Origin of the sequence: Zafaria cholistanensis, from assembly GCF_008580665.1 — a bacterium.
GTDB classification, from domain to species: domain Bacteria; phylum Actinomycetota; class Actinomycetes; order Actinomycetales; family Micrococcaceae; genus Zafaria; species Zafaria cholistanensis.
In genome coordinates, this window is sequence record NZ_BKDJ01000005.1 from 1 (window position 1) to 56,547 (window position 56,547).

A 56,547-nucleotide genomic window follows, 5' to 3' on the forward strand; every position below is an offset into this window, starting at 1 on the left:
GCCGAGCGCACCGCACGGTGCTCGGCCAACTCCGAACCATACCTCAGCGGCATGTCCCACCCGCCAAAATCGGTAAACGAGGCACCCAACGCCGCATGCGCCCCATACAACGCGGTCCGGCGCGGAACAACAGTCTCCATCGTGGCATCTGCGGCGGGACCACCGGGGGAGACGGGGGCGGCGGACGGGGTGGCAGTGTGTGCAGCAGTGTGTGTGGCGGTCACGGGGAACTCCAAGGGCTAGTGCCGCACCCTCGGCAGGCGCGGCATCCGAAGAAATTCCTCCCCGCCCTGTTTGTGGAACCTGAGAGTTTCCGCGCAGTGACTTTCCGCGCTTGCACCGTCGGTGGGCTTGTGGCCGCTTTCCAGGGTTGCCCACGGGTGGCGGTACGGGGGCCTGAGAGATTCCCGGGGAGGGAGTTGCTCCTACGGCGCCCGCCGGAAACGGCGGGACTCTCCCGCCACCCATCGTTGGCCGGCCACCGCTCAATAAAGACCGGTGGCCACTTAAAACGCTACACGCCGCTTCCCGGCCAAGGCAAGGGGCCCGCGGCCGGAGCCTGGCACTCCTGAACCGTGGCACTCTCGAACCGTGGCACTCCGGAACCCTGCCTCCCGGGAACGCTGCCCCGCCCGAACCTTTCCTCCCGGTCCCGAAGCGCCGGGGACAGCTAGTCGCGGCCGTCCGGGACGACCCATCCGATGAGCACTGACACGATGCTGATCACGATCGACCCGAAAACGGCGTCCCAGAAGAACGTGTCCACGTGGAAGCCCACCGGGGTGAATGAGGTGATCCAGGACGTCAGCATCAGCATCGCGGCGTTGATGACGATCGCGAACAAGCCCAGGGTCAGGCAGGTGAGGGGCAGCGTGAGCAGGGAAATGACGGGCCGCACGATGGCGTTGACCAGGCCGAAGAGCAGGCCCACGAACAGGTAGCTGAGCGCCGTGGACAGGAACGAGGGGTCCGCCCCGGCCACCTCGGAGCCGATTCGGATGCCGGGGAGCAGCCAGGCGGCCACGGCCAGGGCCACGGCATTGACGGCGACGCGAATCAGGAAACCCACCATGGGCCCATCCTGCCAGACGCGGACCCCCACGTCAGGAGGAGGGGGCACGCCAGGAGGAGGGGCCAGGCGGACGGGCGTTAGACGGTGCTGGCCGCGGAGGCCAGCAGTGCCTCGATCCTGTCGCGGCACCCGCCGCATCCGGTGCCGGCGCGGCAGGAGGCGCCGACCTGCTCCACCGTGGTGCAGCCCTCGCCGACGGCGTGCCCGACCTGGCCGTGGGTGGCCCCGCTGCAGCGGCACAGGACGTCATCCGGACCGGCCGGGGCCGGCGGCAGGGACAGCGCCGCGTCGTCGAGCCGGAAGAGCGTGGAACGGTCGGCCGGCAGCTCGGCGCCGCGTTCATAGAGCAGGACCAGCTCGGCCGCGGTGCGCGGCATGCCGACCGCGACGAAGCCGGTGAGCACTCCGTCGACCGTGACCATCTTGCAGTACCGTCCCTGCTGCGGGTCGGCCCAGACCGCCACCCGCTGCGGGCTTCCGCCCCAAGGCGCGGAGTCCCAAGGGCCGGGTGAGACGTCGCCGCCGGCGGCGACGTCGACTCCGCGGGCCTTGAGCAGGATGATGCCCGGGCGCTCCTCCGCCAGGGGGTCCACTGCCGGAGCGGCGGGCCCGGGCCCGTCGAGGAAGCCCGGGGCCGGGTGCTCCACCAGGTACTTCGCGAGCCACGCCGCCTGGGTCCAGCCGGGGCCGATCAGTCCGCTCGGCGGGCGCCCGGCCACCGCCGCGCAGTCGCCGACCGCGAAGACGCGGTCCTCGGTGTCCGCCCGCAGGAACCGGTCCACGACGATTCCGCGGTCCACGGTCAGGCCGCAGCCTTCGGCCAGCTCGGCGCGCGCCCGGACCCCGACGGAGAGCACCAGCAGGTCTCCGGGCACCACGGTTCCGTCCCCCAGCTCCAGCCCCGTGAAGCGGCCCTCCTCCAGCCGGACGGCCACCGCCCTGGCCTGGGGCACCACGTCCACGCCCGCGGCGGCAAGTGCCGCGGAAAGCAGCCGGCCGCCGTCGTGGTCCAGGGCCCGGGCCAGCGGGATGTCGCCGTGGTGCACCAGCGCGGCGCGGGCGCCCTGCTCGCGGATGGCCAAGGCAGCCTCGACGCCGAGGATGCCGCCACCGAGCACCACCACCCGGCCGCCGGAACGGACCACCGGCAGCAGCGCCGCGGCGTCGTCGAGGTCGCGCAGCGCCACCACGCCTTCGGGCAGGCGCGGCTCCCCGTGCGGGGCGAAGTCCAGCCCGCGCAGCACCGGCACCACGGCGCGGGCCCCGGTGGCGAAGACGATCCGGTCGTAGGGGAGGACGCCGCCGTCGGAAAGCAGGACGGTGCGGCGGGCACGGTCCACCCGGCGGGCCGCGGTCCCCAAACGAACCTCCACGCCCTCGGCAGCCAGGTCTTCCGCGTCGGACAGGGCGACCGCCTCCGGGGCGGTCCGGCCGGTGCCCACGTCGGCGACGAGGACACGGTTGTATGCGGCGTGGACTTCGGCACCGACGACGGTCACCAGGACCCGTCCGGCCCGTACCGCGGGCAGGAGGTCCTCGACCAGCCGGGCGGCGACGGGGCCGAAGCCGAGCACCACGATCCGCTCCGGCGCGCTCATCGTGCGGCCTCCGCCAACGGGCGGGCAGCGGCCTCCGCGCCGCGCCGGCGCACGGCCCCGGGCGGGAGATCGGCAGGCAGCGCATCGGCGGGCAGGCCGGCGGGCAGGGCGGACAGGGACACGGAGGCGTTCTTGAAGCCGGGCATGGAACTCACTGGGTCGGTTGCGGGGGAGGTCAGGAGGTTGGCGCTGGCGTCGCCGGGGAAGTGGAAGGGAAGGAAAACGCAGTCGGTGCGCATTCCGGAGTCCAGCGTCGCGCGGGCGACCACGCGCCCGCGCCCGTTGGAGAGCAGGACCATGTCTCCGTCGGCCACGCCGTGGGCCACCGCGGTCGCGGGGTGCAGCTCGGCGCGCAGTTCCGGCTGCGCCGCATTCAGTTCCGGAACGCGGCGCGTTTGGGCGCCGGACTGGTAGTGCTCCAGCAGCCGCCCGGTCAGCAGGGTCAGGGTGCCCGGGAGGTTCAGCTGCTCGGCCGGGGCACCGAAACGCACGGCAACCATCCGGGCCTTGCCATCCGGGTGGGCGAACCGGTCCATAAACAGGCGTGGGGTACCCCGCAGCGTGGGGCCCGGCGCCGGAGCGCTTCCCGCCAAGCCGTCCTTTTCGGCACTGTCCTTTTCGGCACTGTCCTCTTCGGCGCTGTCCCTTGCGGCACCGCCCGCGCGTGTTCCGCCGGCGGGGGAGGCGTCCGCCGGGCAGGGCCAGTAGACCGCCTCCCCGGCGTCGAGCGCCGCATAGTCGATTCCGGAGTAGTCGGCGAGCCCGCCCCGCGAGGCTTCGCGCAACTCCTCGAAGACCTCGCGCGCATCGGTGGGGAACCGGCCGGGGGAGTCCAGGCGGCGCGCCAGCTCAGCCATGATCCACAGCTCCGAACGGGCCCCGGACGGGGGCGTGACGGCCCGGCGCCGGCGCAGGATGCGCCCTTCCAGGTTGGTCATGGTGCCTTCCTCCTCGGCCCACTGGAGGACGGGCAGGACCACGTCCGCCTCCGCCGCGGTTTCAGAGAGGAAGAAGTCGGCGACGACGAGGAAGTCGAGCCGGCGCAATCCCTCCATGACCCGTCCGGCGTCGGGTGCGGAGACCGCCACGTTCGACCCGTGGACGAACAGCATCCGCGGCCCGCCGGGCAGTCCCAAGCTGTGCAGCAGTTCGGCGGCGGGCACGCCGGGGCCCGGTATGAGCGATTCGTCCACGCCCCAAGCGGCCGCCACATGGGCCCGGTGCGCCGGGTCGGTGATCTTCCGGTACCCGGGCAGCTGGTCCGACTTCTGTCCGTGCTCGCGCCCGCCCTGCCCGTTGCCCTGCCCGGTGAGCGTGCCGAAGCCGCCCGCCCGGGTGCCGGGCAACCCCAGCAGCAGGGCCAGGTTGATCGCGGCGGTGGTGGTGTCGGTGCCGTTCACGTGCTGCTCGACGCCGCGGCCGGTCAGCACGTAGACCGGCGCGCCGCCGGCGCGGGCGGCGCGGGCGGCCTCCGCCAGCCGGCGGGCCGCCGTGCGCAGCAGGTCGGCGGGAACGCCGGTGGTGGCCTGCGCGCGTTCGGGCCACCAGGGCGCAACCGAACGGGCGACGGCGTCGCGGCCCACGGTGCGGCTTGCCAGGTAGTCCTCGTCGGCCAGGCCCTCGGCAAGCACGATGTGCGCCAGGCTGAGCAGCAGCGGCAGATCGGTGCCGGGGGTCGGCTGCAGGTGGAGCCCGGCGCCGTCGTCGGACAGCCGGGCGGTGGCGGAGCGGCGGGGGTCGACGACCATCAGCCCGCCCGCGTCGCGGGCGCCCTGCAGGTGCCGCACGAACGGCGGCATGGTTTCGGCGACGTTGGAACCGAGCAGCAGGATGGCGCCGGCGCCGCCCAGGTCGGCCAGCGGGAACGGCAGGCCGCGGTCCAGCCCGAACGAGCGGTTGCCGGCCGCCGCGGCCGAGGACATGCAAAAGCGTCCGTTGTAGTCGATCAGCCGCGTCCCCAGCGCCAACCGCGCAAACTTTCCCAGCTGGTAGGCCTTCTCATTGGTCAAGCCGCCGGCGCCGAAGACGGCCACGGCGTCCGGGCCGTAAGCGGCCCGCAGCGTGCGCACCTTCGCAGCGACCAGGTCCAGGACCTCGTCCCAGGCCGCCGGCCGCAGTACCCCGTCGGGACCGCGCAGCAGCGGCTCGACGATGCGGTCCGCCGCGCCCAGCAGCTGCGCGGAGGACCACCCCTTGCGGCACAGGGCGCCGCCGTTGGCCGGGAACTGCCGGGGCTGGACGTCAGCACCCCGGTCAGCGGATCCGGCCGTTCCGTCCGCGGGCCCGCCCGGGGAGACGGACATGGCGCACTGAAGGGCGCAGTAGGGGCAGTGGGTGGGGGTGTTTGCGGGGGTGGAGCCGGCCTGGGGCATGGGCTAGACCCCCTGCCGGGCGAAGACGGTGCCGGGGCGCAGGTAGCAGAACCAGGCCAGCCCGAGCAGGACCAGGTAGGTCGCGACGAACCCCACGAAGGCGGCGGCGTAACCGCCGGTGGCGGTCGCGGACAGGCCCAGCATCTGCGGGATGAGGAAGCCGCCGTAGGCGCCGATGGCCGAAACGAGGCCCAGTGCCGCGGAGGCCTTGCGCTCCGGGCCCACCGGATCGGCCTTTTCGACCGAACGCAGGGAGAAGACCGTGGGGATCATCTTGTAGGTGGAGCCGTTGCCGATGCCGCTGGCGGCGAACAGCAGCATGAACAGGAACAGGAAGAGCCAGAAGTTGCCCAGCGGCAGCGTGGCGATGACGGCGACCGTGATCGTGGCCATGGCGGCGAACGCCGTCACGGTGATCCTGGCCCCCCCGGTCCGGTCCGCCAGGCGACCGCCCAGCGGGCGGGAGAGGGAGCCCACGAGCGGGCCGAGGAAGGACAGCGACAGGGCGGCCCCGGCCACGGCGAAGGTGGAGAACTCGGGGAAGGTGTCCTTGATCAGCTTGGGGAAAACGGCGGAGAAGCCGATGAACGAGCCAAAGGTGCCGATGTAGAGCAGGGAGATGATCCACAGGTGTGGTTCGCGCAGCGCGGCCAGCGAGCCGGCGATGTCGCCCTTGGCGTGGCTGAGGTTGTGCATGTGCTTCCGGGCGCCCCACGCGGCCAGCAGGATCAGCGGGATCCAGATCAGGCCGGCCATGGACAGGTTCAGCGTGCCGGCGGCGAAGACGGTGATCGCGATCGGGACCACGAGCTGCGCAACGGCGGCCCCCAGATTGCCGCCGGCGGCGTTCAGCCCCAGGGCCCAGCCCTTTTCCCGGGCCGGGTAGAAGTAGGTGATGTTGGCCATCGAGCTGGCGAAGTTGCCGCCGCCGAAGCCGGCCATCCCGGCCAGTGCCAGCAGCGCCCAGAAGGGGGTGGTGGGGTTGGAAACGGCCAGGGCCAGGCCGCCGGCCGGCAGCAGGAGCAGCAGGGCGGAGACGACCGTCCAGTTCCGGCCGCCGAAGCGGGCCACCATGAAGGTGTAGGGGATGCGCAGCGTTGCGCCCACCAGGCTGGGCATGGAGATCAGCCAGAAGATCTCGCCGGTGCTCAGCTGGAAACCGGCAGCCGGGAGGTTGACCGCGACGATCGACCACAGCTGCCAGACGACGAACCCGAGGAATTCGCAGAAGATCGACCACTTGAGGTTGACCGCCGCCGTCGCGCGGCCCACGCCGTCCCAAAAGGTGCTGTCCTCGGCGTTCCAGTTGTCCACCCAGCGGCCGCGGCGCATTTGGAGCGACGGGTGCGGGGGGGCAGAAACGGAGGCGCCGGGCTGCGGGGCGCCTGCTTGCATCTGATCGGTGGTCATGCGATCTCCCGGGTCTTGGGGTCGGTTCCCCTCCACAGTCCCAAATGCATGTTGCGGCAATACGCAGTGAATGTTGCGATTAGCGAAACCGTGCTTCACGCCGGCCCGGAAATGCTGTGAGGCCACGGGCCCGGAGCCTGGAGTCCGGGACGCGGCCGGAGGCGCGTCGGCGCTAGGCTAAACGCTATGAGCATCGAGAACAGCGTCCCTTCCGCAGAGGTGCAGCCCCGTCCCGTGGTGGGGCGCCTGCCGAAGTATGCGGCCGGGAAGCCCCCCGCGCCCGTGGAGGGATTGGCCGCCTACAAGCTCGCCTCGAACGAGAACCCCATGCGGCCGGTTCCGGCCGTTCTTGAGGCCATCGCGGCCCAGACGGCCTACAACCGCTACCCCGACCCGGTCAGCACCAAGCTGCGCACCGCCCTGGCCGGGTTCCTGGATGTGCCCGCGGAGGACGTCGTCACCGGGGCCGGCAGCCTCGGTGCCCTGACCCAGATTCTGGCCGGCTTCGCCGGGCAGAACGACGACGGCGTGCCCGACGAGGTGGTCTACGCCTGGCGCTCCTTCGAGGCCTACCCGATCTGCGTGGGCACCTCCGGCGCGGCGTCCGTGCAGGTTCCGCTGACCGCCGGCGGACGGCACGACCTGGACGCGATGGCCGCGGCGGTCAACGAACGCACCTCCGTGGTGCTGCTGTGCACCCCGAACAACCCCACCGGCCCCGTGCTGACCACGGCCGAGGTCGAGGACTTCCTGGCCAAAGTCCCCCGCGACGTGCTGGTGGTCATCGATGAGGCCTACCGGGAGTTCGTGCGCAACCCCGAGGCCGTGGACGGGATCGAGATGTACCGCAGGCACCCGAACGTCGCCGTGCTGCGCACTTTCTCCAAGGCCCACGGCCTGGCCAACCTCCGCGTCGGCTACTCGGTCGCCCGGCAGCACATCACCCGGCACCTGCGGGTCGTTGCCACGCCGTTCGCCGTCTCCTCAGTTGCCGAGGACGCTGCCGTTGCGTCGCTGGCCCACTACGGCGAAGTTGTGGAAAAGGTACAAAGCCTGGTGGACGAGCGCACCCGCGTGGTGGCCGGCCTGCGGGAGCTTGGATGGACGGTTCCGGAGGCGGAAGGCAACTTCGTGTGGCTGGCCCTGGGGAAGGACGCGCAGGATTTTTCCCGCTTTGCCGGGGAGCACGCGCTGTCCGTGCGCGCCTTCGCCAACGAGGGGGTCCGGGTCAGTATCGGCGAGGTCGAGGCCAATACGCGCTTCCTCGAAATTTGTAGCAAGTATCCTAAGAGGCCGGGGCTTTCCTAGTCGTAACCAAACCAAAAAGTGGTGCAACGGGGCCTATAGGCTAAAGGTGCATCCCACATATGCCTCCAGAGGAATGCATTCCGCGCGGGGCATATTTCCAAGTGAAGGGCTTTGACGCATGACCTCCACCCGGCAGGACTCCGCCGCTCCGGACAGCGCTGCGCCCCAGGGCGCCCTTTTCCCGAACGCCGACGCCCCGGGCCCGGCGAACCGGGACGCGGCAAACCCCGACACGGCGGACGGGGAGATGGTGCAGTTGCTCGACCAGGACGGTGCCCTGCGCGCGGATCCGGACTTCTCCGGCTACATCTCGGACGTCGATGCGCAGATGCTGCGTGGTTTTTACCGAGACATGGCGCTGACCCGGCGCTTCGACCAGGAGGCGACCGCGCTTCAGCGCCAGGGCCAGCTGGCGCTGTGGGTTCCGCTGCGGGGCCAGGAGGCCGCGCAGATCGGCTCGGGCCGGGCTACCCGTTCCCACGACTACATCTTCCCCACCTACCGGGAGCACGGCGTTGCGCTGACCCGGGACGTGGACTTCCCGCAGATGCTGCGCATCTTCCGTGGCATCTCCAATGGCGGGTGGGATCCGCGGGAGAACAACTTCCACATGTACACGATGGTGCTCGCGGCGCAGGTGCCCCACGCCACCGGCTACGCCATGGGGATCCAGCGGGACCAGGCCGGCTGGGACCGGGCGCGCCTGGAGCGGGAGGGCACCGCCGTCGTGGCCTACTTCGGCGACGGCGCCTCCTCGGAGGGCGACGTCCACGAGTCCATGGTGTTCGCCTCCAGCTACAAGTCCCCCGTGGTGTTCTTCTGCCAGAACAACCAATGGGCCATCTCCGTGCCGACCCGCGTGCAGTCCCGGATCCCCCTGGCCGAGCGGGCCAGGGGCTACGGGTTCCCCGGCATCCGCGTGGACGGCAACGACGTCCTCGCGGTCCTGGCCGTCACCCGCTGGGCCCTCGAGCGCGCCCGGCGCGGCGAGGGGCCGGTGCTGATCGAGGCGTTCACTTACCGCATGAGCGCGCACACCACGGCGGACGATCCCACCAAGTACCGGCTCTCCGCGGAAGAGGAGTCCTGGGCGCCCAAGGACCCGCTGGTCCGTCTGGAGAAACACCTGCGCTCGGCGGGGCACGCCGACGACGCGTTCTTCGAGCAGGTCGCCCGCGCCGGGGACCAGATGGCCGCACGCGTCCGCGAGGAGGCACTGGCCTTCCCGGACCCCACGCTTGAGGACTCGTTCAACAACGTCTACGCCGAAGCGCACCCCCTCATCGCCGAGGAACTGCGCTGGCACAAGGAATACGAGGCCGGGTTTGCGCAGAGCCCGGCAGAGGCCGGCCAGGAGGGCGCCCGATGACCACGATGACCATCGCCAAGGCGATCACGGCCGGCTTGCGCCGGGTCCTGGAGCAGAATCCCAAATCCCTGCTGATCGGCGAGGACATCGGCAAGCTGGGGGGCGTCTACCGCGTCACCGAGGGGCTGCAGGCCGGCTTCGGCGAGGACCGAGTGGTCGATTCCCCGCTGGCCGAGTCCGGCATCATCGGCACCAGCATCGGGCTGGCCCTGCGCGGCTACACCCCGATCGCGGAGATCCAGTTCGACGGCTTCGTCTTCCCGGCCTTCAACCAGATCACCACGCAGCTGGCCAAGATGCGCTCCCGCAGCGAGGGCCGCTTCGGCGCGCCCGTGGTGATCCGCATTCCCTACGGCGGCGGCATCGGGTCGATCGAGCACCACTCCGAGTCGCCGGAGGCGCTGTTCGCGCACACGGCGGGCCTGCGCATCATGGTTCCGTCCAACGCCCACGACGCCTACTGGATGATCCAGGAGGCGGCCGCCTCCCAGGATCCGGTGATCTTCTTCGAGCCCAAGCGCCGCTACTGGCTCAAAGGCGAGGTGGACACCGAAAACCCGGCTCCGCCGGCCGCCGCCGCGCAGGTGGTCCGGCCCGGGCGGGACGCGACGATCGTTACCTACGGGCCGCTGGTGCCGGTGGCGCTGGCCGCCGCCGAGGCCGCCCAGGAGGACGGGCGCAGCGTCGAGGTCGTGGACCTGCGCTCGGTCAGCCCGATCGACTTCGACACCGTCGTCGAATCCGTGGAGAAGACCGGCCGGCTGGTGGTCACGCACGAGGCCCCGACCTTCGGGGGGATCGGAGGGGAGATCGCCGCGCGCGTCTCGGAGCGCGCGTTCCTGTCCATGGAGGCCCCCGCCATCCGCGTGGGCGGCTTCCACATGCCCTACCCGGTCTCCAAGGTGGAGGACCAGTACCTGCCGGACATCGACAAGCTGCTCGATGCCCTTGACCGTTCGTTCGCCTACTAGGAGCATCCCGTGAGCACGTTCAACCTGCCCGACGTCGGCGAGGGCCTCACCGAGGCGGAGATCGTTTCCTGGAAGGTGCAGCCCGGGGACACCGTGGCCATTAACCAGGTCTTCGTCGAGATCGAAACCGCCAAGTCGCTCGTCGAGCTGCCCAGCCCGTTCGCCGGCACCGTGACCGAACTGTGCGCGGCGGAGGGGCAAACGCTGGAGGTGGGCCAGCCGCTGTTCGTGGTGGCCGAGGCCGCGCCCGCGCCCTCCGGGGCCGCGCAGCCTGCCCCGGCTCCTGTCCGGTCGCACGACACCGACCCGGAACCCGGCATCCTCATCGACTCCCACGCGCTCGTCGAGGGTGCCGACGCCGGGGCGGCCCCGCTGGTCGGCTCCGGTCCGAAGGCCGACCCGGTGCGGCGCCGTCCCCGCCTGGGACGCCCTCCGGTCGTGAAGGCGCCAGCGGCCAAGGCTCCGGCCACGGCGACGGCCAGCGCTGCGCCGGCCGCTCACTCGCCCGCCGCTTCCGGCGCGGCCGGCGCGGCCGCCGTCGTGCGTTCGGCGGGACCGGCCATGGCCTCGATCCTCAACCGCGTGCTGGCCAAGCCGCCCGTGCGCAAGATCGCCAAGGAACTGGGCATTGACCTGAGCAAGGTGCGCGGCACCGGAGGCGGAGGGGAGGTCACCCGCGAGGACCTGATCTCCTACCAGGCCCAGCGCGAGGCGGAGCAGGCGGCGGCCCCCACCTTCTGGTCCCACGGGGAGCAGGAGGACCGGATTGAGCGCCAGCCCGTCAAGGGCGTGCGCAAGGCCACCGCCAAGGCGATGGTCGAATCCGCGTTCACCGCCCCGCACGTGAGCATCTTCGTGGACGTCGATGCCTCGCGCACCATGGAGTTCGTGCAGCGGCTCAAGAAGAGCCGCGACTTCGAGGGCATCAAGGTCTCCCCGCTGCTGATCCTGGCCAAGGCGGTGATTTGGGCGGCCGCGCGCAACCCGAGCGTGAACGCGAGCTGGGTCGAGACGGAGAACGGCGCGGAGATCCACGTCAAGCACTTCATGAACCTGGGCATCGCGGCCGCCACCCCGCGGGGGCTCCTGGTGCCGAACCTCAAGAACGCGCAGGACCTGTCCCTGAGGGAACTGGCCATTGCCCTCAACGAGTTGGCGACCGCCGCCCGCGAGGGCAGGACCAGGCCCGCGGACATGCAGAACGGCACCCTCACGATCACCAACATCGGCGCCCTGGGCATCGACATCGGCACCCCCATCATCAACCCGGGCGAGGTCGCGATCGTGGCGTTCGGCACCATCCGGCAGAAGCCGTGGGTGGTCTCCGGGGAGGTCATCCCGCGCTGGATCACCACGCTGGGTGGATCCTTCGACCACCGAGTGGTGGACGGGGACCTGTCCGCCCGGTTCATGGCGGACGTCGCCGCCATCATGGAGGAGCCGGCGCTGCTGCTGGACTAGTTCCGCCGCGGGTCCGGAAAGAGTTCGCAGGTCCGGAAAGCGGGTCCCGTCCGGCCGAGGCCTCCGGGCCGGTGCCTTCGTCCTGCGCGTGGCCGCCCGGCCGTCCGGGACAAAACGCCTGGCCTTGCGGACATGGGACGACGGCGGCACCCCTACCGGGTGCCGCCGTCGCCGTGCCAGATGGCCTCGTGCCGGAGGACCTTGTGCCGGAGGGCCTTGTGCCCGAGGACTTTATGCCCAGGGGGTGGCGTCAGGCGCCGGCGGCTCCCCAGGCCGGAGCTTTCAGTCCGTGGGCCCCGGCGTACTCGGGCAGGCCCGGGGAGCTCCACCCGTCCAGCACCGCGTCGTCGACCTTGTAGACCTCGATGCCGATGGGGCGGCAGACCTCGATGGGGTCGTGCGCGCCCTCGCCCCACATGGGCAGCGACAGGTCCCCGCCCGGGCAGGTGGAGAGGGCCATCAGCAGGTCCTGCTCGGCGAAGAGTTCGAAGAAGTCGCCCACCTGGGCCGGGCAGGACTTCATGAAGTACTTGTCGTCCTTGTTCAGCCCGGTGCACTGGAAGACGTTGAGCACGTCGTGCACGTCGAATTCGGTCAGCCCGAAGGGCAGCACGGCGCGGGTCAGGTTCGAGTGGCAGTGGTAGTCGAAGTCCTCGCCGGTGAGCATCCGGTTCACGTACGGGTCGCAGCGGGTCCCCAGGGTGTCGTGGACGCGGCCGCCCTCGCCGTCGACGCCGTAGCCTTCCAGCGTGTCCGCGGTGATGGTCGCCAGCGGGCGCAGATAGGGCAGGTTGGACCAGAGCCGGTCGAAGGTGGTCACGTGCGCCGCCTGCAGCTGGCGGGTGCGGGCGGCCCAGAAGCGTTCGCGCGGGTTGTTGTAGTTCCAGATGTTCAGGTCTCCCACCTGCGGTCCGTCCACCGTGAGGATCCTGCACACGTGCCCGGCTGGAACCTTCCAGGCCTTGCCGGAGCGGATCGGAATGACGAAGGAATCGACCAGGGTCCGGGAGGCCGTCGAGCGGGCGATGTTGCCGTAGAACTCGCGGTCCACCTCCAGGGCGGGGCCCTTGTAGGCGGCGTCGGTCAGGGAAGCTGTGGTGCTCATGGCGTCCTTTCGGGGTGGGTCAGTGGCGTGCGCGCTCGGCCGCGCGCACGCCGTCGATGATTTGGGTTTCCGAATCGTTGAGGTAGTCGTTCATCAGGGCGGTCGCCTCGTCGCGGCGACCGGCAAGAATGAGGTCGGCGATCTGGCGGTCGCGTCCCACCCACTGGATCTGGAACGCGCTCTCGTCGGGCATGACGGCGAACGCAAGGCGCAGCTGCGCGACCAGGTTGTGGAAGAAGGCGTCCACGCGCGTGGAGCCGGCCATGCGGACCACGGCCCGGTGGAAGTCCAGGCTGGCCGTCGCGGCCCGGTTCCAGTCCCCGGACAGCACGTGCTGCTCGCTGGCGGAGGCGGCCTGGTCCACGTCCGCCAGCAGGGCGTCGGGGGCCGAGGCGCTCTTCAGGATGGCCCCGGTCTCCAGCAGCCGCCGGGCGGTGTAGATGTCGTGGACGTCGCCGGTGGTCAGGGTCCTGACTGAGTAGCCGGCATTGCGCACCGACGCCACCAGCCCATCCGCGGCCAGCAGCCGCATCGCCTCGCGCACCGTGTTGCGTGAGACGCCAAACTCCTCGGCCAGCGCCTGGTCCACCAGCCGCTGGCCCGGCAGCAGCCGGCCTTCGCTGATGTGTTGGCGCACCGAGGCCTGCACCGCCTCGGCGGCAGTCGCTGCGGGCTGGCCTGCCCGGGGTGTGTCAATGGTCATGCCATGAGCGTATCAGTGTTCAACAATTGTTCGCCAAAACCATCACCAGCCGTACGGCCCCGATTGTTTCCGTCGCGTAAAAACGCGCGAATACAGGCTAAATCTGTGTTTCGCACGCGGCGCGGCGTTGACAAGATTGTTGAGCAATCTGTAGATTCCCCGGCATGACTTGGACCACATTAGCGCGCCGGGCCCGGCAGGCTGGAGCAGCCCTGCTGGCGGCGCTGACATTCGCGGCGCTCCCGCTGGCCAGCGCCCAGGCAGCTCCCGCGGACAACGGCACGCTGCGGATCGGTACGGACCTTACCTACCCTCCCTACGCCTACCTCAAGGACGGCCAGCCGGCGGGCTTCGACCCCGACTTTATGGACGCCCTGACGGCGGAGCTGGACATGCGGCCGGAGTTCGTGGACACCCGCTTTGAGCAGCTGATTACCGGCCTGAAGGCCGGCCACTTCGACGTGGTGGCCTCCGCCCTGTACATCACGCCCGAGCGGGCCGGCGAGGTGGAGTACATCCCCTACTTCACCACCGGCAACTCGATTGTCCGGCCGGTCTCCGCGGCCCCGGTCGCCGACGCCTCCGGCCTGTGCGGGCTGAGCGTGGCCGTCATCAAGGGCGGTGACGTGGCCAACCAGCTGCGCGGCACCGCCAGCGAGCAGTGCGTGGCCGACGGCGGCCGGGCCATCGACGTGCGCGACTTCACCGCCGACTCCGAGGGCACCCAGGCGCTGCTGGCCGGCCAGGTCGACGCGCAGGTGACCGACGCGGCGGTGGGCAAGACCGCAGTCGACAGTTCCGGCGGCAAGCTGGCGATTACCAGCACGGAACTGCTCTTCCCGGTTCCGGTGGGCCTGGCGGTGGCCAAGGGCAACGACGTCCTGGCCCAGCAGCTGCGCGACGGCGTGGCCGCCATGAAGGCCAGCGGCGCCTACCAGCAGCTGCTGGACGGCTACAACCTCGCCGAGCCCAGCGACGGGCAGGTGGCGTTGGCCCTGGGCAGCCAGCCCGGGGCCGTGGACGGGGAAGGAGGCGCGGAAGGGGACGGCTTCAGCTTCGACTGGCGCTACCTGGCCAGCCTTTTCGGTCATAAGGACTTCTGGAACGCGGCACTTACGGTGATCGTGCTCTCGGCGCTGGCCTGGGGAATCTCGCTGGTCCTGGGCATGCTGGTGGCGCTGGGGCGCGAATCCCGCCTGCCGTGGCTGCGCAAGGTCCTGGACGTCTACGTGTGGTTCTTCCGTTCGCTGCCGCTGCTGGTGCTGCTGATCTTCACCTACAACGCCCCCCAGGTGATCCCCGAACTGCGGGTGATTGTGGGCTCGCCCTTCATGGCCGGCCTGATTGCCATGGTGCTCTCCGAGACCGCCTATATCTCCGAGATCCACCGCGGAGGCCTCTCCGCCGTTGCCGGCGGCCAGGGCGAGGCCGGGCGCGCGCTGGGCATCCCCTGGCGCGGGGTGCAGCGGCACATCGTGATCCCGCAGGCCTTCCGGGTGGCGCTGCCGGCACTGGGCAACGAGCTGGTGACCATCATCAAGCTGACCTCCCTGGTTTCGGCCATTTCCCTGACCGAGATCCTGCTGGTGGGCCAGCGGCTCTACACGCAGAACTTCAAGGTGCTGGAGACGCTGCTCGCCGTCGCCCTCTTCTACGTGCTGCTGGTGACGGTCTTCGACCAGGCGCTGAAGCTCCTGGAACGCCGCCTGGACGTCCGGCGCCGCGGGCTGCGGGCCAAGGTCCACGCGGGCCTGGCACAGGCGGACGAGGTTCCGGAGCCGGCTGCCCGCGTGGGGACCCCGCATGCCGGCGAGGTGGTCCTCGAGGCCGCCGGTGAGCGCAAGTCCTTCGGCGAGACCGAGGTGCTCAAGGGCGTGGACCTGAAGGTGCACCGGGGAGAGGTCGTGGCCGTGATCGGCCCGTCCGGCTCCGGGAAGACCACCATGATCCGCACCCTGAACGCCATGGAGACCATCGACTCCGGCGACGTGCTCTACCGCGGCAATCCGGTGGGCTACCGGCACACTCCCGGCGGACCCAAGCGCGTGTCCGACCGCGAGCTGGCCCCCACGCGCGAACACATCGGCATGGTCTTCCAGCAGTTCAACCTGTTCCCGCACAAGACCGTGCTGGAGAACGTCACGTTCGCGCCCGGCTACCTGGGCAAGGGGGCTCCCGCGGAGGTCCGCGAGCTGGCACTGGCCCAGCTGCGCAAGGTGGGCATGGCCGCGCACGCGGACAAGTACCCCCACCAGCTCTCCGGCGGCCAGCAGCAGCGCGTGGCGATCGCCCGGGCCCTGGCGATGAACCCGGAGGCCATCCTCTTCGACGAGCCCACCTCAGCGCTGGACCCGGAGCTGGTGGAGGAGGTGCTGAAGGTGATGACCGAGCTGGCGGCCGAGGGCCTGACCATGGTGATGGTCACCCATGAGATGCGCTTTGCCCGCGAGGTCGCGGACTGGGTGGTCTTCATGGACCAGGGCGTGGTCGTGGAGGAGGGGCCGGCGGCCGAGCTGTTCGGCAATCCGCAGCACGAGCGCACCCGCCGGTTCCTTTCGCGGGTCATGGTCGCGAGCTGACCTCAGGCGGTCCGCGCCACCGGCGCGGACCCCGCAGGCAGGGCCAGTTGGGGCCAGGCAGGGCGATGGCGGCACCCGGGCGGGTGCCGCCATCGCCCTGCGCCCCGAGCGCTAGTTGGCGACCGTGAAGCGGCGGTTTTCGTGACGCGGGTTTTCCAGCTCGTCCAGCACGGCCACGGCGAAGTCCTGGGTGGAGACCGAGTCGCCGGCGGGGGAGTCGGCCCCCAGCGCGTACTCGCCGGTGCGGACGCCCGGAGCAATCACGGGGGCGGGCGCGAGCATGGTCCAGTCCACGCCGGAGGCGTCGCGGTAGGCGTCCAGGACCCGGCTCATGGCCTCGGCCTCGGCCTTGTAGGCCTCCGGGAAGCCGTCGGTGTCCTTGAGCTGTACTCCGTTGACCTCTGTGGCGCCGGCCCCGCCGACAATGAACACCCGGGCCTTGACCAGGGTCTCGGCGATCTCCTCGTGGGCCTCGACGAACGGCGCGTGGGACCCGCCGGTACGCGAGGGCGGGACGGTGAGGACGACGACGTCGTGCCCGGCGGCAATGTCCTTATAGGCTTTCAGGTCGCCCAGCTCGGCGGCGCGGGCGGTGGTGCCCTCCACGCCGGAGCCGGTGCGGGTGACGGCAGTGACCTCGTGTCCGCGGTCCAGCGCTTCGGCAACGATCTGGCTGCCCACCATGCCGGTGGCTCCGTAGACTGCGATCTTCATGGATGTGTCCCTTCCTGGAAGTGGTGTTGCCGGGTGGCCAACTCCCGGCAATAGTATTCATTTGAAACCAAGTACTGCAAAGAAATAGACTTTCCGTGTGGATACTAATGGGCCGGACGTGCCTGCCTTCGACGTCATGCAGGCTGACTGTCCATCGCGGGTGGTGCTGCAGCGCATTGGCGACAAATGGACGCCGCTGGTCTTCCAGGCGCTCAAGGACGGCCCGCGCAGGTTCTCCCAGGTCCGCGCCGCGGTCGGGCAGGTCACGCCCAAAGTGCTCACCCAGACGCTGCGCACCCTGGAGCGCGACGGGCTGGTCGGCCGCCGCGTCTATGCCGAGGTCCCGCCGCGCGTGGAGTACTCGCTGACCGGGCTCGGCCGGACGCTGCTGGGGCCGCTGGACGCGGTGCGCGCCTGGGCGGAGGCCAATGCCGGCGGCATCCTCCAGGCGCGCGATGCGTACGACTCCCGCGGGACGGGGGACCTGCCGTGACCCCGCCGCTTTTCCACGGCGAGGCCGCCACCACCGTCCTGCTGCGCGAGGGCGGGGCCGGGCTCGAGGTGCTGCTCCTTGAGCGCCCGCGCCGTGGCTCCTTCGCGGGCGCCTGGGTCTTCCCCGGCGGGCACATCGAGGCGGAGGACTTCGCGGGGCAGGACGCGGCCCGCGCCGGCGCCATTCTGGCCAGCCCCGGTTCCGGCCCGGCCGCCGACGGCGTCCTGCTGGCCGCCGCCCGCACTGCCGGCGCCCGCGAGGCGTGGGAGGAGACCGGGATCGGACTCGATCCCGCCGCGCTGGTGCCGCTGTCCTGCTGGGTGCCCCCGGCGGAGACACCAAAACGCCTGCGCACCTGGTTTTTCCTCGCCCGGGCACCCCTGCGGGAGGTCCGGCTCAATGCCCGTGAACACGTCGACCATGTGTGGCTCCCACCCGCCGAGGCCCTAGCCCGCCACGGCGCGGGCTCTACGGTCCTCATGCCGCCCACCTGGGTGACGCTGCATTGGCTGGACCGCTCCGCCGGGGTCGGCGAAGCGCTTTCCGCCGCCCGGGCGGCCGCCCCGGAAATCTTCCGCAGCCGCCGCCACGCCGGCGGGGACGGGCGCGAGTACGTCGTGTGGGAAGGCGACGCCGAATACGGCGGCGGGGCGCGCCCGGAAGGGCCCCGCCACCGGCTCGACGTCACCTCGCTGCCGTGGACCTACCAGCGCACGGGCTAGCGGCCGGCGATGGCCTCACGCAGCACCGGGGCCAGCCGGCGGACCCCCTCGCGGATCTTGTCCGCGGCCACCGCGCTGAAGGCCAGCCGCAGCTTGTTGCTGGGCGCGCCGGCGGGGGAGAACGCGGCGCCGGGGATGAATACGACGCCGGCCTCGATCGCCGGACGCAGCAGCGGGTAGGTGTCCACTCCCTCCGGAAGTGTCACCCATACGAAGAAGCCGCCTTCCGGCGTGGTCCATTCCACGCCCTCGGGCATGTCCTCGGCCAGTGCCGCAAGCATCGCCGCGCAGCGTTCCGCGTAGAGCCCGCGGTAGGAGGCAATCTGCCCCACCCAGTCGTGCCCCTCCAGATAGTGGCTGATCAGCATCTGGTTCAGCGTGGGCGGGCAGAGGGTGACCGCCTCGCTGGCCAGGTAGAAGCGCCGCTGCAGGTGCTCGGGCACCAGCGCCCATCCGATGCGCAGCCCGGGGGCCAGGATCTTGGAGAAGGAGCCGAAGTAGATGACGTCGTCGGGGTTGTCCGCGCGCAGCGGCACGTAGGGGGTGCCCTCGAACTTGAGTAACCCGTAGGGGTTGTCCTCAAGGATCAGGATCTCGGCGTCGCGGCAGATATCCACGATGCGCTGGCGGCGTTCCGGGGCGAGCGTGATGCCGGAGGGGTTATTGAAGCTGGGGATCGTGTAGAGAAACTTGATGGACGCGCCCTCCGCGCGCAGTTGCGCGATCCGTGCCTCCAGCTCCTCGGGAACCAGCCCGTTCCCGTCCATCCTCACCGGCTCCGCGCGGACCTGGTAGGACTCGAAGGTGTTCAGCGCGCCCACATAGGTTGGATCCTCGCAGAGCACGACGTCGCCGGGATTGGTGAAGACCTTGCAGGCCACGTCCTGCGCGGACTGCGACCCCGTGGTGACCACCACGTTCTCCGGCAGAGCATCCATGATGCCCTCGTGCTCCATGACCCGGCAGATCTGCTCGCGGATCAGGTCGGTGCCCTGCCCGCCGCCGTACTGCAGGGCGGTGAGGCCCTGCTCCGTGATCAGCTTGTAGGCCATGGTGCCCAGCTTCTCCAGCGGGAGGGACTGCAGGAACGGGTTGCCGCCGGCCAGGGAGACCAGTCCGGGGCGCATGGAAATGTCGAAGACGTCGCGGACCGCGGACTGCTTGATGTGGGCGGACCGTTCGGAGAACAGGTGGGCATGCCGGTGCGCGGCCTCCGCGCGGGCGATGGAGAGCTCCGCCTCGGTGGACAGGGGCTGCGCGGGGGTTCTGGGGGTGGCCATGGTCGCATGATAGCAACGCAAGTTCACCATAGGGCAACACTTGTTTTCCCCTCCCGACCCTCGGGGAGGGGCCTCGCAGGTGCAGCGCGTTGATCAGGCCCGACTCGCCGTGCTCGCGCTGCTTGCCGGCCAGCAGGCGGGTGGTGGCGGCCTCCGCGGCGTCGGTGGGCTCCACCGGCCCGGGGCCGGCTACCGGCGCCGCAGGCGGTTGCGCTCGAACTGGGCGGCCAGGCGGACCGGAGCGTTCTGCGCGCCGTAGCCCTCGTAGCCGTGCCGGCGTTCGACGACCTCCAGGAACAGGTTCCCGATGGTCTCCGTATAGAAGTGGAGGAATTCCCCCTCCCCGTCCCGTTCGTACAGCAGGTTCAGTTCCTGGAGCGTGGCCAGCGTTGCGGGGTCCAGCGGGTAGCGGGCGGCGAGGTCCTCGTAGTAGTTCTGCGGGACCTGCAGGAAGTGCATGCCCGCGGCGACGGCCCGGCGGGCGACGGCCAGGATGTCTGTGGTGTGGAAGGCGATGTGCTCGGGGTAGGACCCCGGGCCCGAGGGTGCGGCTTCCAGTCCGTGGGGCACGATGTTCAGGGCCAGGCGCACGGAGCCGTCCCCGGTCCGCATGACCTGGCTGCGCACCAGGCCCATGGGGCTGGGGACCTCGGTTGCCGGGCGGGTCTCCAGCCGCAGCACGCTCTCATAGAACAGCACGGCCTCGTCGAAAGACTGCCACGGCTGGGCCAGGTTCACATGGTCGATCCGCGTCACCAGGGCGTTGGGGCCCTGCCCGCCGGGATAATGGGTGCCGGCGCCGAATTCCTCCATCCAGGCGGGCCGTTGCGAGGTCGGGGCAAAGAACACCTCCGTGCCGTCCGGAGCGCCGACCCCGCGCAGTTCCTGCTCATCTGCGGTGTGGTGGCGCGCCACCGGGCTGGCCTTGAGCTGGATGGCCCGCTCCACGGCCCCGTCCGGGTCCTCCACCTGGAAGCCCAGTCCGGAGATGGCCGGGGCGGCGCCGTCAGCGCGCTGGCCGTTGAGGACGACGCGCACGTCCCCCTGCGCCCACAGCTGCACGGGCTTGCGGCGGTGCTGGCCGCAGAACTCAAAGCCCAGCTGGGCCAGCATCCGGGCCGCGGACTCGGGCTCCCCGGTCCGGATTTCGGCGTAGTCCAGGCCCGCGGGGGGCCGCACGTCGGGCATGGCCCGCAGCTGCATCGGGTGGGTTTCCCCCTTTAGGCCCGTGGCCGCGCGGTCCTGCAGCCACAGCAGCGAGCGCAGGCCGTCGACCGCGGTGCGTTCGACGTCGGACTGGCGGAAGACGTCGTTGAAAATTTCCAGCGAAACCGGCCCGTCGTAGCCGGAACGGACCAGGTGTTCCATGAACGCGACCAGGTCGAAGCCGCCCTCACCCGGAAACACGCGGTAGTGCCGGCTCCAGGACAGGATGTCCATGGAGAGGACCGGGGCGTCGGCCAGTTGGACGAAGAAGATCTTGGCGGCGGGGATCTGCTCGATTCCGGCCGGGTCGTCGCCGCGGGACAGGATGTGGAAGCTGTCCAGGCACAGTCCGACGGCGGGGTGGTCAGCCTCGCGGACGATCTCCCAGGAGCGCCCGTACGTGTTCACGAACCGCCCCCACGCCAGCGCCTCATAGGCGATGCGGACGCCGTAGGACTGCGCCAGGTCCCCGAGCCGGCGGAGCTGGACGGCGGCCAGGGCGTCGTCGTCGATCGTCGCCGTGGCCACGTTCGAACACAGCAGCATGGTGTCGATGCCCAGGCGGTTCATCAGCCGGAACTTTGCCTCGGCCCGGCGCAGGTTTTCCCGCAGCACCTCCTCCTCCACGCCCTCGAAGTCGCGGAACGGCTGGTAGAGGTCCAGGGTCAGGCCCAGTCTTGCGGCCCGGGCCCGGATCTCCTCGGGGGAGAGCGGGGAAACCAGCAGGTCCTGCTCGAAGATCTCGATCCCGTCGAAGCCGGCGCGGGCGCAGGCCAGCATCTTGTCCTCAAGCGTTCCGCTGATGCAGACGGTGGCGATGGAGGTGCGCATCAGGCGGCCACCTCCTCGGCCGCGACAAGCTCCAGGAAGTGCGATCGCATGCGGTCCGGGTCGGCGCGGAGGCCGGTAAAGATCCGGAACGCGTCAGCGGCCTGGCCCACGGCCATCCGGCCGCCGTCCAAGACTTCGCAGCCCTTGGCGCGCGCGCCGCGGACCAGTTCGGTCTCGATGGGGCGGTAAACGATGTCCGCCACCCAGTGGCGGGGTTCCAGCAGGTCCAGGTCAAGGGGGGTGCCCGGGTGGGCCGCCATGCCCACCGGCGTGCAGTGCACCAGGCCGTCCACCAGCGGCATCAGTCCCGGCAGCTCCGCCGGCGTCCGCGCCGTCACCGTGGCTCCAGGAAAGAAGCGGGACAGCTCTTCGGCCCGCGCGGCGGCCCGCTCCAGGTCCATGTCCACGAGCTCCAGGCTCCGAACCCCGGCGGTGAGCAGGGCGTAGGCGACCGCGGAGCCGGCACCGCCGGCACCAAGCTGCAGCACGCGGTCCAACCGGGCGCCGGGAAGGCCGGAGGCCAGGGCGGATGCGAAGCCGGAGAAGTCGGTGTTGTGGCCGATGAAGCGGCCATCCCGGATGACGACCGTGTTGACGGCGCCCAGCCGTTGGGCGTCCGGGGTCACCTCATCCAGGTACTGCAGGACCAGCTGCTTACAGGGATGGGTGATGTTCAGGCCGTTGAAGCCCAGGGTTCGGGCGCTCTGCAGCACTTGGCCCACGGACTCGCCGGGCAGGCCCAGCTCCAGGAGGTCGATGGGCCGGTACAGGTAGCGCAGGCCCTGCACATCACCTTCGCGTTCGTGCATGGGCGGGGTGAGTGACGGCATTACGCCGTCTCCAACCAGTCCCACCAGGTAGGACTCAGTTCGATGACTCATCCGTGCAGCTCCTTCGATAATGGCACCGGGCCGGCCGCGAGGCGGGACTCCAGTGGGGAAAATTGCGGTACAGCAAAAGTTCATTCAGCGCATTGGCGCTTGATCTGCGAACTTGGGGGCAAGGTCAACGCTGCGGGAGTCGGGCCGCGAGCTCCGCGGCAGCCTCCTGCAGCAGGGGGACATGGGCTTCGAGTTCCTCCAGGCTGAGGCGGAAGACGGGCACGGCGGCTGCCAGCGACGCGAAGGCGTGGCCCTGGCTGTTCAGCAGGGGCACGGCGACGGCGCGCATGCCGATTTCGTTCTCCTCATCCATGACGGCATAGCCCCGGCGGCGGACGTTGCCGATTTCGGCACGGAAGGCCTCCCGGTCCGTGATGGACTTTTCGGTCAGGGCCTCCAGGGGCAGTTCCTCCAGCAGCCGCTCGCGCTCAGCATCCTCGGCAAAAGCAACCAGGGCCTTCCCGACGGCGGTGGTGGACAGGGAGCCGAGGTGCCCGGGGTCGCTGGTGACGCGGAAAATCTGCGGCCCGTCCACCTTGTTCACCGTGAGGTGGTGGTGGCCGTCCCGGACACTGAGGATGGTGGCCTCCCCCGTCCGCTCGGTGACGCGGCGCAGCACGGGCATCGCGGTGCCGGCAAAACCGTGGTGATTGGAAACCCGCTGCCCCAGCTGGAAGACCCGCAGGCCCAGGTGGTACCGCCGGCCGTCCGGCTCGTAGTCCACAAACCCGTCCCGGGTCAGGGAACCGAGCAGGCGATAGGTGGTGCTGAACGGCAGCTCGGCCCGCCGGCTGATTTCAGCAGCGCTGGCCCCACGGGGCTCATCGCCCAGCAGGACCAGGAGGCCCAGCGCCTTGCCCACCATGTCGGTGCCGGCCGGCTCCTTCTTCCTGCCGGCTTTTCCGCCGGAAAGATCGGCAGGGACGTCATTGCCCACTGTGGCTGGGTTCACACTCATGTGTTGATGTTGCCACATAATGAGAGCAATTTCCAGACAGTGATTACTTTCTTGACAGGTGACAGTCGCCACATCCATCATTGCTGTATCGCACAAGTAGCTCCCACCATATGGCTACCCGCTCCGGGTCTTCCGACTCCAGTCGCAGAATGCCCCGCCCGAACCCAGGGCCGCGGCGGCCGCGATTCCCTGATACGCCCGCGACAATGTCGTCATATAAAGGAACTCCATGAGCCAGACACTTCCGTCCACCGGAGCAGGCGCCGTTACGCATGCCGGGACGCCCAAGAAGGCGGCCCTCGCCAGCTTCCTGGGCAGCGCCGTCGAGTACTACGACTTCTTCATCTTCGGTTCGGCTGCCGCGCTGATCTTCCCCACGGTCTTCTTCCCCAGCGCTGACGCCAATGCCGCCATCATGTCCTTCGCCACCTTCGGGTTCGCCTATGTGGCACGGCCCGTGGGCGCCGTGATCCTCGGACACTTCGGTGACCGGATCGGCCGGCGGAAGGTCCTGATGTTCACCCTTCTCCTCATGGGCGCCTCCACCTTCCTCATTGGCTGCCTGCCCGATTTCAACACCGTGGGCTGGTGGGCGCCGGCGCTGCTGGTGCTGGCCCGTCTCTGCCAGGGCCTCTCCGCGGCGGGCGAGCAGGCCGGTGCCTCCTCCATGACCCTGGAGCACGCCCCGGACAACCGCCGCTCCTTCTTCACCTCCTGGACCCTCACCGGCACCCAGGGCGGCCAGATCCTCGCCGCACTGGTCTTCATTCCCGTCCTCGCCCTGCCGGACGACATCAAGTACGGCATCGGCTGGCGCATCCCCTTCTGGCTCAGCGCCGTGGTGGTTGTGGTGGCGTTCTTCATCCGCCGCACCCTTCACGAGCCGCCGACCTTCGAGGAAGCCCAGCAGTCGGCGCAGATCTCCAAACTCCCCGTTGCCGATCTGCTGAAGGACCACTGGCGCGACGTCCTGCGCGTCATCTGCTGCGCGTTCATCGCCGCCGTCTCCACCGTGTTCGGCACCCTTGCCATCAGCTACGCCAAGACCGTTGCCGGCGTGGACGGCACCATCACGCTGTGGCTCGTGGTTGTCGCGAACATCGTGGCCCTGGGCACCCAGCCGCTGTTCGGCATGCTGGCGGACAAGATCGGCCGCAAGCCCGTCTTCATCTACGGCGCCCTGTCCAGCGCGGCTCTGACGCCGCTGTTCCTGCTCAGCCTGGAATCCGGCAGCGTACCGCTGATGTTCCTGGCCGCCATCGGCATGTTCTCCTGCGGCTACGCGGGCGCCAACGCCGTCTGGCCTTCCTTCTACGCCGAGATGTTCAGCACGAAGGTGCGGTTCTCCGGCCTGGCCATCGGCACCCAGCTCGGCTTCCTGATGGCAGGCTTCGCCCCGGCAATCGTCGCGGCCATGGGCGGCATCAAGCCCGGCGGCTGGGTGCAGATCAGTATCTTCAGCGCAAGCATCTGCGCCATCGCTGCGATCTCAGCCCTCACGGCCAAGGAATCCTACAAGGTCCCCACCAAGCAGCTCGGCCTCAAGTAGCCGCACGCGCGTAGTCCCCGCACGTTCATCAGCTGCTCCATCCCCAGCGCCCGCCACGCATGCCGCGTGGCGGGCGCACCCATTGGGGACCGCCTCCCGCGGACGCTCGGCAATCCTGCCGTGCGGCGCCTCAGGGATCATCCGGGTTATGGCATCAAGGAGCGGCCTCAGCGGCACGGGCGGCATTGCGGGCCTCGACCCACGCGAGGACGTCCGCCGGGCGAATGCGCCGGTGCGTTCCGCGGTACTCCACGGGGACCGTTCCGGAGTCGGTGAGCCGGCGCATGTAGGTCACGGACACTCCGGCCAACTGGGCGGCCTGGGAGGTGTTGAGCAGGCGCTCGGCGGTGCTGACGGTGACCGCCTCGCCTGCGGCCAGCCGGGCCAGGAGGTCGAGGACGGCGGCGGTCGCGGCCTCGGGCAGGCGCACCAGGGTGCCGTTGACGAAAATGGTGGTGTCCCCGGACTCCTCCAGGGCGGCCGCAAGCCGGGAGGCATCGGGCGGGGAGAGGGCCTCGTGATGGGTGGTTTTGGCGAGCGCGGTGGTCTCCGAAGGCATGGCATAATCATGCCGCAACATGGGGGCATTTGGCCGTTCCGTGCGCCAAGGCGGCGATTATCCGGCCAATTCCGCCCGGCGGCAGGAATTCGCCCACGGGTGGCGCCGAAGGCGGTTAATGGTTTAGCGTGGTGGTCACGGTCTAAAGAAAGTACTGACCACTGCATCTGCCGCAGCCTCCTTCACCCGGGAGGGCTCGCGCAGGGCCAGGCAAGGATGCCCGCATTCCCGCTTTGGGGTGCCGCCATTTCCTCGGGACCGCGCATTTGTCCTCTGGTTGCGCATGTGACATCGCATCACCAGTTGGAAAAGTGCAGTTGGATCAGTGCCCTGGTTTTCGCCATGGTTCCCGTCATGCCTGTACCGTCCTCAGAAACTTTCTCCAGGAGACAGCCATGTCCATCGAAACCCCCATCCAAGCCGTTTCCGGCCTCGACTCGACCCCCATCACCACCGAGGAAATCTTCGCCTCCCACGAAGGTGGCAAGCTCTCCGTGGCCTGCAGCATGCCGCTGGACAGCAAGCGGGACCTTTCCATCGCTTACACCCCGGGCGTCGCCCAGGTCTCCCGCGCCATCGCCGAGAACCCGGACATGCACGCCACCCACACCTGGGCCTCGCGCCTGGTTGCGGTCGTCTCCGACGGCACCGCGGTGCTGGGCCTGGGCAACATCGGCGCGGCCGCTTCCCTGCCGGTCATGGAGGGCAAATCTGCCCTGTTCAAGAACTTCGGCGGCCTGGACTCCATCCCGCTGGTGCTGGACACCACCGACGTCGACGAGATCATCGAGACCCTGGTGCGCCTTCGCCCCAGCTTCGGAGCGGTCAACCTGGAGGACATCTCCGCCCCGCGCTGCTTCGAGCTGGAGGAGCGCCTGATCGAGGCGCTGGACTGCCCGGTGATGCATGACGACCAGCACGGCACCGCCGTCGTCGTCCTCGCCGCGCTGACCAACGCCGCGAAGGTGGTCGGCAAGGACTTCGCCGGCATGCGTGCCGTCGTCTCCGGTGCCGGTGCCGCCGGCATCGCCGTGGCCGAGATCCTCATCAACGCGGGCCTGGGCGATGTGCTGCTGCTCGACTCCAGGGGCATCATCCACCGCAACCGCGACGACCTGAACTCCATCAAGGCCAAGTATGCGGCCAAGACCAACAAGGACGACCTCATGGGTGGCACCCGCGAGGCACTCGAAGGCGCGGACGTGTTCATCGGTGTCTCCTCCGCAAAGGTGGACGTGGATCACCTGGCCGGCATGAACGAGGGCGCGATCATCTTCGCCCTCTCCAACCCGGACCCGGAAGTCATGCCGGACACCGCCCGCGAATACGCCGCCGTGGTGGCCACCGGGCGCTCGGACTTCCCGAACCAGATCAACAACGTGCTGGCCTTCCCGGGCATCTTCCGCGGTGCCCTGGATGCCGGCGCGCGCCGGATCACCCCGGAGATGAAGATCGCCGCGGCCACCGCGATCGCCTCGCTGGTCGGAGAGGACGAGCTGGACTCCGAGTACATCGTTCCCTCGCCGCTGGACCCGCGCGTGGCCGGAGCCGTGGCCTCCGCGGTCGCCAAGGCGTCCCAAGCGTAGTCCGCCGGCCGGCGCCGTTCCGGTCGGGGCCCGTTTAGGCGTTCGCCCCGGTGTTGACCAGCTCGCGGAGTTCCGCGGCCACCTTGGCCTCGTGCTCCGCGCGCAGCTGCCGGTGCCGCGGGCCACGGCGCATGAGTGCATAGGCGATGCCGAGCAGCACGAACCAGGCGGGGGTCCACAGCAGCGCGGTCAGGGTGCTTTCCTGGGTGGTCAGCGCCCACAGGATGAAGGCGAAGAACGCGAACACCATCCACACGGCACCGATGCCTCCGGGCATCTTGTAGGCCGAGGCGGCATGCTGCTGGGGGCGGCGCTTGCGGTACACAAGGTAGCTGGCAAGGATGATCGACCAGACGAACATGAAACAGACCGCAGAGATGGTGGTGACCATGTCGAAGGCGGTGGCGATGTCGTTGCCGGCGTAGAGCAGGCCCACCCCGGAGAGCAGCAGGATGCAGGAGAGGAACAGCGCGTTCTGCGGGACGCGGCGCTTGGACAGGCGCCCGAACCGCTGGGGGGCATCGCCCTCCAGGGCCAGGCCGTAGACCATGCGGGACGTCGAATAGATGCCGGAGTTTGCGGAGGACAGCGCGGAGGTCAGCACCACCAGGTTGACCACCAGGGCAGCGGCGCTCAGGCCGGCCAGGGCGAAGGTGTCGATGAACGGGGAGCGGCCGGCCACGAACTGGTCCCACGGGGTGACTGCCATCAGGATGATCAGGGAACCCACGTAGAACAGTCCCACGCGCAGGGGGATGGCATTGATGGCCTTGGGCAGGTTGTGCTCCGGGTTCTTGGTTTCTGCCGCGGCGGTGCCGACGAGCTCAATGCCCACGAAGGCGAACACGGCGATCTGGAAGCCCGCGACGAAGCCCATGAAGCCCTGCGGGAACATGCCGCCGTGGCTCCAGAGGTTGCTGAAGGAGGCGGTGCCGGCGGGGGTCTGGAAATTGGCCAGGATCATGACCAGGCCGGTGACGATCAGGGCCACGATGGCGATGATCTTGATCAGGGCAAACCAGAACTCCAGCTCGCCGAATGCCTTGACGGTGGGCAGGTTCAGCACCAGCAGGATCGCGATGCACAGCAGGGCCGGGATCCACAGCAGGCTGGTGTTCAGCGCCGGCAGGAGCTCTTGGGAATATCCGGCGATCGCAATGACGTCGGCCACTCCGGTGACCACCCAGCAGAACCAGTAGGTCCACCCGGTGAAGAACCCGCCCCACGGGCCCAGCAGGTCCGCGGCGAAGTCCGCGAAGGACTTGTAGTTCAGGTTGCTCAGCAGCAGCTCGCCCATGGCGCGCATGACGAAGAAGAGCATGAAGCCAATCAGCGCGTAGACGAAAATGATGGACGGGCCGGCGACCGAGATGGTGCGGCCGGAGCCCATGAACAGGCCGGTGCCGATGGCGCCGCCGATGGCGATCAGCTGGATGTGGCGGTTGGAGAGGGCGCGTACGAGGTGTGGCTCGCCCGCCCCGTTTTCAACGGCGGGGTTCGCCGGGAACTTGTGTGACATGCATTCTTCCTCGATGGCGGGCCAGGGGGTGTGACCCGTGTAACAAAACCTCGTAGAGGTTATGCCCGGAGCGGCGGGCAATCCAAAAAACCATAGTCCGGCAAGGTTTTGGGGAGGTTTCGGGGGCGGCCGCCCCCGCGTAACAAACGGCGTTCCGCCGCGGCCGCAGGTCCCCGGGCCAAGGCGCGCCGGGCGGCCCGTCACCCTCGGCGGGGGCGCCTATTCGTCGCCGGAGGAGTGGAGGCGGCGCATGGCGGACAGCAGTTCCAGCTCCGGACGCGCCGCGACGAAGCGCTCAGCGGCGTCGAGCACCTCCACCAGGTGGGCGCGGTCCGCGGCCACCAGGCCCACCCCCACGCGGGCGCGGCGGTACAGGTCCTGCTCGCCGGTCTCCGCGGCGGAGACGTCGAAGCGCCGGCGCAGCTCGGCCACCAGGGGCCGGACCACGGCACGCTTCTGCTTCAGCGAATGCACGTCGCCGAGCAGCAGGTCGAATTCGATCCATCCAATCCACATGCACCCATGATGGCCCCCGCGCATACCAAGGACACCCCCTTCGGGCCCGTTTGCGCGTACCGTCCGGCGGAACATGGCCCCGAAATAATAGGTAGGCTGGACTTCATGGCTTTTCGCAACCGACGCGCCGCATCCCTTCCGGCGAAGCTCTCCCGTTCCTGGCTCCTCGTGAACGCCGCCAAGCCCGATGACTACGCTCCGGCGTTGGCGTCCGAGGCCGATTCGGTCATCTTCGACATGGAAGCGGCGGTTCCGGACGCGCAAAAGGCCGAGGCCCGGGAAGCCGTCGTGGAGGCGCTCTCCTGCGGCATGACCGCCTGGGTGCGGGTGAACGGCATTGAAACCGATTTCTGGAGCGATGACCTTTCCGCCCTCTCCAAGGCCCCCGGGCTGCGCGGGGTCATGCTCGCCATGACCGAGAAGCCGGAGCAGGTGACCTACACCGCCATGCGCCTGCAGGCCGGCACCCCGGTGCTCGCGCTCATCGAATCCGCCATCGGCATCGAAAACGCCACCGCGATCGCCTCCGCCCCGGGCACCTTCCGGCTGGCCTTCGGCACCAACGACTTCCGCAAGGACACCGGCGTTTCCGAGGACCCGATGGCGCTGGCCTATGCCCGCGGCAAACTGGTGGTCGCCTCCCGGGTCGGCCAGCTCCCGGGCGCCATCGACGGCCCCGCCGCCGCGGGCGCCGGCGAGGCGGAGGTGCTGGGGGACTGCCGCGTCACCGCCTCGATGGGCATGACCGGCAAGCTCTGCCTGTCCGTTGCGCAGGTGGAGGCCGTCAACCACGGACTGTCCCCGAGCGATGACGAGCTGCGCTGGGCCCACGAGCTGCTGGACGCCCACGCCGCCGGCGCCTCCGTCGGGGACGGGTCCTACCTCCCGCGCCTGGCCCGTGCCCAAAAGATCGCGGACCTCGCGGACTCCTACGGCCTATGGAACGCCTAGCCGTGACCTGCTAGCCCGCGGCGCGGGCTAGCAGGCGGGGCTGTCTAGTGGGCGACGAGGATCCCGTCCTCGTCGCTCCACAGCATCGCCCCCGGGTGGAAGATCACCCCGCCAAAGGACACCGGCACGTCCACCTCGCCGGTTCCCGCCTTCGCCGACTTGCGCGGGTTGGATCCCAGCGCCTTCACGCCCAGGTCCAGCGCCGCGAGCGCCACCCGGTCCCGGATGGCGCCGTTGATTACGACGCCGGCCCAGCCGTTGGCCAGGGCGGCCTCCGCGATCATGTCGCCCATCAGCGCCGACTCCAGCGAGCCGCCACCGTCGACCACCAGCACCGCGCCGGCACCGGGGGAGTTGAGTATCGATTTCACCAGCCCGTTGTCGCGGTGGCAGCGGACGGTGCGCACCGGGCCGCTGAAACGCGCCCGCCCCCCGAAGTTGGCCAGTTGCAGTGAGACGGACTGCAGGGTCTCGTCTGCGTCGAAGAGATCGCACGTGGTGAAGTCCATGGCACCCATCGTGGTGCTGCCGCGAGGGGACGCGCAAGGGGCCCGCGGGGCCCGGACCGCTAGACGAAGACGTTGCGCTGGGAGCCCAGGCCCTCGATCTCCGTCTCCAGCACGTCGCCGGGCTTCAGCCACGGGTACCTGCCGTCGGCGTCCTTGCGGCCCAGGGCCACGCCGGCGGGAGTGCCGGTGAGGATCAGGTCGCCCGGGCGCAGCGTCACGATAGTGGAGAGGTAGGAAACCAGCGCGGCCGGCGGGAACACCAGGTCAGTGGTGGAATCCTCCTGCACCACCTCGCCGTTGACGCGGGTGGTGATCCGGGCGCCGTCGGGGAACTCGTCGGGGGTGACCAGGTAGGGACCCACCGGGGTCGCGGCCTCCCAGGCCTTGCCCTGCGTCCATTCCGTGGTGCGGCCCTGCCAGCCGCGCATGGAGACATCGTTGGAGACCGCGTAGCCGGCGATGTGCCGCGGCGCGTCCGCCTCGGCAATGCGGCGGCCGGGTTCGCCGATGACGATCGCCAGCTCGCCCTCCCAGTCGATGCGGTGGTCCTCGGCGGGGATCTCGATGGGGTCGCGGGCGCCGGTGAGCGAATCGGCGAACTTGGTGAAGACGGTGGGGTAGCGCGGGATTTCGTTGCCGGTTTCGGCGATGTGGTTGCGGTAGTTCAGGCCGATGCAGAACACCTTCGAGGGTGCGGGGACCAGGGGGGCGAAGGAAACCCCGGCCAGCGGGAGCGCGGAGTCGGAGGACCCGTTCCCGGCGTCCTGGAGCGCGGCTTCCCGGGCCCCGGCAGGCGCGGCCAGGAACGCCCCGACGTCGGGGAACCCGGCGAGTTCGAAGGCGGCGTCCCCGCGGACGACGGCGGCGAAGGTCTGGTCGGGGGCGCCCGGTCGGCGCAGCGTGGCAAGTTTCATAGTGCCATCCCATCATGTGCGCGCGGCCACCCGGACATTTGGTGTTCCAGCGGGCGGGCGTGCCCCGCACGGGCGCCCTTCAGGTCCCGTCCGCGCCGTCGGGGTACGGCCGGGGATGCGGGTCGGCGAAGAGCTCGCCGGCGAGTTCGACCAAAGCCGCGGCTGCGCGGGACAGATGCGCCGCCTGGGGCCAGACCGCCGAAACCGGCACCTTGCGCACCGAGGGCAGGATCGGCACCACGACTACCGGCTTGCCCTCGTAGCTGAGTGCCCCCGCCGGCTGCTGCACCAGAATCGAATATCCCATGCCGCGCGCCACCAGGGACCGGGTGACCTCAAAATCGGTGGTGCGGAAGCGGATGCGGGGCTGGAGGCCCTCTGCGGCGAACATCATCATGGTGTTTTCGCGGCTCGGATCCACATCCAGCAGGATCATCGGCTCGTCCGCGACCTGCCCCAGCGTCAGCCCGGGCCGTTCGGCCAGCGGATGGTCTGCCGCCAGCACGATCGAGGGCAGGGCATCGTAGAGCCGGCGCCGGGCCAGCTCCGGCGGGAGCGACATGTCGTAGGCGATGGCCGCGTCCAGGCTTCCCGCGTCCAGCCGCTGGCGCACCTCGCGCTGCGAACCGGCGAAGAAGTCCAGTTCCACCAGCGGGTGCAGGGCGGTGTAGTGGTCGATCAGCCGGGCCAGCACCGTTGGAGCCAGCGAGCTGTAACAGCCGACGGCGAGCGCGCCGCGCAGCTGCCCGCCGGCATCGGAGGCATGCAGCCTCAGGTCCTCGGCCTGGCTGAGCAGCGAGCGCGCCTGCTCCAGGACATAGCGGCCCGAGGGCGTCAGTGCGACCCCGTGTGCCTTCCGCCGGATCGTCAGCTGCGTGGCAAAGGCCTTCTCCAGCGCATCGACCGCGCCGGAGACCGCCGACTGGCTCAGGAGCAGCCGCTGGGCCGCCGACGCGATGCTGCCATGCTCGGCGACGGCGGCGAAGCACTCCAACTGGCGCAGCGTGTAGCCGGACATTCCACCCCTTCCACGGAAAAAGCGGGGATATTGCTCAAAAACTCCCGCTTTACCCGAGTTTATGCCGTAAACCACACTCAAAGCTAAGTTTCGCCGGTCACGCCGGCAGCACTACAGATCGAGGAGGATCACATGACGGCCCTGCCCGCCAGCGGCATTCCCGCCCTTGCCGCCAACACCCGGGTTCCCGCAACCCTCCCTTCCCCCGCACCGGACTCCGCATTCCAAGGCGCTGAAACTGTCCGCGAGGCGCCGGTCGCCGACTGGGTCACGCTCGCCGACCTGCGCGAGGACCCGTTCCCGATCTACCGCCGGCTGCGCGCCGAGGCCCCGGTGCACTGGGTCCCGGCCGTAAACCGCTATATGGTGGTCAGCTACGACGCCTGCCACACGGTCGAGCAGGACGCGGACACCTTCTCCGCCAACGAGGAGGGCTCGCTCATGAAGCGGGCCATGGGCCACTCGATGCTGCGCAAGGACGATCCGGAGCACCGCGCGGACCGGGACTCCTATGGCAGTACCCTGCGCCCGGGCACCATCAAGAACCACTGGATGGAAATCTTCGAGCGCAACCACCGCCGCTACCTGGACCAGCTCAAGGCCAAGGGCCCGGGCGCCGACTTCGTGTGGGACTACGCCGCGCCCTACGCGGCGGAAAACCTCCGTCTGATCTGCGGGTTCCACAACGCCACCCAGGAAGACCTGCAGCGCTGGAGCCAGACCATGATCGACGGCACCGGAAACTACGCCGACGACCCCGAAGTCTGGGCCAAGGCTGCGGCCTCCTCCGCCGAGGTCGATGCGGCGATCGACGAGATGCTGGTCTACCTCAAGGACCGGCCGGACCCGTCGCTGCTCTCCGGGCTGGCTTCCATGCCGATCCCGCTGGAGGCGATCCGCGCCAACCTGAAGATGACGATCGGTGGCGGACTGAACGAACCGCGCGACGTGCTGGCCACCACCGCCTGGGCCCTGCTGTCCTGCCCGGAGCAGTTGGAGGCGGTCCGGAGCGAGCCCAAGCTGTGGGCCGCGGCCTTCGAGGAATCGGTGCGCTGGGTCGCCCCGATCGGGATGTACCCGCGCCAGACCACCCGCGAGACCGTGCTGGGCGGCGTCCGGCTGCCGGCCGGGGCGAAGCTCGGCGTCGTGCTCGGGTCCGCCAACCGCGACCCCAAGGTGTGGGAGGACCCGGAGTCCTTCAACGTGCTGCGCGCCAAAAAGCCGCACCTGGCCTTTGGCGGCGGACAGCACTTCTGCGCCGGCGCCTGGGTCGGCCGCGCCTCGGTCGCCCAGGTCGCGCTGCCGGGGGCCTTCGCGGAGCTGCGGAACCTGCGCCTGGAGCCGGCCGGCTCGGCCATCGCCGCCGGATGGGTCTTCCGCGGCATGACCAGCATGCCGGTGGCCTGGGACTGACCCCTTCCCCACGCCGGCACCGAAACCATCCCCGAACCAGGAGAACCCATGCCCACCATCACCTACATCCAGCCCGACGGCACCGCCGAGGCCATGACCGTCGAAGACGGAACCACCCTGATGCGCGCGGCCGTCACCAGTGGCGTGGACGGCATCGTTGGCGAGTGCGGCGGCCAGGCCATGTGCGCCACCTGCCACGTCTACGTCCGTCCCGAGTTCGCCGGCCGGCTGCCGCAGATTGGCGACGACGAGGACGAGATGCTTGACTGCACCACCGCCGAGCGCACCGACCGGTCCCGCCTGGGCTGCCAGATCAGCGTCGATGCCGGCCTTGACGGCATCGTCGTCGACGTCCCCGCGGACCAGGTGTAGCCGTGAGCGTGGTGATCGTCGGTGGAGGCCAGGCCGGGCTGCAGGTTGCGGACTCGCTGCGCGCCGGGGGCTACGCGGACGGCATCGACATCGTCGCGGACGAACCCGGCATCCCCTACCAGCGCCCGCCGCTGTCCAAGGACTACCTGGTGCCCGGCAAGGACGCCGCGCCGCTGCCGCTGCGCGGGCCCGGCTTTTTGGCCGCGAAGGGCATCACCGTGCACGACGGCGTGGCCGCGGTCGCGCTGGAGCGCGGCAGCAGGCAGGTGGTGCTCTCCAACGGGCGCCGGCTCGGCTACGGCCACCTGGTCCTGGCCACCGGGGCGGCGAACCGCCACCTGGCGTGCGAGGGCGCCGGGCTGCCCGGCATCCGCGGGCTCAGGACCCTGCCCGATGCGCAGGCGCTGCATGCCGAACTGCCGCGGGCACGGAACGTGGTGGTGATCGGCGCCGGGTTTATCGGGCTCGAATTCGCTGCCGCGGCCCGCGCCCACGGGGCCACGGTGACCGTGCTGGAGTTCGCCCCGCGCCCGATGGGCCGGGCGCTGAGCGCCGTCACGGCCGAGTGGTTCGCCGCCGCCCACGTCCGGATGGGAGTGCGGCTGCGGCTGAACGAGGGGATCGAACGCTTCGAGGCCGGACCGGACGGTCGGGTCGCCGCAGCCGTGTCCACCTCGGGGGAGCGCTACCCCGCGGACCTGGTCGTGGCCGGCATCGGCGTCGTGCCCAACGACTCCCTGGCCGCCGCGGCGGGACTGGAGACCGCCAACGGGATCGTCGTGGACGAGGCGCTGCGCACCTCCGACCCGTCCGTGCTGGCCGTTGGCGACTGCGCCAGTTTCCCCAACGCGCACACCGGGACCCGCACCCGCCTGGAGTCGGTGCAGAACGCCACTGACCAGGGACGCCACGCCGCCGGCACCATCATGGGCCGCACCGGGGCGTACCTGGACCTGCCGTGGTTCTGGTCCGTCCAAGGGGCGCTGCGCCTGCAGATCGCCGGCCTGTCAGCCCCGGGGGACCAGACAATCATGGCGGGGGACCCGGACGCCGGGAAGTTCTCCGTCCTCTGCTTCCGCGACGGCGCCCTGGCGGCCGTGGAATCCGTCAACGCCCCGGCGGACCACATCGCCGCCCGCAAGCTCCTCGCCGCCGGACACGGGCCCACCCTCGAGGAAGCGGCGGCCAGGGGGTTCAGCCTCAAGGCCTTCGGGCAGGCCCCCGCCTCCGCCGGACGCTAGGCACTGCCGCCGGCCTGGTGTTCGCGGAGCTGTTCTTCAAGCCGGCCGGCGAGGACATTGCCCTCCTGCTGGCCTTGGCCTCGGTCGGCATCAGCTTCCTGTTCCGCCCCTTGGGCGCGTTCCTGGCCGGGCACTACGGGGACAAGATCGGGCGCCGGGCGATGCTGGTCATCACCCTGATCCTGATGGGCGTTGCCACCACACTGATCGGCGTTCTGCCCACGTACGCCACGGCCGGGGTCGCAGCCCCGGTCATGCTCCTGCTGCTGCGCATCCTCCAGGGCATCTCCGCGGGAGGCGAGTGGGGCGGAGCCGTGCTCATGGCCGTCGAGCATGCACCCCGCGACGGCCGGGGCCGCGCCGGCGCCTTCCCGCAGCTGGGTGTCCCGCTGGGCATGCTGCTGGCCGCCGGCATCACCGCGCTCATGACCGGCTGGATCTCCCCCGGACAGGCCTTCATCGAGTGGGGCTGGCGGGTCCCGTTCCTGCTGAGCATCGTGCTGATCGCAGTCGGCTACTTCGTCCGCCGCTCAGTGGACGAATCCCCGGTCTTCGAGGAGATCGCCCGGAAGAAGCAGCAGTCCAGGGTTCCGATCGTTGAACTGTTCCGCAGGCACTGGCTGCTGGTGATCCTGGCGGCGCTGGTCTTCGCAGGCAACAACGCGGCCGGCTATATGGCTACCGGCGGCTTCATCCCGAGCTACGCCACCAGCGAAGCCGTGGGGCTGGAACGCACCGACGTCCTGCTGGCGATCACCTTCGGGGCTGCCTGCTGGTTCGTCTTCACCGCGCTGGCCGGCCTGCTCGCTGACAAGATCGGCCGCCGCAACACCTACCTGATCGGCTTCGGTATCCAGGCCCTGACAGTGTTCCCGCTGTTCTGGCTGATCAACACAGGTTCCCTGCCCATGCTCTACCTCGCCCTGACGATCTTCTCCGCGGGCCTGGGCCTGGGCTACGGCCCGCAGGCGGCCTGGTACTCTGAGATCTTCCCGGCCTCCGTCCGCTTCTCCGGGGTCTCCATCTCCTACGCCCTCGGCGCGATCCTCGGCGGCGCCTTCGCCCCCACCATCGCCACCGCCCTGGTCCAGGCCACCGGCGGCACCACCGCAGTGTCCGTCTACCTGCTGGGCATGACGGTCGTGTCCGTCCTGGCCGTACTCAGCCTGCGCGACCGCAGCGGAATCGACCTCTCCATCAGCAACCAGGCGGAGCAGGAGGTTGGGGCCACCATCTTCGACACCCGCACTCCGGCCGGAACCCCGGACGGGGGGACCGTGCGCGTCTGATTTCCCGGCCCTCCGCTCCGGCCCACCCTTGGTGCGCAGGCACACGTGTGGCCCCCGACGTTTAACCTTTTCCGTCAGGGGCCACACGCTACCGGCAACCGCTACCGGTGCCGCGCCCAAGGTCCAGGAGGGCGCGGAGGCTTGCCGCGGGCGCCGTCGCCGGGCTTTCCGGTGAAGGACATGGCGGCGAGGATCGCATCCAGGGTGGCTGGGCCCGGCACCCGGGCCTGCCCGCCTGCCGCCGGGAAGGGCCGAAGTGGCGGGTGCGGTCAGGCCAGGCGGCGGGAAATGCGGGCGGCGGCTTCCTGCAGCGGTTTCACGGCGCTGGCCGCCACGTCCTGGCGCACCGTGATGATATTCAGGCAGGCCGGCACCCCGGCGTCCTTTTCGGGGATGGGCACAGCCAGTCCGTACATGTTCGGCTCGACCTCGCCAAAGGTCTGCGCATAGCCGTCCCGGCGGGCGTTGGCGACGGACTCGGGCTCACCCGGAAGCGCGGGGGCGGAGACCATGATCGCGTGCCCGGCCGCGCCGCGGCCCAGCGGGTGCCGGCTGCCTTCGGAGAGCCCGACGTGGTATGTGCCGCCGGTGGGGGAGACCACGGCGAGCGCGACGGCGTCGCTTCCTTCCCGCACGATCAGCGCCACCGTGGCCCCCAAGCGTTCGGCGGCGTCCGTGAGCACCGGCAGCGCGGCCGCCCGCAGCGACTGGTGCGCCGCCGAGGCCAGGGACAGCAGCCCCGTGGAGCCGCGGTAGCGCCCGTCCTCGCCGCGATGGACCATGTGCGCGTCGGCCAGCGTGTTCAGGGCGCGGTAGGCAATGGTGCGGTGGATGCCGATCCGTTCGGCCACCTCGGCCACGCTCAGCCCGTCACGGGCCGCGGTAACGGCCCGCAGCACCTCCAGGCCCCGGGCCAGGGTTTGGGAACCGGCGGTGCGGGAGGCGGTCTTGGTTTCGGCGGGTTCGGCGGTCACGGAGCAATCGTAGCCATCCCGGGCCCGCAGGCCCCTTCTGGGTCCCGTCCCCGAGGTGCGGGAGCGCAGGGCCAACCGGGTGGCGCACTTGAAACCCCCGCCAGAGATCCCTGCTAATGACCCCCGCTAAAGACCGTAGTGCCGGCGCAGGAGCTCTTCCTCGGCCGGATCGAGCGTGTCCCTGCCCTCGGTGTCGGGAGCGTCCTTGATTGTGTCGGAGCTGTAGGCCACGTGCAGGTCGGGCACCTGCGCGCCCTGCACCAGCCGGGCACCGGCCAGGGGCACGAACTTTTCGCGGGTCTGCATCAGCCCCAGCGGCACAGAGACCCAAGCGGGCTTGCCCAGGGCGTCCAGGGCCACCTGGCTCACCGTGCCCAGCTTCATGTCCGCCGCATCCCACACCGTCGCATCCTGCAGGTCGTGGAGGCCGTACTGGTCGGGTGCGGCTGCGGTGGGGTCGGATTCCTGCGTCGAGTCGAATTCCTGGTCCATGGCGGTCCCTCCGGTGGGTCGGTGGCGTTCCGGCACGGGCGTCAAGCTGCCCGCCGCCGAGCCTAGTCCGTCCCGCACCCGGGGCCAACCCCCTCCCTGCCCCCTCCGGGCTCAAGGACCCACAGCCCCGGCACAGTCCCGGCCAAGTCCCGCCATAGAGCCCCTCCATAGGTTGGGGAGCAGGCCGCGGCAAGGGACCGGGGCGTGAAGGGACCCACCATGTTTGCACGATACCTGCGGCGCGAGCTGTCAGGGCGGCGGAAACAGACCGCCATCATCGCCACCGCCATGGCACTGGCCATCGGCCTGGTCATCATTGTCAACTCGCTCTCCGCGGGCGTCAGGAATGCCCAGGCCGGCGCGCTCGAATCCGTCTACGGCGTGGGCACCGATGTCACGGTCACCGCCACCCCGAGCCCGCCGGCCGAGGGCGAACGCGGGCCGCGCTTCGAGTTCGGCGCCGGGGACGGCAGCGACACCGGAGACGGCACCACCGCCGTTTCCCAGTCCCGCCTCGCCACCGGCCGGGGCTCGGCCACCTTCGACGCCGCGGCGGTGGGCACCGTCACTGCGCAGGACGGCGTCGAGGCCGCCTCCGGCGTGCTGTCGCTGACCAACATGACTTTCGATGGCGAACTGCCGCAGGCCGGCGGTACCGCCGGAACGGGGACCGCGGCCTCAGGCGCCGAGGAGGGCCAGGCAGCCTCTTCCCGGGCCGGCGGGTCCTTCGACGTGAACTCGTTCACCGTGATGGGCGTGGACGGCAATGCCGGCAGCGTGGGGCCGCTGGCCTCGGCCACCCTCCAGGACGGCCGCACGCTGCAGGCTTCCGACGCCGGCACCTACACAGCCGTCCTGGACTCCGCTTACGCCACCACCGAGGAACTGGCCGTGGGTGACGCGATCACCATCGCGGACCAGGAATTCGAGGTCGCCGGCATCGTTGCCGGGTCCGGCTCCGATGCCGAAACCGCCTCCAACGCCTACATCCCGCTGGACGTGGCCCAGGAGCTCTCCGGCTCCGCCGGCCTGGTCAGCACCGTGTATGTTCGGGCCGCCTCCTCCGACCGGATCTCCACGCTAAAGGACGTCCTCGAGGCTGCGCTGCCGGAAAACACCGTCAACACCCAGGAAGACCTTGCGTCCTCGGTCTCGGGTTCCCTCTCCACCGCGTCCGGCCTGGTCTCCAGCCTCGGCACGTGGCTGTCGGCGGCAGTACTGGCCGTCGCGTTCCTGCTGGCCATCCTGTTGACCATTTCCGGCGTCTCCCGGCGCACCCGCGAGTTCGGCACGCTCAAGGCGATCGGCTGGCGCAACGGCAGCATCGTCAGGCAGGTGGCCGGCGAGTCCCTGGTGCAGTCGCTGATCGGCGGGGCTGCCGGCCTGCTGGTGGGGCTGGCCGGCATCCTGCTGGTTAACGCGTTCTCCCCAACGCTGACCGCCTCCGCACGCGCCCAGGCCGCCGGTCCCGCGGGCGGCCCCGGCGGCCTGGCCCAGCGGGCGGGTGCCGCGGCCGACGTCGTGCTCCACGCTCCACTGACCCCGGCGGTCATGCTGATCGCGGTGGGGGCCGCCGTCGCCGGCGGGCTGCTGGCGGGCGTCCTGGGCGGCTGGCGCGCGGCGCGGCTGCGTCCGGCGGCAGCGCTGCGGAGCGTGGCCTAAATGAATGCGGGCACGGCAATGAATGGGGCACGGCAAGAGGGCAGGTCCCTGCGCAGGAACAAGGAGATGACTGAGATGGCAGAACAGGCAACCACCCACGCGACCACCGTACCGGACCCGGTTGCGGCCCCCGGCACCGCACCGCTGGCCCCCGCGGCCGAGCCGGTGCCGATGTTTAGGCTGACCGGCGTGGAGAAGGTCTATACCCAGAAAAACCGCACCGTGCATGCCCTGCGCAGCGTGGATCTGACCATCCCGGCCGGGCAGCTGGTGGCCATCCAGGGCTCCACCGGCGGCGGAAAGTCCACGCTGCTGCAGATGCTCGGCGCACTGGACCGGCCCACCGCCGGCACGGTGATGCTGGCGGGCCAGGAGACCTCCCGGCTTGGTGACCGCGACCTGGCCCGGATCCGGGCCAGGGATATCGGGTTCGTGTTCCAGCACTACAACCTGATTCCCACGCTCACCGCGCAGGAGAACGTGGAGATGGGGCTGGCCCCGCTCGGTGTCGCTGCCGGGGAGCGGGCTTCCCGCGCGGCGGCCGCCCTGGCCTCCGTGGGACTGGAGGACCGGGCCTCCCACCTGCCCGGGGAGCTTTCCGGCGGGCAGCAGCAGCGCGTGGCGATCGCCCGGGCCCTGGCCAAGCGCCCGAAGGTGCTGCTGGCCGATGAACCTACCGGCAACCTGGACGAGGCCACCCGCGATGACATCGTGGGCCTGCTCGAGGGCCTGTGGCGGGCAGGGCTGACCATCATCATGGTCACGCACGACTCGGCGGTCGCCCGCCGCGCCCAGCGCCGGTTGCGGATCAACGCGGGGCGGGTCACCGAAGCCGCCTGACGGCCGGCCCGCAGGGCCCGGGGTCAGCCCTCCTCGGCCGCGCGGTCCAGGGCCTCGGCAAGCAGCGGAACCAGCGCCGGGGCAAGGGTGATTGGCCCGCTGGCGCCGTCGGCCTCGGCCAGGTCCACCAGCCCGGCCTGCGCCAGTTCCAGCAGCCGTCCGTGCGTGACGGCCACGACGTCGTCGGCGCTTTCACCCACGCCGTCGGAGGAGGCCAGCAGGTCCTCGACGGTCGGCGGGGTGGGCGAAGCGGCGGCAACCAGCACCACGGCGAGCAGCTCGCTGGAATCCTGCAGCAGGGGCAGGTCGGGGCTGAACGCAGTAACGGCAATCCAGTAGTAGGCGACCGCCAGTGCGGCATAGGCGGCCCGGCGGGACTCGTCGGAGGCGGCCTCGGTGCCAAACTCCGCAGCCTCCCCGGTGGGGACAGCCCGCCTGGTTTCCGCGTCGATCGACACCAGCCCCGAAACCTCCAGCACGGCCAGCAGTTGGTCGACGGGCAGGGCGGCGGCCCCGTCGGCGGCAAGCGCGGCGGCGGCGGCTTCCTCGTCCAGGGCGGTTGGCATCAGTTCCTCGTCCAGGTCCTTGCCGTCGCCGAGCCAGCGCAGGATGGACCCCGCGGCCGCCACCAGCGGCAGCTTCGCCAGGACCTCCAACTGCGCGGCGGGCTCAATGTCGGGAATGTGCTCCTCCGGAATTTCCGGCAGGTCGGAGGCCATCGACTCGACCTCGTCGAAAAGCCGGTACAGTTCCTCCAACTCCTCCTCCGTGCCGGTCCAACGGCCGGTGTCCTCAAGGAAGAGCGTGAAGATCCGGGCCGAACGGACCGCGTGGTCCACCACGTCGTCGTCGGAGGTCGAGGTGATCAGCCGGTCCAGGACCACCGCCAGCAGCTCGGCGCGGTAGGCGGTCGCGGAGGCGGCCGGGTCGGAGTCGAAGTAGCCGCCCAGGGCCGCGGTGAAGACTTTCAGGGCCACGCGGGCTTCCTCGGCCAGCCCCGGCTCGGAGCCGTCGTCGTACCACTCGATAAACAGTGTGGTCAGGCCGGCAAGCTCACGGTCGGCCCGCATGGCGCCCAGGGAGCGCGGGGCGGTTCCCGAGGGCCCTTTGGCACCGGTGCGCTGGTTGTTCTTGGCCATTGGGCTACTCCTGGGATGGGGTGAGGAATGGAAACGGCGGGGAGGACGGCGCAGCCGCCGACTCCCAGATTCCCAGAAACCCCCCGTCGATGCCACCGGAACCCCGGGGATGCGGTCCTTGGCACCCGCGAACCCGCCCTGGTCCCCGAACTGTTGGAGGAGTTCGTGGGCGGGAAGGCAGGGCTCAGGCGTTCAGCACCCGGACCGGGGTCCCGTCGAGCCAGGCGGTGACATCCTCCAGGGCCTGCCCGTAGAAGATCCGGTACTGTTCGCGCGTGACGTACCCCAAATGGGGGGTGAGCACGGTGCGCGGGGCCTCCAGCAGCGGATGCCCGGCGGGCAGGGGCTCGGCATCGAACACATCCAGGGCCGCGCCGCCCAGCCAGCCCTCGGTGAGGCCGCGCACCAGCGCGTCGGTGTCCACGATGGGACCGCGTGCCGTGTTGACCAGCAGCCCCTCCGGGCCCAGCAGCCGCAGTTCCGCCTCCCCGACCAGCCCGCGGGTGCGCCCGGAGAGGCGCAGGTGCACCGTGACGATGTCCGCCTGCGCGAACAGGTCCCTCTTGGTGACCAGCCGCGCCCCGGCTTCGGCAGCGCCTTCGGCGTCGAGGTTCTGGCTCCAGGCGATCACCTCCATCCCGAAGGCCTGGGCGTAGCCGGCGATGCGTGTGCCGATCTTGCCCAAACCCAGGATGCCCAGGGTCCGGCCGGCCAGTTCGGACCCCACGCTGGTTTGCCAGTGCCCGGCGCGCAGGGCCTCCTGCTGGGCGGGGATGTCCCGGGCTGCGGCCATGAGCAGCGCCCACGCCAGTTCCGGGGCGGCGGCCGGGGACCCGCTGGTGCCGCACACCGTGATGCCCAGGTCGCGGGCGGCGTCCATGTCGATCGCCGCGTTGGCCATTCCTGTGGTGACCAGCAGTTCCAGGTCCGGCAGCCGCTCCAGTACCGCGCGCGGGAAGGCGGTGCGCTCGCGCATGGCGACCACGGCGTCGAAGCCCTGCAGGGCGGCGACGGACGCCTCGGCGGAGGGGAAGGGGCCGCGGAAGAACGTGGTCTCCGCGCGCCCGGCCAGGTCCTCCCAAGGGGCCATCTCCCGGGCCACGCCCTGGTGGTCGTCCAAAATCGCCAGCCTCGCCGCCAACCGATTCGCCATGCCCGCCGCCTTTTTCCTCAGTGCCATTTCCCGGTGCCCGCTTCCGTCCTGATGCTATGCCAACGGCGCGGCGGCGGTGCGGAGGCCTCCCGCCGCGGGAGCGCGAAACCGGCAGCGGGGGCGGTTCCTGAAGCGGGGAAAAGGGGCAAGAAAACTCTGGCACTCTCAGTGCCAGAGTGCTAAAAAAGAAGTGGTGGAGCCGCATGGCCTGCCACGGAAATACGAGCAAAGCCAGGGAACCTCCGACGGTTCCTAGACTCCAAGGAGTTGATCGTCATGGCAACGAATTTCGACCCGTTCCGCGAACTGGACCGCATGGCCAGCACGTTCTTTGACACCCGTTCCGCGCTGCGCGAGATGCCGATGGACCTGTTCCGGGAGGGCGACCACTACATTCTCAATGCCGACCTTCCGGGCGTCGACCCGGGCTCCGTCGACATCGACGTGGACGGCCAGCTGCTGACCATCCGTGCCGAGCGGACCTTGGCTAACGCCGAAGGCGTCAAGTGGATCACCCGGGAGCGCCGCGGAGGCAGCTTCCTGCGTCAGCTGAGCCTGGGACAGGGCCTGGATACCGAGGCCATCTCCGCCCGCTACGAGAACGGGGTCCTCAGCGTCACCATCCCGGTGCGCGAGAGCAGCAAGCCCCGCAAGATCGCCGTGGAGGCGGGAGGCGGCCGCGGTGAGATGATCGAGGGCAAGGTCGAACAGGGCAAGGTCGAACAGGGCGCGGTCGAGCAGGGCAAGGTCGAACAGGGTACCGGCGCGGCCCGCGAGGGTGGCAAGAAGGGCCACAAGGAGGGCTAGCGCCCACCCGTGGCGCACTGCAGCGACGGCGGACTGCCGCCCCTTCCGGGGCGGCAGTCCGCCGTCGCTCGTGGATGGTGCGGCTTTACCTGCCGAGCCTGCGCTCCTTGAGCACGCAGGTGAACGTCGAGTGCACCAGTTCCTTGCCGTCGGCGTCGGCGACGGAGACCTCCGCGACGACGACGGAGTTGCCCCCGCGCAGGATGCGGGCCGTGGCGATGGCGGCGCCGATCAGTGCGACCGCAGGAACGGGGAATTGGACGAACCTCCCGTCCCAAGGTTCGGCACGGGGACTGGCCGCTTGGTGCGGCCGTGGTGTGGGATGGACGCAAACATCCCCACACCACTAAAGCCCCTGGAGGATTGATCGGGATGACCACCACGGACTCCTGCGCATCGAAGGCCAATCCGGCCATCGGCCGCATGCCCAGGCCCGGGGAACTGTCCGGGAACCTCGATGTTTCGACGCTGGTCGACGCGGACGGCGGCCTGATCGACCGCTCCGTCTACACCGGCGGGGGCCTCTACAAGCAGGAGATGCCCCGCATCTTCGCCCGCAGCTGGTTCTTCCGGGCCGACGCCGGCGCCACCAAGATGTTCACCCGCACCTACCACGGCTGGTCCTTCGACCTCGAGGGAGCGCTGCAGTCCGTGCCGAACGGGCAGGCCTACCCGGAGGACTCCGAGAAGAAGGACTGGAGCCTGGTCGACAAGTCCATGCCGGACGATGTCAAGGACGCCCAGCGCCTGTACAACCTGCGCACCTTCGGTCCCTCCGGTATCTTCGAGGCCGATGACGGAGAGAACTGGTCCGAGGTCCAGGCGATCTCGCACGGCTTCGTGACCAACAACGTCCCGCTGAACTTCCAGATGGGCATCGGCAGCGAGCACGGGACGGCACCTACCCGGGGCAGACCTCCGAGCCCTATTCCGACACCGCGGGACGCGGGTTCTACCGTCATTGGGTGACGCTCATGAACGAGCCCGCCTGGCACGAGAACAAGAACCAATAGCCACTAACACCCCAAGGAGAATTCCAGTGAGCGACGCCATCAACATCGGCTCCGTCGACGATATCGACGAAGGCGAAGCGAAAGTCATCCCCGCCGAGGAGAACGGCACCGGCGAGGACATCGCGGTCTTCCACGCGGAGGACGGAAACTTCTACGCCCTCGACGACACCTGCACGCACGAGACCGCGTCCCTGGCGGACGGCTGGATCGAAGGCGCCGAGGTGGAATGCCCGGTGCACTCGGCCAGGTTCTGCCTCAAGACCGGCGAGGCCCTGTGCATGCCGGCGACCATTGCGGCACGCACCCACAAGGTCGAAGTCCGGGACGGGGACGTCCTGCTCTACCCGAACGTCCCCGCCGAGGCCTAAAGCCCGCACGGCGCTTAGGAGGCGGCCCGGCTGGCCGGTCCGCCTCCTAAGCGCTCCACCATGCGATACCCCCAAGGATTCCTGAAATGTCCCTGAACTCCGTCACCATCGTCGGCGGCGGCATGGCCGGCTTTACCGTCGCGAAGGAACTGCGCTCGCGCGGCTTCGAGGGCGCGCTGACCATCGTCGACCCGGCCGGGCTGCCCTACGACCGTCCGCCGCTGAGCAAGGACTACCTGCTTGGCAAGCGCGGTGCCGGAGACATCCAGTTTGCCCCGGCCGCCTGGTTCGAGGACCACAAGGTCGGCGTCGTCACCGGTACCGCGACCGCGCTCCGTCCGGACGAGGGGGCCGTGGTTTTAGCCGACGGCACGGAACTCGTCGCGGACAGGATCGTCCTCGCAACCGGAGGCCACGCCCGCCGCCTGCCGATCCCGGGCGGGGACCTCGAGTCCGTTGTGGAACTGCGCACCCGGGAGGACGCCGACCGGCTGCGCTCCCTGCTGGTCCCGGGCGTCCGCCTGGCGATCGTGGGCGCCGGCCTCATCGGGGCCGAGGTGGCTTCCTCCGCGCTGGCCTTCGGCGCCGAGGTCGTGCTCATCGACCCGGTCGATCCGCCGCTGGTTCCCGCAGTGGGGCCCGAGTTGGCCCGCCGCCTGCACGACATGCACTCCGAGCACGGCATCAAGGTCGTGACCGGCGTCCCCACCGCCATCGCCGCCGACGGAGCCGGCCACCGCATCCAGATGGGCGAGCACGGAAGCATCGACGCCGACGTCGTGCTGGTGGGCATCGGCATCGTCCCCGAAACCGCGCTGGCCGAATCCGCCGGACTGGACATCGACAACGGAATCCTGGTCGACGAGTCCCAGCGCACCAGCCACCCGAACGTCTACGCGGCCGGGGACTCCGCCCGCACCCGGATGGCGGACGGCACGCTGCTGCGCCGCGCCGAGCACTGGGAGCACGCAATGTTCACGGGCAAAACCGCCGCCGCGGCCCTGCTGGGTCAGGATTTGCCCGTCCACGGCGCCTCCTGGTTCTGGTCCGACCGCCACGGCGTGCACGTCGAAGGCGTCGGCTCCATGGCCGCCGAGGGCACCACGATCATCCGCGAGGACGGGGGCAAGCCGGCCATCGCACTGCGCGTGGACCCGCAGGGCTACCTGGTCGGCTGTGCCGCAATCGACGGGGGCCTGGCCGTCCGCGCCGCCCGCCGCATCATCGACCGCCGGATCCTCGTGGACCGGGACAAGCTGGCCGACCCGTCCATCGACCTGAAAAAGCTGGCGCGCTAAGGCCACCAGCGGCAACGAAGGAAGCGTGAAAACCATGACTGAGAACGCAGCTCCGGCCGCCCTGTCCATCGGCGTTCCGGGCCAGGCCGCGTACTTTGACGAAACCAGGGAATCCCCGGCCTGGCGCATCCGCCGCTACGACTCCGGCACGGCCCGGGCACCCTGCACCAGGCCTATGTGGTGGAAGGCCAGGTGGAGGCCGGGCCGCAGGACGAGGTCCGGTCCGGGGCCGGCACAATCACCTGCCAGGCCGCGGGCTCCACCTTCCAGGACCGGCGGGTGAAGGGGCCCTGGAGCTCGCCGTCGTCGCTGGTGGAAAACGGCGCGCGGGGACTGGAAATGGTGACGGCCGTGCCGCGGCCGGCCCTGACGTCATCCCGTTTGGCATGGTTGCCGCTCCGCAGCTCGAGGGCATAGGCGAGCCGGGCGGGAAGGCTGACGGCCTCCCAGACAATGACGTCGACCTGTCCATCATGCGGGTCCGCCTCCGGCACCAGGCGCGCGCCGCCACCGATCGTGCCGCCCAGGGCCAGGGACGCCATGAGGACAGGGGTATCACCGCCGTGGATCACCCTGCCGTCGACCGCGACCTCGAGGTACCAGCCCGGCTGTGTTGCGCCTGCGGCAATGGCGCCGGCGGCATAGCCCAATTTGCCCAGCCTGAAGCGGCGCAGGGCCCGCTTGGCCGCGGCCCCCTTCTGCGCCGCGGCCACGCCGATGCCGACGTGGACGGCGTTGACGGCCACGCCGCCGTCGTCGGCCACCAGCAGTTCTATCGGACGTGCCTGCCCCGCCAGGACGACGCGGGCCGCCTGCGCCGGATCCAGGGGGATGTTCAGCGTCCCGGCCAGGTCATTTCCGGTTCCCAGCGGGACCAGCCCGATCGGACCGCTCTGCTTGAGCCGGCCCCTGCTGTGGAGGCACTGCACTGCGGCATGCAGGGAACCGTCCCCGCCCAGCACCACCAGCCGCCGCCCGTCGAGGCCCTCCAACGCACGGTCCAGCTCCTCGACGCTGGCGGTGTCGGCCACCTCGACGCCGGCAGGCTGGTGCCGGAGCACCTCGAGGGCGGCATCGATCGCACGCCTGTTGGCACTGCCGGCCGCGGTATTCACCGAGACCAGAAAACCGGGTTCCGCCATCTGCGCCCCCTGCCATCGTCTCCACGGCCATGATAGGCCGCCGGCCGGAAATAGTCCCGGCCGGCGGGCCGGGGAAGGAAGCCCGGGCTGGTGGCGCAAGTCCTGCGGGGCCTAGCCGGAGGCGACCAGGCGCAGGTAGGCCGGCTGCAGCGCCGGAAAATAGTCCCCCCACGCCACGGTCGAAGTGTCCCTGCCGGCGCGCACCGCCTCCAGCCGGTCAAGGTAGTACTCCCATCCCGGCCCGATCGAGCCCACGTCATCGGTGGGGTTCAGGCGCTGGCCGAAGGTGAGCGTCGTCGTGCCGCCGGCCTCCGCGAGCTCGAACCACAGGTACCAGGCGTCGCCTTCCACCGACGTCTCGCAGGCGAACCGGCGGGGCGGGTCGCATTGGAGGATTGTGCACCGCTCCGGCCGGGGGTCGTTGGCCTCGGCCGTCATGAAGAACTGCACGGTCCCGCTCGAGGGATCCCCCTCCCAGTGCCCGATCCATCGCCCCAGCCGGTCGGAGTCGGTGAGGTCGAGCCACACGTCGGACGCCCGCCCGTCGAGGGTGCGGGACAGCACCAGATGGGGCTCGCCGTTGAGGTCGGCCACGGTGCCGGTGATTTCGGTGCGTTCGGTCATGGCGCGTTCCACGGCTTCCTGTAGTCGGCGAAGCGCCGGCGGTCGGGTTCGACGTCGTGCGCCTCGATGAGGGGCCCTCCTCCGGGACCGTACCAGCCCCTAGGAACGCTCCGCCAGACGGGCCGCCAGCAGCGCCCCGACGGAGTAGACCAGCGTGGCCGCGAGGATAAGGAGCAGCGGGGCGCTCCAGCCTCCGGTGGTGGTGTTGAGCCAGCCGGCCGCCGGAGGCGCGCAGGTCGCGGTGAGGTAGGCGCTGACCTGGACGCGGGCGGAGGCGGAAGCCGTTTCGGCATTGCTGCGCATGACCATGGAAATGATCGAGAAGACGGCGGTGAATCCTCCGCCTTGGGCGATGCCTCCAGCGACCGACCAGAGGACGTACCCCGCCGGCGCGGCGAGCAGGCCGATCGGCAGCACCACCCAGAAGAGCCCGACCAGCGCCGTCGGAATCCAGATCTTCGTGCGGGCCGCCAGGAGGGGGACCCCGAGGGCGCCGACGATGGCGGCGATCTGGAACAGCGAGGCGGAGGCTCCCGACGCGGTCGGTTCCAGTCCGCGCGTCTGTGACAGCATCAGCGGCAGCCAGGCCGTGGTGGCGTAGTAGGCGGCGGACTGGCCGCTGAAGGCCAGTGCCAGCAGGACGGTGATCCTCCGGATGCGCGCGGTGTCCGTCCGTGCCGCCGCACCGGGTCCGCCTGCGCGGACCCCGCCGGTCCCGAGCCCACCCGTCCCGAGCCCACCCGTCCCGAGCCCACCCGTCCCGGGCCCGGCCGCGGAGGCTTCCGCCGTCGGCCCCTGGTCCGCGGGATGCGGGGACGCGGTGCCGGCCAGCCTCCCGGCGGGCGCCTCATCCGCAGGGCGGCGGCGGGCGCGGGGCAGCCACCAGGCCAAGCCGGCGGCGGTCACGATTCCCCATGCGGCGATGGCCCACCGCCAGCCGAGCAGATTGGCCAGCGGCGGGACGCTCAACAGCACGGCCATGGATCCGACGTTCATGGCCGCGATGTATATCCCGGTGGCCATGGCGATCCGCTTCGGGGGAACGTCACGGCGGATCAGCACCGGGACCGCGATGTTGCCCACGGTGATGGCCGCTCCGATGACGGCGGTCCCGGCCAGCACGACGGCGGCCGGGCCGGCCGACCGGATGGCGGTGCCGGCGAGCACTCCGGCCAGGCACAGCACCACGGCCGCCTCGGGGCCGAAGCGGCGGATGGTCCGGGTCGCCAGCGGGGTGGCCAGCGCGAAGAGCAGCACGGGCAGCCCGGTCAGCAGGCCGGCGCCGGCGGCCGAGAGCCCAGTGTCGGCCCGGATGCCGCCGATCACCGCGGTCGGAGCGATGATCGGTGCGCGCAGGATCAGGGCCAGGATCACGATGCCGGCGAGCACCCACGGGAGGGTCGGGACGGATGCTGGAGGGCGGTTCGAAGTGACCTCCAGGGAAGCGGTGGGCGGTGGGCCCGGCGGATCCGGGTCCCCATAAACCTTACCGGTGGTCTCTCCGTTCGTGGCTGACGAACGGCACCGCGCCCCCGCCCGGGAACCCGTTCAACGGCGCAGGGCCCCGCCGCCCCCGGGGAGGGGGCGGCGGGGCCCTAAGGAAGGAGTGCCGGTGGGCTAGGGGTTGTGGACGTGGCTTTCCGCGTCCTCTTCCAGCAGTTCGGCACGGACCTCGGTCTCGTGGTCCAGCGGTGCCGGGTGGTGCAGGCGGTACCGCCACAGGCCGATGCCGACCACCACGGCCGCCAGCAGCAGGGACAGCAGCAGCGATTCGCGGGTGGCGTCCACGAACAGCATGCCGACGGTCATGGCGACGATGGCAATGATCGAGGCCCAGGTGAGGTACGGGAACAGCCACATCTTCAGCGGGACCTCGGCCCCGGCGGCCTCGGCGCGGCGGCGCAGGACCAGCTGTGAGGTGGCGATGACCAGCCAGACGAACAGGGCGATGGCGCCGGAGGTGTTCACCAGGAACAGGAAGACGGTGTCCGGAGCGATGTAGTTCATCCCCACGGTGATAAAGCCGACCACGGTGGAGGCCAGCACCGCGGACACCGGCACGCCGCGCTTGGAAATACGGCTCCAGGCCCGCGGGGCGTCGCCGCGGGTGGAGAGGGAGAAGATCATGCGGCTGGCGGTGTAGAGGCCGGAGTTGAGGCAGGAGAGCACCGAGGTGAGGACGACGACATCCATGATGGTGCTGGCGGCCGGGATGCCGAACAGTTCGATGACCGCGACATAGGGGCTCTTCGCGACGGAGGCGTCATCCCACGGGAGCAGGGTCACCACGATCGCCACGGAACCGATGTAGAAGAGCAGGATGCGCCAGACGGTGGACTTCACGGCCTTCTTGACGGCGTCCACGGGGTGCTCCGACTCGCCGGCGGCGATGGTGGCGATCTCCGCGCCGAAGAAGGAGAAGACAACGACGAGCACGCCGGCCAGGACCGCATCCGCACCGTTGGGCATGAAGCCGCCCTGGCCGACGAGGTTGCTCAGGCCCGGGGCCTCGACCCCGGGGACCAGGCCGATGATGGCCGCGGCGCCGGCGATCAGGAACAGGAAGATCGCTGCGACCTTGATGGAGGCGAACCAGAACTCAAATTCGCCGTAGGACTTCACGGACCAGACGTTGGTCAGGGTCAGCAGCACCATCAAAATCAGGGCCCACACCCACTGGTCGACGCCGGGGATCCAGCGGTGCATGATCGCCGCGCCCGCGGTGGCTTCGATGCCCAGCACGATGATCCAGAACCAGGCGTAGAGCCAGCCGATGCTGAACCCGGCCCACCGGCCCAGCGCCTTGTCGGCATAGGCGGAGAAGGAGCCGGTTTCCGGGTTGGCGGCGGCCATTTCGCCAAGCATGCGCATGACGAGGACGACGACGAGGCCGGCAGCCGCGTAGGCAACGAGGATGGCGGGGCCGGCCTGTTGGATGGCCGCGCCGGAGCCAACGAACAGGCCCGCACCGATGACGCCGGCGATGGCGATCATGGAAAGATGGCGGGGCTTCAGGGATTTCTGGAGCTCGGGTTGTGAATTCATGTGCCGCTTCTGATGTGGGAGACGCATCTCCGTGAATTGAACCGCCCCTTACCCTAAATGCGCTAGGTGAGAGGGATCATGTGCAGGTGCCCAAATTGGCACGGTCGAACAAGTGGAAATGCACAATCCCCTTTTCGAACAAAGAGCGATTTTTGGCTTTTCGCATGTGGTTTTGGCGCTGCCGAAGGGTGTCCTCCCTCACATGCTTCGATTGTGGGCCTTCTTATGGAATGTGGCTAGGTGGCGGGCGGCGTTTGGTGCCGGTGCGGACAGAATAGACGGGTGACTCCTGCCCCGCCTCGCCCACCCCGCTCCGCCCGCCCCTTCGATCTGGAGGCCATGGGGGACGGACTCGTGTTTGCCCGGTCGCTGGGCCGGCTCGCCGCGGTGCTGCGCCCGGGAGCGCCGGCGGCCGCTGCCGTCGTTCAGGCCCCGCCCGGCACGGGCAAGACCACCCTGGTGCCGCCGCTGGTCGCCAACCTGCTGGCCCCGGCAGGTGGAGGCCTCCGGAACCCGCGCGTCGTGGTCACCCAGCCCCGCCGCGTCGCCGCGCGCTCGGCCGCCCGGCGCCTGGCCTTCCTGGATGGCCGCGGGCAGGAAGGCACCGGGCAGGAAGGCTCCGGGCAGGAAGGCACCGGGCCGGATGGGGGCAGCCTGGGCGGGCGCGTGGGATACACGGTGCGCGGCGAGCGCCGCGCGGGTCCGGAGACGCTGGTCGAATTCGTCACCCCCGGCATCCTGGTGCGCCGCCTGCTGGCCGACCCCGGCCTGGAGGGCACCGACGCGGTGGTCCTGGACGAGGTCCACGAACGCGGACTGGAAACCGACCTGCTGCTGGGCATGCTCAGTGAAGTCCGCCAGCTGCGCGGGGACCTCACCCTGGTGGCGATGTCCGCGACGCTGGACGCGCCGCGGTTCGCGTCCCTCCTGGGGGCGGGCGGAACCGGGCCGGCTCCGGTGGTCGACTGCCCCTCGGCGCTGCATCCCTTGGAGGTGCGCTGGGCGCCGGCCGCCACCCCGCGCCTGGACGGGCGCGGGGTGTCCCGCGCCTTCCTGGACCACGTGGCGGACACGGCGGCTGCAGCGCACGCCGAGGCACTGGCCACTGACCCGTGCACCGACGCGCTGGTGTTTGTCCCCGGCGCCCGGGAGGTTTCCCACGTGGCCGCCCGCCTCAGGGACCGCGGCCGCAGCCGGCCCGAGGGCGGCGCGGAGGTGCTGGAACTGCACGGACAGGTGGCCCCGGACCTGCAGGACCGCGCCGTTTCCGGCCGCGGCCCCGGCGGCCGGCCCCGAATCATTGTCTCCACCGCATTGGCCGAATCCTCGCTCACCGTTCCCGGCGTCCGGCTGGTCGTGGACTCCGGGCTGGCGCGCGAACCCCGCCGCGACACCGCCCGCGGCATGACCGGACTGGTGACCGTCTCCTGTTCCCGCGCCTCCGCCGAGCAGCGCGCCGGCCGCGCGGCCCGGCAAGGGCCCGGCACTGTCATCCGCTGCTACGACCAGAAGGGCTTCGCGGCCGCGCCCGCCCACCCGACCCCGGAGATCGCTGCCGCCGACCTGACCGGCGCCGCCTTGGTCCTGGCCTGCTGGGGTGCGCCCGGCGGGGAGGGGCTGGCCCTGCCGGACGCCCCGCCGCCGGCGGCGCTGGCGGACGCAGTCCGGACCCTGCAGGACTTGGGCGCGCTGGACAGTTCCGGCCGCGCCACGGACCTTGGCCGGACCCTGTCCCGCATCCCCGCTGATCCGCGGCTGGCACGCGCCCTGCTGGACGGTGCTGTGCTCCTGAAGGACTCTGTGCTCCTGGACAGTTCGGCCCAGCCGGAGAGTGCGGCACGGCCGGGTGGCCCCGGACAGGAGGGCCGGCGCGCCGCTGCGGAGGTCGTCGCCATGGTGTCTACGGACCTGCGCGCCCCGGGGGCCGACCTGACCCGGCTGCTGGCCGGGCTCCGCTCGGGGAAGGACCCGGCCGCCCGGCGCTGGAGGGAGGAAACCCGGCGGCTGGAGGGCCTTGCGCGGGAGCAGGTCCCCGGCACCGTTCCCCCGGGCGAACCCGCCGGCCCGGTGCCGGCCGCGGAGGCGCCGGGGTTCGTCGTCGCGCTCGCGTTCCCGGAGCGGGTGGCGCACCGGGTGGCGGACGGGACATACCTGCTGGCCTCCGGCACGCGGGCCGGGCTGCCGGCCGGCAGCGCGCTGGCAGGGTACGAATGGCTGGCCGTCGCGGAAGTCTCCCGCGCCCAGGGCCGCGACGCGGCGGGAACGGGCGCGGTCATCCGCGCGGCGGCACCGTTGGGGGCTGAGACGGCGGAAGCTGCCGCCGGGCACCTGCTCACCGGGCGCGTCGAGGCGCGGTTCGACGCCGGCCGGGTTACCGCGCGCCGGGAGCGCAGGCTGGGGGCGATCGTGCTGTCCTCGACGCCTGTGCGGCCCTCCGTCGCGGAAGGGCGGGAGGCAGTGGCCCGGGCCCTGGCGGCGGGGGGCCTGGGGATCATTGGCTGGTCGCCCGCCGCGGACGCGTTGCGCCGCCGCATGGCCCTGGTCCGCCGGGAGCTGGGCGCGCCGTGGCCGGATGTCTCCGAATCCGCACTGCTGGCCCGGCTGGGCGAGTGGCTGGCGCCGGAGATGGAGAAGCTGGCCGCGGGAGCGGCGGCGGGCGGGATCGACCTGGCCGAACCGCTGCGGCGGCTGCTGCCGTGGCCGGAGGCGTCCCGGTTTGGGGAACTGGCCCCGGAGCGGCTTCAGGTACCCAGCGGTTCGTGGGTGCGCGTGGACTACCCCGACGTGGACGACGCCGGCCGGCCGGTGGTGGCGGTGAAGCTTCAGGAGTGCTTCGGGTGGGCCGAGACCCCGCGGCTGGCCGCCGGGCGGGTGCCGGTGCTGTTCCATCTGCTCTCCCCGGCCGGGCGGCCGCTGGCCGTGACGGACGATCTGGCGTCCTTCTGGTCCGGACCCTACGCGCAGGTCCGCGCGGAGATGCGGGGCCGCTATCCGAAGCACCCCTGGCCGGAGGATCCCTGGACGGCCCCGGCGACGGCAAAGACCAAGAACCGGATGTAGCGGCAGGCCCCGGCCACGTCACCCGGCCCGACTTTTTGTGGGTTCCCCGCATCGCCCGGGGCCGGAGCCCGGCGTACCGTGGCTGTATCAAGCCTTTGGAATGGAATGATGGCCATGAAACCCGTTGTGCTGAAGAAATGGATGCCTGCCGCCGCGGTGCCGGCGATAATCGCCGCGTACGCGCTGGCTTCCCCGCTGACCGCCGCGGCGCAGGACCTGCCGGACAAGAGCCCGGAACAGGTGATCGCCATGATGGCCTCCTCCGAGGGCGCCGCGTTCTCCGGACACCTGCGCAAGACCGCCAACCTGGGGCTGCCGCAGTTGCCCGGGCAGGACGGGCACAGCCAGCCGGGCGCCCCGCCCTCGGACGCCCCGACCGACGCTCCACCCGAGGGCGGGTACGCCCACCTGGCGGAGAAGCTGGCCCTGCTCTCCGGCACGCATGAGGCGCGGGTCTTTTCCGGCGGCCCCGACAGGATGCGGGTGCAGGTGATGGACGGGACCGATGAGGAGAACTACATCCTCAACGGCACCAGCTACTGGCGCTACAGCTCCGCGGAGAATACCGCCGTCCACACCACCCTGCCGCAGCCGCCGTCCGAGGCGAAGCAGGAGGCAAAGCGGCACTGGTACGGCGAATCCGCCGGGGAGCCTCCCACACCGGAGCAGATCGCCGGGAAGCTGGTGGATGAAGCCGAACCCAGCACTAACTTCACCGTGGAGGAAGGGGAAACCGTCGCGGGCCGTGCCGTGTACACCCTTCGGCTGACCCCCAAGCCGGAGGAGCAGACCCTGGTGGCGGATGTGGCCATTGGAGTCGACGCGGAAACGGGAGTGCCCCTGGCCGTCACTGTCGGGGCCGTGGACCAGGCGGACCCGGCGCTTGACCTCGAATACACCTCCTTCACGCCCCAGGCACCGGACGCCGCCCTGTTCGACTTCGAACCGCCGGCCGGCGCCACGGTGGAGGAACGGCCCGCACCCGGGACCGGCCCGGAGGACGGGGACCGGAAACACGGCTGCGGCGCGGGCGAAGGGGCGAACGGGGAACCCTCGGACGGCACCGCCGGCCAGGGCGTCGTGATGGACGGAGAGGGCTGGGACACGGTCGTTCGGGTTCCCTCCGAATGCGTCCCCGCCGAACTGAAGGACCCCGCGCTGCTTGGCCAACTCGCCACGGAGGTCGACGGCGGCCGGCTGCTGCATACCTCGCTGGTCAATGTGCTGGTGGCCGACGACGGACGGGTCTTTGCCGGATCGGTCCCGACGGAGCGGCTGCAGGCCGTGGCCGGACAGGAGTGAGTGCGGCGTCCCCGGAGGGGGATCTGGCGATCCACACGCACCGGCTGACCAAGGCGTTCGGGCAACGGAAGGTGGTCCACGGCCTCGACCTGGCCGTCCCCTACGGCTCCGTGTTCGGTTTCCTTGGCCCCAACGGCTCCGGCAAGACCACCACCATCAGGATGCTGCTGGGGCTGGCCGCACCCACCAGCGGCTCCATCACCGTGCTCGGCCGTCCCATGCCGTCCGCCGCACTGGAGGTGCTGCCCGGGGTGGGCGCGCTGGTCGAGGGGCCTGCCTTCTACCCTTTCCTGTCCGGACGGGCCAACCTCATGCGGCTCGACGCCGCCAACCGCCGCGCCGACCCGGCCACCCGGGCCCGGCGTGTGGACCGCGCCCTGGACACCGTGGGGCTGGGCCGGGCCGCCCGGCTGGCCGTCCACGCCTATTCCCTCGGCATGAAACAGCGCCTCGGAATCGCCAACGCGCTGGCCGTCCGGCACCAGCTGCTGGTCCTTGACGAGCCCACGAACGGCCTGGACCCGCAGGGAACCCGCGAGGTGCGCAGCCTGATCGCGTCACTGGCCGGGCAGGGAACCACCGTGTTCGTCTCCAGCCACCTGCTCGGCGAGATCGAACAGATGTGCACGCACGCCGCGGTGATGAGCGCCGGGAATCGGGTGGCGCAGGGGACCCTGGCGGAGCTGCGGTCCGGCGGCGCCGGACGGGTCAGGGTCAACACGCCGGACGGGCCCGCGGCACGCGCGGTGCTCGCCGGGCTCGGCCTGGCTCCGGAGGACGGTGCCGGTGCGGGCACCCTCGCCGAAGGCGGGGATGACGCCGTCGTCCGGGCTCCGCTTGCGGCCGGGGCCCCGGAACCCGAACGGATCGTCGCGGCCCTGGTGGACGCCGGGGTGCGGGTGCGCGGATTTGCGGTGGAGAGGCCCAGCCTCGAGGAACGGTTTGTGGAGCTGACGGGGGAGGGGTTCGATGTTGCCCAATAGCGGCGCGCCCCACCGGGCCGGGTCCCGGGGCGGCCTGCTCGCCTCGGAACTGGCGCTGGTTTTCCGCCGGCGCCGCACGTGGGCCATGCTGCTGGCGCTTGGCGCAGTCCCGGTGCTGATCGCGCTCGCCGTCCGGCTCACATCCGGGCCGCCGGCCGGACGCGGGCCGGCATTCC

At 70.5% G+C, this 56,547-nt stretch carries 48 protein-coding genes, 2 pseudogenes and 1 riboswitch (1 of these 51 only partly in view); of the genes and pseudogenes, 24 read left to right on the plus strand and 26 right to left on the minus strand.

Annotated features, from left to right (window positions below; all coding sequences use genetic code 11):
- The 5 genes and pseudogenes from NCCP_RS15225 to NCCP_RS05985 all read right to left on the minus strand — a co-directional run.
- Positions 1-224, minus strand: a pseudogene (locus NCCP_RS15225) (hypothetical protein); the annotation flags it as partial.
- A 150-nt stretch (positions 225-374) separates the two neighbouring features.
- A riboswitch (glycine riboswitch) is annotated at positions 375-470 on the minus strand.
- Positions 471-670: 200 nt separating this feature from the next.
- The gene (locus NCCP_RS05970) at positions 671-1,072 is read right to left on the minus strand and encodes a phage holin family protein (protein ID WP_149956344.1); all 402 of its coding nucleotides are present in this window, start codon (positions 1,070-1,072) and stop codon (positions 671-673) included.
- Between the two features lie 77 nt (positions 1,073-1,149).
- On the minus strand, positions 1,150-2,670 hold the full coding sequence (locus NCCP_RS05975) for an FAD-dependent oxidoreductase (protein ID WP_149956345.1): 1,521 nt from the start codon (positions 2,668-2,670) through the stop codon (positions 1,150-1,152).
- On the minus strand, positions 2,667-5,042 hold the full coding sequence (locus NCCP_RS05980; protein WP_149956346.1) for a molybdopterin oxidoreductase family protein: 2,376 nt from the start codon (positions 5,040-5,042) through the stop codon (positions 2,667-2,669). Before NCCP_RS05980 ends, NCCP_RS05975 begins: the two co-directional genes overlap by 4 nt.
- 3 nt (positions 5,043-5,045) lie before the next feature.
- Positions 5,046-6,452 (minus strand): MFS transporter, encoded by a 1,407-nt coding sequence (locus NCCP_RS05985; protein WP_149956347.1) that lies wholly within the window; start codon positions 6,450-6,452, stop codon positions 5,046-5,048.
- 186 nt (positions 6,453-6,638) lie between these two features.
- On the opposite strand from NCCP_RS05985, the gene NCCP_RS05990 reads away from it, so the two are divergent.
- From NCCP_RS05990 to NCCP_RS06005, 4 genes are all read left to right on the plus strand, one after another.
- Positions 6,639-7,760: a histidinol-phosphate transaminase gene (locus NCCP_RS05990; protein WP_149956348.1), complete on the plus strand. Its 1,122-nt coding sequence runs from the start codon at positions 6,639-6,641 to the stop codon at positions 7,758-7,760.
- 118 nt (positions 7,761-7,878) lie between these two features.
- Positions 7,879-9,129: a pyruvate dehydrogenase (acetyl-transferring) E1 component subunit alpha gene (gene pdhA, locus NCCP_RS05995; RefSeq protein WP_479688376.1), complete on the plus strand. Its 1,251-nt coding sequence runs from the start codon at positions 7,879-7,881 to the stop codon at positions 9,127-9,129.
- The gene (locus NCCP_RS06000) at positions 9,126-10,100 is read left to right on the plus strand and encodes an alpha-ketoacid dehydrogenase subunit beta (protein WP_149956349.1); all 975 of its coding nucleotides are present in this window, start codon (positions 9,126-9,128) and stop codon (positions 10,098-10,100) included. Before pdhA ends, NCCP_RS06000 begins: the two co-directional genes overlap by 4 nt.
- A 9-nt stretch (positions 10,101-10,109) precedes the next feature.
- On the plus strand, positions 10,110-11,561 hold the full coding sequence (locus NCCP_RS06005) for a dihydrolipoamide acetyltransferase family protein (RefSeq protein ID WP_149956350.1): 1,452 nt from the start codon (positions 10,110-10,112) through the stop codon (positions 11,559-11,561).
- Between the two features lie 250 nt (positions 11,562-11,811).
- On the opposite strand, the gene NCCP_RS06010 is transcribed toward NCCP_RS06005, so the two are convergent.
- Both NCCP_RS06010 and NCCP_RS06015 read right to left on the minus strand, forming a co-directional pair.
- The gene (locus NCCP_RS06010) at positions 11,812-12,666 is read right to left on the minus strand and encodes an urea carboxylase-associated family protein (protein WP_149956351.1); all 855 of its coding nucleotides are present in this window, start codon (positions 12,664-12,666) and stop codon (positions 11,812-11,814) included.
- Positions 12,667-12,685: 19 nt separating this feature from the next.
- Positions 12,686-13,369, minus strand: a complete 684-nt coding sequence (locus tag NCCP_RS06015) for a GntR family transcriptional regulator (RefSeq protein WP_149956352.1) — start codon at positions 13,367-13,369, stop codon at positions 12,686-12,688.
- Positions 13,370-13,533: 164 nt separating this feature from the next.
- Here NCCP_RS06015 and NCCP_RS15625 point away from each other — a divergent pair, with 164 nt between their 5' ends.
- Positions 13,534-15,948, plus strand: a complete 2,415-nt coding sequence (locus tag NCCP_RS15625; RefSeq protein ID WP_149956353.1) for an ABC transporter permease subunit — start codon at positions 13,534-13,536, stop codon at positions 15,946-15,948.
- Between the two features lie 111 nt (positions 15,949-16,059).
- Here NCCP_RS15625 and NCCP_RS06025 read toward each other — a convergent pair whose 3' ends face one another.
- A complete protein-coding gene (locus tag NCCP_RS06025; protein ID WP_149956354.1) occupies positions 16,060-16,662 on the minus strand; it encodes an NAD(P)-dependent oxidoreductase in 603 nt (200 codons plus the stop codon).
- A 97-nt stretch (positions 16,663-16,759) separates the two neighbouring features.
- Between NCCP_RS06025 and NCCP_RS06030 the strand changes: the two genes are divergently transcribed.
- Positions 16,760-17,155: a winged helix-turn-helix transcriptional regulator gene (locus tag NCCP_RS06030; protein ID WP_225873708.1), complete on the plus strand. Its 396-nt coding sequence runs from the start codon at positions 16,760-16,762 to the stop codon at positions 17,153-17,155.
- Positions 17,152-17,877: an NUDIX hydrolase gene (locus NCCP_RS06035; RefSeq protein ID WP_149956355.1), complete on the plus strand. Its 726-nt coding sequence runs from the start codon at positions 17,152-17,154 to the stop codon at positions 17,875-17,877. Before NCCP_RS06030 ends, NCCP_RS06035 begins: the two co-directional genes overlap by 4 nt.
- Here the strand turns inward: NCCP_RS06035 and NCCP_RS06040 are convergent.
- From NCCP_RS06040 to NCCP_RS06055, 4 genes are all read right to left on the minus strand, one after another.
- Complete coding sequence (locus NCCP_RS06040; protein WP_149956356.1) at positions 17,874-19,157, minus strand: aminotransferase-like domain-containing protein; 1,284 nt, start codon at positions 19,155-19,157, stop codon at positions 17,874-17,876. The two genes, NCCP_RS06035 and NCCP_RS06040, sit on opposite strands and share 4 nt — an antisense overlap.
- Positions 19,158-19,346: 189 nt before the next feature.
- On the minus strand, positions 19,347-21,194 hold the full coding sequence (locus NCCP_RS06045) for a bifunctional sugar phosphate isomerase/epimerase/4-hydroxyphenylpyruvate dioxygenase family protein (RefSeq protein WP_149956357.1): 1,848 nt from the start codon (positions 21,192-21,194) through the stop codon (positions 19,347-19,349).
- Complete coding sequence (locus NCCP_RS06050; protein ID WP_149956358.1) at positions 21,194-22,075, minus strand: shikimate dehydrogenase; 882 nt, start codon at positions 22,073-22,075, stop codon at positions 21,194-21,196. The genes NCCP_RS06045 and NCCP_RS06050 overlap by 1 nt, the downstream gene beginning before the upstream one ends.
- 124 nt (positions 22,076-22,199) lie before the next feature.
- Complete coding sequence (locus NCCP_RS06055) at positions 22,200-23,033, minus strand: IclR family transcriptional regulator (protein WP_414727710.1); 834 nt, start codon at positions 23,031-23,033, stop codon at positions 22,200-22,202.
- Positions 23,034-23,262: 229 nt separating this feature from the next.
- Between NCCP_RS06055 and NCCP_RS06060 the strand changes: the two genes are divergently transcribed.
- Positions 23,263-24,582, plus strand: a complete 1,320-nt coding sequence (locus NCCP_RS06060; protein ID WP_149956359.1) for an MFS transporter — start codon at positions 23,263-23,265, stop codon at positions 24,580-24,582.
- Between the two features lie 154 nt (positions 24,583-24,736).
- Here NCCP_RS06060 and NCCP_RS06065 read toward each other — a convergent pair whose 3' ends face one another.
- The gene (locus NCCP_RS06065; protein WP_149956360.1) at positions 24,737-25,141 is read right to left on the minus strand and encodes a helix-turn-helix domain-containing protein; all 405 of its coding nucleotides are present in this window, start codon (positions 25,139-25,141) and stop codon (positions 24,737-24,739) included.
- A gap of 395 nt (positions 25,142-25,536) precedes the next feature.
- On the opposite strand from NCCP_RS06065, the gene NCCP_RS06070 reads away from it, so the two are divergent.
- Positions 25,537-26,727, plus strand: coding sequence for an NAD(P)-dependent malic enzyme (locus tag NCCP_RS06070; protein ID WP_149956361.1), 1,191 nt, complete (start codon positions 25,537-25,539; stop codon positions 26,725-26,727).
- Positions 26,728-26,761: 34 nt separating this feature from the next.
- Here the strand turns inward: NCCP_RS06070 and NCCP_RS06075 are convergent, their stop codons facing one another.
- The gene (locus NCCP_RS06075) at positions 26,762-28,246 is read right to left on the minus strand and encodes an amino acid permease (protein ID WP_149956362.1); all 1,485 of its coding nucleotides are present in this window, start codon (positions 28,244-28,246) and stop codon (positions 26,762-26,764) included.
- Between the two features lie 219 nt (positions 28,247-28,465).
- The gene (locus NCCP_RS06080; protein ID WP_149956363.1) at positions 28,466-28,762 is read right to left on the minus strand and encodes a DUF503 domain-containing protein; all 297 of its coding nucleotides are present in this window, start codon (positions 28,760-28,762) and stop codon (positions 28,466-28,468) included.
- A 105-nt stretch (positions 28,763-28,867) separates the two neighbouring features.
- Between NCCP_RS06080 and NCCP_RS06085 the strand changes: the two genes are divergently transcribed.
- Entirely contained in the window at positions 28,868-29,713 is an 846-nt protein-coding gene (locus NCCP_RS06085) for an HpcH/HpaI aldolase/citrate lyase family protein (RefSeq protein WP_149956364.1), read from the plus strand.
- A 44-nt stretch (positions 29,714-29,757) separates the two neighbouring features.
- Here the strand turns inward: NCCP_RS06085 and rraA are convergent, their stop codons facing one another.
- From rraA to NCCP_RS06100, 3 genes are all read right to left on the minus strand, one after another.
- Positions 29,758-30,222 (minus strand): ribonuclease E activity regulator RraA, encoded by a 465-nt coding sequence (gene rraA / locus NCCP_RS06090; RefSeq protein WP_149956365.1) that lies wholly within the window; start codon positions 30,220-30,222, stop codon positions 29,758-29,760.
- Positions 30,223-30,281: 59 nt separating this feature from the next.
- The gene (locus NCCP_RS06095; RefSeq protein ID WP_149956366.1) at positions 30,282-31,136 is read right to left on the minus strand and encodes a fumarylacetoacetate hydrolase family protein; all 855 of its coding nucleotides are present in this window, start codon (positions 31,134-31,136) and stop codon (positions 30,282-30,284) included.
- Positions 31,137-31,215: 79 nt separating this feature from the next.
- A complete protein-coding gene (locus NCCP_RS06100) occupies positions 31,216-32,154 on the minus strand; it encodes a LysR family transcriptional regulator (RefSeq protein WP_225873709.1) in 939 nt (312 codons plus the stop codon).
- A 132-nt stretch (positions 32,155-32,286) separates the two neighbouring features.
- Between NCCP_RS06100 and NCCP_RS06105 the strand changes: the two genes are divergently transcribed.
- The 4 genes and pseudogenes from NCCP_RS06105 to NCCP_RS06120 all read left to right on the plus strand — a co-directional run.
- Positions 32,287-33,567 (plus strand): cytochrome P450, encoded by a 1,281-nt coding sequence (locus NCCP_RS06105; protein ID WP_149956367.1) that lies wholly within the window; start codon positions 32,287-32,289, stop codon positions 33,565-33,567.
- A gap of 48 nt (positions 33,568-33,615) precedes the next feature.
- A complete protein-coding gene (locus tag NCCP_RS06110) occupies positions 33,616-33,939 on the plus strand; it encodes a 2Fe-2S iron-sulfur cluster-binding protein (protein ID WP_149956368.1) in 324 nt (107 codons plus the stop codon).
- A gap of 2 nt (positions 33,940-33,941) precedes the next feature.
- The gene (locus NCCP_RS06115; RefSeq protein ID WP_149956369.1) at positions 33,942-35,180 is read left to right on the plus strand and encodes an NAD(P)/FAD-dependent oxidoreductase; all 1,239 of its coding nucleotides are present in this window, start codon (positions 33,942-33,944) and stop codon (positions 35,178-35,180) included.
- Between the two features lie 2 nt (positions 35,181-35,182).
- Positions 35,183-36,469 (plus strand): annotated as a pseudogene (locus NCCP_RS06120) (MFS transporter); the annotation flags it as partial.
- A 269-nt stretch (positions 36,470-36,738) separates the two neighbouring features.
- Here NCCP_RS06120 and NCCP_RS06125 read toward each other — a convergent pair.
- Together NCCP_RS06125 and NCCP_RS06130 are read right to left on the minus strand one after the other, a co-directional pair.
- Complete coding sequence (locus NCCP_RS06125) at positions 36,739-37,443, minus strand: IclR family transcriptional regulator (RefSeq protein WP_149956370.1); 705 nt, start codon at positions 37,441-37,443, stop codon at positions 36,739-36,741.
- A gap of 126 nt (positions 37,444-37,569) precedes the next feature.
- Complete coding sequence (locus tag NCCP_RS06130) at positions 37,570-37,935, minus strand: PRC-barrel domain-containing protein (RefSeq protein ID WP_149956371.1); 366 nt, start codon at positions 37,933-37,935, stop codon at positions 37,570-37,572.
- Positions 37,936-38,154: 219 nt separating this feature from the next.
- Between NCCP_RS06130 and NCCP_RS06135 the strand changes: the two genes are divergently transcribed.
- Together NCCP_RS06135 and NCCP_RS06140 are read left to right on the plus strand one after the other, a co-directional pair.
- Positions 38,155-39,597: an ABC transporter permease gene (locus NCCP_RS06135; RefSeq protein ID WP_149956372.1), complete on the plus strand. Its 1,443-nt coding sequence runs from the start codon at positions 38,155-38,157 to the stop codon at positions 39,595-39,597.
- 171 nt (positions 39,598-39,768) lie between these two features.
- Positions 39,769-40,437 (plus strand): ABC transporter ATP-binding protein, encoded by a 669-nt coding sequence (locus NCCP_RS06140; protein WP_149956494.1) that lies wholly within the window; start codon positions 39,769-39,771, stop codon positions 40,435-40,437.
- A gap of 23 nt (positions 40,438-40,460) precedes the next feature.
- On the opposite strand, the gene NCCP_RS06145 is transcribed toward NCCP_RS06140, so the two are convergent.
- Complete coding sequence (locus NCCP_RS06145; protein ID WP_149956373.1) at positions 40,461-41,576, minus strand: hypothetical protein; 1,116 nt, start codon at positions 41,574-41,576, stop codon at positions 40,461-40,463.
- Positions 41,577-41,760: 184 nt separating this feature from the next.
- Entirely contained in the window at positions 41,761-42,729 is a 969-nt protein-coding gene (locus NCCP_RS06150; protein ID WP_172627317.1) for a D-2-hydroxyacid dehydrogenase family protein, read from the minus strand.
- Positions 42,730-43,005: 276 nt separating this feature from the next.
- Here NCCP_RS06150 and NCCP_RS06155 point away from each other — a divergent pair, with 276 nt between their 5' ends.
- The 4 genes from NCCP_RS06155 (at position 43,006) to NCCP_RS06170 (ending at position 46,215) form a co-directional block, all read left to right on the plus strand.
- The gene (locus NCCP_RS06155; protein WP_149956374.1) at positions 43,006-43,536 is read left to right on the plus strand and encodes an Hsp20/alpha crystallin family protein; all 531 of its coding nucleotides are present in this window, start codon (positions 43,006-43,008) and stop codon (positions 43,534-43,536) included.
- 372 nt (positions 43,537-43,908) lie between these two features.
- A complete protein-coding gene (locus NCCP_RS06160) occupies positions 43,909-44,505 on the plus strand; it encodes an aromatic ring-hydroxylating oxygenase subunit alpha (protein WP_216364668.1) in 597 nt (198 codons plus the stop codon).
- A 70-nt stretch (positions 44,506-44,575) separates the two neighbouring features.
- On the plus strand, positions 44,576-44,917 hold the full coding sequence (locus NCCP_RS06165; protein ID WP_149956375.1) for a bifunctional 3-phenylpropionate/cinnamic acid dioxygenase ferredoxin subunit: 342 nt from the start codon (positions 44,576-44,578) through the stop codon (positions 44,915-44,917).
- An 86-nt stretch (positions 44,918-45,003) separates the two neighbouring features.
- Entirely contained in the window at positions 45,004-46,215 is a 1,212-nt protein-coding gene (locus tag NCCP_RS06170; protein ID WP_149956376.1) for an NAD(P)/FAD-dependent oxidoreductase, read from the plus strand.
- A gap of 173 nt (positions 46,216-46,388) precedes the next feature.
- On the opposite strand, the gene NCCP_RS06180 is transcribed toward NCCP_RS06170, so the two are convergent.
- The 4 genes from NCCP_RS06180 to NCCP_RS06195 form a co-directional block, all read right to left on the minus strand.
- On the minus strand, positions 46,389-47,357 hold the full coding sequence (locus tag NCCP_RS06180) for a diacylglycerol/lipid kinase family protein (RefSeq protein ID WP_149956377.1): 969 nt from the start codon (positions 47,355-47,357) through the stop codon (positions 46,389-46,391).
- A gap of 111 nt (positions 47,358-47,468) precedes the next feature.
- Entirely contained in the window at positions 47,469-47,981 is a 513-nt protein-coding gene (locus NCCP_RS06185) for an SRPBCC family protein (RefSeq protein WP_149956378.1), read from the minus strand.
- A 99-nt stretch (positions 47,982-48,080) separates the two neighbouring features.
- Positions 48,081-49,370 (minus strand): MFS transporter, encoded by a 1,290-nt coding sequence (locus NCCP_RS06190; RefSeq protein ID WP_225873710.1) that lies wholly within the window; start codon positions 49,368-49,370, stop codon positions 48,081-48,083.
- Between the two features lie 228 nt (positions 49,371-49,598).
- A complete protein-coding gene (locus NCCP_RS06195; RefSeq protein WP_149956380.1) occupies positions 49,599-51,026 on the minus strand; it encodes an amino acid permease in 1,428 nt (475 codons plus the stop codon).
- 339 nt (positions 51,027-51,365) lie between these two features.
- Between NCCP_RS06195 and hrpB the strand changes: the two genes are divergently transcribed.
- From hrpB to NCCP_RS06210, 4 genes are all read left to right on the plus strand, one after another.
- Positions 51,366-54,086, plus strand: coding sequence for an ATP-dependent helicase HrpB (gene hrpB / locus NCCP_RS06200; protein WP_149956381.1), 2,721 nt, complete (start codon positions 51,366-51,368; stop codon positions 54,084-54,086).
- A gap of 114 nt (positions 54,087-54,200) precedes the next feature.
- Entirely contained in the window at positions 54,201-55,388 is a 1,188-nt protein-coding gene (locus NCCP_RS15095) for a LolA family protein (RefSeq protein WP_216364669.1), read from the plus strand.
- Positions 55,385-56,371, plus strand: coding sequence for an ABC transporter ATP-binding protein (locus tag NCCP_RS06205; RefSeq protein ID WP_216364670.1), 987 nt, complete (start codon positions 55,385-55,387; stop codon positions 56,369-56,371). Before NCCP_RS15095 ends, NCCP_RS06205 begins: the two co-directional genes overlap by 4 nt.
- A protein-coding gene (locus NCCP_RS06210) for an ABC transporter permease (RefSeq protein ID WP_149956383.1) crosses the window boundary here: on the plus strand, positions 56,358-56,547 show its 5' portion. Its footprint extends 659 nt past the window's final position; only the first 190 of its 849 coding nucleotides appear in the window; the start codon lies at positions 56,358-56,360; the stop codon falls past the right edge of the window. Before NCCP_RS06205 ends, NCCP_RS06210 begins: the two co-directional genes overlap by 14 nt.

Excerpts from the sequence above, each read along its gene's own strand:
- NCCP_RS06070 (WP_149956361.1), top strand. The coding sequence starts at position 25,537 with ATGTCCATCGAAACCCCCATCCAAGCCGTTTCCGGCCTCGACTCGACC.
- NCCP_RS05985 (WP_149956347.1), bottom strand. The coding sequence starts at position 6,452 with ATGACCACCGATCAGATGCAAGCAGGCGCCCCGCAGCCCGGCGCCTCC.
- NCCP_RS06055 (WP_414727710.1), bottom strand. The coding sequence starts at position 23,033 with ATGAGTGTGAACCCAGCCACAGTGGGCAATGACGTCCCTGCCGATCTT.
- NCCP_RS06065 (WP_149956360.1), bottom strand. The coding sequence starts at position 25,141 with ATGCCTTCGGAGACCACCGCGCTCGCCAAAACCACCCATCACGAGGCC.
- NCCP_RS06170 (WP_149956376.1), top strand. The coding sequence starts at position 45,004 with ATGTCCCTGAACTCCGTCACCATCGTCGGCGGCGGCATGGCCGGCTTT.
- NCCP_RS05975 (WP_149956345.1), bottom strand. The coding sequence starts at position 2,670 with ATGAGCGCGCCGGAGCGGATCGTGGTGCTCGGCTTCGGCCCCGTCGCC.
- NCCP_RS05980 (WP_149956346.1), bottom strand. The coding sequence starts at position 5,042 with ATGCCCCAGGCCGGCTCCACCCCCGCAAACACCCCCACCCACTGCCCC.
- NCCP_RS06130 (WP_149956371.1), bottom strand. The coding sequence starts at position 37,935 with ATGGACCAGGAATTCGACTCGACGCAGGAATCCGACCCCACCGCAGCC.
- NCCP_RS06135 (WP_149956372.1), top strand. The coding sequence starts at position 38,155 with ATGTTTGCACGATACCTGCGGCGCGAGCTGTCAGGGCGGCGGAAACAG.
- NCCP_RS06185 (WP_149956378.1), bottom strand. The coding sequence starts at position 47,981 with ATGACCGAACGCACCGAAATCACCGGCACCGTGGCCGACCTCAACGGC.
- NCCP_RS06145 (WP_149956373.1), bottom strand. The coding sequence starts at position 41,576 with ATGGCCAAGAACAACCAGCGCACCGGTGCCAAAGGGCCCTCGGGAACC.
- rraA (WP_149956365.1), bottom strand. The coding sequence starts at position 30,222 with ATGGACTTCACCACGTGCGATCTCTTCGACGCAGACGAGACCCTGCAG.
- NCCP_RS06045 (WP_149956357.1), bottom strand. The coding sequence starts at position 21,194 with ATGCGCACCTCCATCGCCACCGTCTGCATCAGCGGAACGCTTGAGGAC.
- hrpB (WP_149956381.1), top strand. The coding sequence starts at position 51,366 with ATGGGGGACGGACTCGTGTTTGCCCGGTCGCTGGGCCGGCTCGCCGCG.
- NCCP_RS06140 (WP_149956494.1), top strand. The coding sequence starts at position 39,769 with ATGTTTAGGCTGACCGGCGTGGAGAAGGTCTATACCCAGAAAAACCGC.
- NCCP_RS06105 (WP_149956367.1), top strand. The coding sequence starts at position 32,287 with ATGACGGCCCTGCCCGCCAGCGGCATTCCCGCCCTTGCCGCCAACACC.
- NCCP_RS06150 (WP_172627317.1), bottom strand. The coding sequence starts at position 42,729 with ATGGCGAATCGGTTGGCGGCGAGGCTGGCGATTTTGGACGACCACCAG.
- NCCP_RS06015 (WP_149956352.1), bottom strand. The coding sequence starts at position 13,369 with ATGACCATTGACACACCCCGGGCAGGCCAGCCCGCAGCGACTGCCGCC.
- NCCP_RS05970 (WP_149956344.1), bottom strand. The coding sequence starts at position 1,072 with ATGGTGGGTTTCCTGATTCGCGTCGCCGTCAATGCCGTGGCCCTGGCC.
- NCCP_RS15095 (WP_216364669.1), top strand. The coding sequence starts at position 54,201 with ATGAAACCCGTTGTGCTGAAGAAATGGATGCCTGCCGCCGCGGTGCCG.
- NCCP_RS15625 (WP_149956353.1), top strand. The coding sequence starts at position 13,534 with ATGACTTGGACCACATTAGCGCGCCGGGCCCGGCAGGCTGGAGCAGCC.
- NCCP_RS06050 (WP_149956358.1), bottom strand. The coding sequence starts at position 22,075 with ATGAGTCATCGAACTGAGTCCTACCTGGTGGGACTGGTTGGAGACGGC.
- NCCP_RS06075 (WP_149956362.1), bottom strand. The coding sequence starts at position 28,246 with ATGTCACACAAGTTCCCGGCGAACCCCGCCGTTGAAAACGGGGCGGGC.
- NCCP_RS06010 (WP_149956351.1), bottom strand. The coding sequence starts at position 12,666 with ATGAGCACCACAGCTTCCCTGACCGACGCCGCCTACAAGGGCCCCGCC.
- NCCP_RS06025 (WP_149956354.1), bottom strand. The coding sequence starts at position 16,662 with ATGAAGATCGCAGTCTACGGAGCCACCGGCATGGTGGGCAGCCAGATC.
- NCCP_RS06080 (WP_149956363.1), bottom strand. The coding sequence starts at position 28,762 with ATGTGGATTGGATGGATCGAATTCGACCTGCTGCTCGGCGACGTGCAT.
- NCCP_RS06000 (WP_149956349.1), top strand. The coding sequence starts at position 9,126 with ATGACCACGATGACCATCGCCAAGGCGATCACGGCCGGCTTGCGCCGG.
- NCCP_RS06040 (WP_149956356.1), bottom strand. The coding sequence starts at position 19,157 with ATGGCCACCCCCAGAACCCCCGCGCAGCCCCTGTCCACCGAGGCGGAG.
- NCCP_RS06155 (WP_149956374.1), top strand. The coding sequence starts at position 43,006 with ATGGCAACGAATTTCGACCCGTTCCGCGAACTGGACCGCATGGCCAGC.
- NCCP_RS06160 (WP_216364668.1), top strand. The coding sequence starts at position 43,909 with ATGACCACCACGGACTCCTGCGCATCGAAGGCCAATCCGGCCATCGGC.
- NCCP_RS06180 (WP_149956377.1), bottom strand. The coding sequence starts at position 47,357 with ATGGCGGAACCCGGTTTTCTGGTCTCGGTGAATACCGCGGCCGGCAGT.
- NCCP_RS06095 (WP_149956366.1), bottom strand. The coding sequence starts at position 31,136 with ATGAAACTTGCCACGCTGCGCCGACCGGGCGCCCCCGACCAGACCTTC.
- NCCP_RS06195 (WP_149956380.1), bottom strand. The coding sequence starts at position 51,026 with ATGAATTCACAACCCGAGCTCCAGAAATCCCTGAAGCCCCGCCATCTT.
- NCCP_RS06085 (WP_149956364.1), top strand. The coding sequence starts at position 28,868 with ATGGCTTTTCGCAACCGACGCGCCGCATCCCTTCCGGCGAAGCTCTCC.
- NCCP_RS06110 (WP_149956368.1), top strand. The coding sequence starts at position 33,616 with ATGCCCACCATCACCTACATCCAGCCCGACGGCACCGCCGAGGCCATG.
- pdhA (WP_479688376.1), top strand. The coding sequence starts at position 7,879 with ATGACCTCCACCCGGCAGGACTCCGCCGCTCCGGACAGCGCTGCGCCC.
- NCCP_RS06060 (WP_149956359.1), top strand. The coding sequence starts at position 23,263 with ATGAGCCAGACACTTCCGTCCACCGGAGCAGGCGCCGTTACGCATGCC.
- NCCP_RS05990 (WP_149956348.1), top strand. The coding sequence starts at position 6,639 with ATGAGCATCGAGAACAGCGTCCCTTCCGCAGAGGTGCAGCCCCGTCCC.
- NCCP_RS06100 (WP_225873709.1), bottom strand. The coding sequence starts at position 32,154 with ATGTCCGGCTACACGCTGCGCCAGTTGGAGTGCTTCGCCGCCGTCGCC.